Source organism: Microcoleus sp. K5-D4, from assembly GCF_036704575.1.
In the GTDB taxonomy this organism is placed as follows: Bacteria; Cyanobacteriota; Cyanobacteriia; order Cyanobacteriales; family Microcoleaceae; genus Microcoleus.
In genome coordinates, this window is record NZ_JAUBSD010000033.1 from 1 (window position 1) to 57671 (window position 57671).

Sequence of the window (57671 nt, forward strand, 5' to 3'; positions counted from 1 at the left end):
AATGGTTATTAAATGGGAGCGAAAAATCAAAAATAAAGGCAATGCTATTTTATCCGGTTTAGCTGCGTAGCAGCTTACCAGATCGACATCACTCCGTTGGATTTCTTCGGGAGCGATCGTATAATTCTTTTGTTGTCTCAGTTTCAGAGAGTTATAATTTTCATCGTTTCTAAATTCATAAATAAAAAAGCTAAAAATGTCATTAGAGTATGTCATCAATACGGGAATCACTTTTTTAGCCATTTTTTTTGACCACAATCTGTAGGGATAGTAAAGTTGTCTAATCAAAAAATCGTCAATGGCATAGTTCTTAACTTCTATCAAGACAAAATAGTTGTTACTTTCAAATCCCGCATCTATCTCACACTGAGAATTTTTAACCTTGATTGAATAGGGTTTATTAGCGAAGGAATTTATAATATTAAAATCAAAGGACTCTGTAGACATTCTCCCTGAAACAGTATAAGCTGTTTTTTCTCCGAATAAATCATCTATAATACCGATATTAAATGCACAGTGCAATGCGGAACTTTCTGAATATAAATTTGTGTAATCTATACTCTCTATCCCGGAAGGAAACTCAAAAGGAATCACTTCAATTTCACTATCATATTTAACTTCAAAGTGTGTATCAAACTTCCCAATAACGTATTTAGAACGAGAAATTGGCAATATGGATAGATGATTGTCTCGAAAGATATCTGGCAAATTAACCGAGTGATCGAACTTTGCCATCAGCCTGCTTTCTCTTTCTTGATTAATTTGACCAGATGCTATTTCAAAATAACCATTTTTCTCTACCTCTTCTAATATCTTATGCCTTTCAAATAATATTTCCCAAGCTTTGTCATTGGCAGTTTTCTGGCTTTTACTCATATTTATTTATCCTGAATTTCATAATTCACAACTAATACTTCATCAACCATACCTCTTTTCAAGGCATTTGAGTTGATACTTCTCGTTGCCCTAACTTTTATGATTGTATACTGATCATCCTTGTACAAATCCAGAATAAAATCCGTACAAGAATTACTCAGCATTACCTTGCAACCTTTTTTATGTAAAGCGTCAAACTCTTCTTTTAGTCGTTCTTGTTCGTTTCTATTAAAGCCATTCACATCATATCCAGTAAAAGAAGCTGTTTCCGACACAGGATCGTAAGGAGGATCGAAATAAACAAAATCTCCTCTCTTGGCATCTTTAACAGCCTCTGCAAAATCCTGATTTAACAGCGTGATATCATTGCTCTTTAAATATTTGTTCACGGCTCTTAAAACAGCGTCATCTAAAAAATTGGGATTTTTATATTTACCAAACGGAACATTAAACTGACCTTGGGAATTAACCCTAAACAAACCATTATAGCAAGTTTTATTTAGATAAATGATTCGTGCTGCTTTTTCCACTTCCGACAAACTTGCATATTTTTTCGTTGAACGATCTAAGTCTCTCATCTCATAATAAGACGTTTCGCTATTGCTATATTTATCCTTGCTTAATTCCTCCATCAGCTCATCTAAGGAGTCTTTGATTACTTTATAGCAGTTAATCAGTTCTTTATTGCTATCATTGATAACAGCTTTTTGGGGTTGTAACTCAAACAAGAGTGCGCCCCCACCTATGAAAGGTTCATAGTATGTATGTTTGCTTATCCGCTTGGGAACATACTTACCAATTTCTGGCAATAATTGTCTTTTACCTCCTGCCCATTTCAAGAAAGGTCTTACTAACGGATTTTTCCCTCTTACTAACGTATCGCTTTTCACTCAGATGCCTCTAACGCTACTATCAAATAACAATACATTATAAGTTGAATTTTAGTTCAAGTCAAGAGGAAAGGGTGATATGGATTCAAGGTGTAAGTCGCACTTAAATATAGCGACAAAAGCACCTTGACATAAATCTATTCATCTGATACGTCTGGGAAAACAATTTGAATTAAGCCGATCGCACTTGAATCACCCCTCGGTCAAAAACCCGTTTGTCAGTACCGATAGAACTGACAAACATCCGGTCTTCATAGACATCAAACGTCGCAAAACTCAGGCGGCTAGCAGAATACTCCGTCCACTCAGAACGCCCCACCGGACGAGTGCCAGCGCCAGCCCCGCAAATTAAATAAGTCGTACCGTTAATCGAGCGAGTGCGTTCGTAACTGTGCTCGTGTCCGTTGATATAAAGCTGCACGCCGTACTTTTGAAACAAAGGCGTCAAAGTCTTAATAAAAGATTGATCCGATCCGTACACGCCAGAGGAATAAATCGGGTGGTGACCGAACACAACTTTCCAAGGTGCGGTGCTCTGACTCAACTCTTTTTCCAGCCAAACAAGCTGATTTTCCCAGTCAGCATTGTGATTGGTATCTAAAGCAAAAAACTGTACCGGGTCGCGCCGAAAAGTATAGTAGCGACCTTGCATATTAAAACCCGCATATTTAACTTGCTGGTCGCCGTTACCAGTGCGGATGTCGTGATTTCCCAGACAAGCATAAAATTTTACGTCTTGCTGCAATAACCGCCCATAAGGTTGCTCGAAAACAGCATTAATTTTTTCAAATTCGCCGTTATTGTAGATATTGTCGCCGGCGAGAACAGCAACATTAAAAGGGTTTTCCCGGTGATATTGCGCCATCGCCTCAGCGACAGCATACTGACCTTCAGCGCCGGTACCGGTGTCGGCTACCGAAATAAAGCGTAAAATAGGCGGAGAGGCCGGCAAAGGGACGATCGCCCTTTCTGACTCAACGTTAGAAGCCACAGCCGCATCGGTGTCTGTACCCCAGGAAGTCCGAAGCTGAAACATTTTCCAGACTCCGGCAAAACCTAAGCTGCTGAGACTGCCTAAAATTAGAAAGTGACGGCGTTTGATGCTCATTTGGATTCGGTTACAACTAATAAAATGATAAATTAAGGTTGAGATGGCTCAACTAAAAATTTATCGCTTTTAGATATATTTGCAACGCCCCAAGGCAGAGAAAATGTCAGAAGAACAACTAAACCAGTCAATTCCAGAACCCTCTCAATCTCCGAAACCGGAGGTTGATTCGGCTGCAAAGTCTGCCCCCACTGGCAGCAAAACTCAAAATGCCAGCAGCGCGGTTCCCAAAAATCAGAGAATCAAAACTTTGATGGCATCGATTGGGAATTTGGGAAAAAAAGGCAAAAAATTACCAGCCGAACCCCCCTTGCAGCAAGTAAAGCCGATCGCGCCCACCGCTTCTGACTCAGCAACAGTAACTCCTCCCGCTGTTGCAGCAGAAGTTAACAGCGTGCCGCCAAAAGTTGCTGTAAAAGTTGATAAAAAGCCTGTATCCCAACGCAGGGAAGGGAGCTTTTTACAGAACGTCGGTGTACTTTGGCAAAGTATTGTACGGCTAGTGCGATCGCTACTGCCACCATCTACGAACCAGAAGCTGTCCGATCCAATTTTAAACGCCGCCATAGCAGCCATTCTGATCGTTGCAGTCGGTTTAACTCTCAACAGTTTCTCGGCAAAACCGCCGGAGAAAGTAGCAAAAGTGTCTTTGCCAGAAGCCAAGCAGTCGTCGCCAACCTTTGACGATTTTATGGCGTCGGGAACGCCGAAATCCCCAGAGGCGATCGCACCGTCTGAGCCAATCTCTGCTAAATTCAAAAGCAAGTTGCCCGATTTAGTGGCTCCAGAAAAACCGCAACCAGTAGAAATTATCCCACCGCCACCGCTGACGCCCGAACAGTCTCTGATTGCTGCGATTCAAAATCAAGTTACTGACATTAAGAATCGACTGGGCGGCGGTTTAGTTGAGTCTGTTCAAGCTAATTTTTCCAGCAGCATTTTGACAGTAAAAGTCGCTGAAGATTGGTACAAGCTCAGCGTAGTTGAGCAAAATCAACTAGCAACCAAGATGTGGAAGGAGGCTAACTCACTCGATTTCAGCAAGTTAGAAATTGCGAATATGGAAGGCAAGTTAATAGCTAGAAGTCCGGTTGTTGGTTCGGAAATGATTATTTTAGAGAGAGGGATTAATTAGACTTTAAATAGTCTGTATCTGTACAGCATCTTACCAGCCTTAAAGTCCAGGACGCATAACCTAATTATTTAGCGTGCTCCCTGCGTCCTTTACGGCTGTTGATTTTTTTGATGAATATCTAACTTTTAAAAGTACCGACAGAATGCTAGCATTAAATCATATCATCTCAGGAGTCACGACCACAATTAAATAGTTTTGTAGTGAAGAGTTCAGTCCTCATAAAACTACTAGGAATGCAGTTCTCACTAAAAACCTTAGAACGCATATTTACCCGGCATTAAATTAATAACTTTGAGGAAAATTGAAAAATGACAATTTTAACTCAAGCCGAACAACTAGAAATTGAATATCCCAGCAGCGACGGAGAGCCGATGGCTGAAAGCGACATCACGCGCGATTACATGACTTACAGCGTAGAAGCTGTCAAGCTTTATTTTCAAGAACGTTCTGATGTTTACGTATCAGCCAATTCTTTCATATATTATGAAGAAGGGAACAACCAGGCAGTTGTGGCCCCGGATGTTTATGTGGTGTTTGGAGTTGCCAACCGCAAAAGGGATAATTATAAAGTTTGGGAAGAAGGGGGAATTACTCCCGATTTTGTGTTAGAAATTACTTCCGAAACAACTCAGACGAAAGACCAAGAAACTAAACCGGAAATTTATCGGGCTTTGGGAGTTAGGGAATATTTTCAGTACGATCCGTCGGGAGATTACCTAAATCCGATTTTACAGGGAGTACGTTTGATAAACAATCAGTATGAGCCGATTGCAGCCAACAATATCGCTTTCGATACGCTGTGGTTGTTCAGTGAAGTGCTGGGACTGGAATTGCATCTAATTTCAGGAGAATTGAGGTTTAGATCTCCTCAAACGGGTGAGTTTTTGAAGACTCACAAGGAAGAAAACCTGGGACGACTAGCGGCGGAGTCAACATTGCGCCAGCTCGTAACTCAACTCTTAAATTCTGGAGTGGGTCTGGAACAGGTGGCGCAAATGATGAATTTATCGACCGTGGAAGTGAGACGATTGGTAGGGGAAAATTTTTGATCGATCGCACTTTTCCAAGATATCAAGAAAAGTGCGATCGAAGTATGGGACAAAATGAGAACAGTCAACAGTCAACAGTCTACTATTAACTAATGACTATAGAGGCTTATTAGTAGGTTTAAAACCCTGCTTTTGAAAATAGGTTCTAAATACCTCGTGAGCAATTGGTGCCGCCGATACAGCACCATATCCACCGCCTTCAACTATAACTGCGATCGCAACTTCAGGTTTGTCAGCAGGAGCAAAACCCACATACATAGAATTGTCAGGATGACCGGGCATTTCCACCGTTCCAGTTTTGCCCGCACTTAAAGGAATAGTACCATCATTCAAGCCGCGGCCTGTACCTTTTTTCACCACCTCAATCAATCCTTGTTTAATGACATTTAAAGTTGCCGGCTTAATACCTGTTGAAATTTTTTGAGTAACAGGCGTATTGGTTTGAGAAGCCAACAAATGTGGCTGCACTCGCCAACCACCGTTGGCAATAGTTGACACCATCACTGCCAATTCTAGGGGAGTACAAAGTACCAAACCTTGACCGATCGCCATTGTTACCGTATCGCCCACATACCAATCTTCCCCATACATTTTCTGTTTCTCGGCTGGTATCGGAACTTGACCGTGATTGGCGCCGTCTATCCCCAAAAGATCTAAATTAATAGTACCGCCAATGCCCATTTTTTTAGCCCATTTTGCCATTTCTTCCGGCCCAGCAGTCATACCTACTTGATAGAAAAACGTATTGCTGCTGTAGGCTAAAGCATCGCGGAAACCGATAACGCCGTAACCGGCGCCGTGTTCGTTAAAGGAAATTCCGCCGATGTTAATTGAAGCAGAACTTACCAAAGTCGAGTCAGGAGAAAACTTGCCCGACTCCATCCCGGCTACAGAAGTTACAATCTTAAAAGTGCTGCCGACAGGATAGCCTTGAACTGCCCGATTTAAAAATGGTTTGTCTGGCCCTTGCAGCCGATCCCATTCTTTTTGAGTCACCTTGCGGGTGAAAATATTGGGGTCAAATGTCGGCCAACTAGCCATTGTTAAAAGAGCTCCGGTTTTCACGTCGATCGCTACAACGGCACCAAGGCGATCGCCCAAAGCTTTTTCCGCAGTTTTCTGCATATCTAAATCTAAAGTTAGCTGCACCGGTTTGCCGGGAATAGGATCTTTTACACCTAAATCTTGGATTTCCTCGCCCTTAGCATTTACCTCGATTAAACGGTTTCCCCAAACGCCCTCTAAAGTTGAATTGGCTAATTTTTCAACTCCCATTTGACCGACGATCATTCCCATCGGATATGCAGGATTAGCTTTTAATTGATCTAAACTAGCTTCGCCGACGTATCCCAAAAGGTGAGCTGCTAATTGCTGGTTGGGATTGTCTCGGCTCGATTCTACGCGAATTTCAACTCCCCGCAAAGTATTAGCTTGTTCTCCCAACGCCACGAAAGTACCCACATCGATATCCTTACTAATTCGCACTGGCAGGGCTGATCTGTAGCCAACTGCATCGATTTTTTTGACAATTTCGGCTGCGGGAAGTTTGACGATCGGGCCCAGTGTAGCAGCGATCTCTTGCCACTCCTTAGCCGATCGCTCTTTTGGCCACACATATACCGATCGAGATACGCGGCTGGCAGCAAAAATTTTGCCGTTGCGGTCTAAAATTTGACCGCGATTGGCTGCGACTGAAACAGGGCGAATGCGGTTATTTTCCGCCCGCTGTCGGTTGTAGGCTCCCTGTACCAGTTGCAGTTCGGCTAGACGAAATATGGGTAGCGTCACCAAGGTAGTGACGAGCAGCATAAAAATCATAACTTGGAGCGATCGGCTGCCTTGCCGTGCAGGGTTGTCCAAGGCTTTTTTGTCGAATCTGATTTTAGAGTTAAAAGAAAAATCGCCAGCCATATTAATTAATCTGCTCTTTTTATTCAACTAACAGGTTGATACGGTTCCCATCCGGATCATTTGGCAGAAAATGCAGCGATTGGAACTTCTCACTCTTTAGTGACAGACATAAATTCGGCCTGTTGGCAGACGAATCAGCCGGATTGTTTGATTAAGGTAGATGTTAAATATCAGGTTTTTTTAACAATTCAACTGTTAAGGAGGTACGAGCGCTGTGGAACCGATCGATTTTTTGATTGCTTGGCTGGTGACAGGTAGCAGCTTGCTACTGATTTCTCAACTGCCGATCGGCGTAGAAATTGACAGCACACCGAAAGCAGTAATTTCCGCTGCGGTTTTGGGAATGTTGAATGTTTTAATTTTGCCAATTCTAAAAGCAGTTTTTTTCGTACCGAACCTACTGACGCTGGGATTGCTTTCCGGCCTGTTTGCTTTTGTAATGAACGTGATTGTTTTTGCCTCGGCTGCGAAGTTAGTTGAAGGATTTAGTTTGCGGATGGGCCTTTGGAGCGCGGTACTGGGGGCGATCGCCTTAGCTGTAGTTAGCAGCTTTATCAACGGCGCACTGATTTAGCAACTTCCCCTGATAAAGGGCGATGGAAATCGCCCGCTATTTCCCACCCTTAGCTGGTGCGTTTCCTTTGCCTACAAGCCATTTCTATCGCCGAATATTTCTTCTCCCTTCTTCCTTCAATCCGTTACATCCGTTACATTGCTTAAATCCGTTAAATAATCGGTTGCCGAACTGCCTTCAATCCGTTAAATCCGTTAAATCCGTTGGCGAACTTACTTCCCCATCAGCGACTTATAGGCTGTCACCTTAAGATCAATCCCAGTAATATCTGTCCCCACAACAACAGCCACCGCTCCTAAATCCAAGGCTTTTTTAGCCATTTCCGGCCCCGATATCCCGCCTTCGCAGATAACGGGAACCTTAAGCTTTTCTACCATTTCCGCAAGCAAATCAAATCCCGGCGGCGAGAAATTTTCCGTCTGGGCAGTATAGCCAAAAAGAGTAGTTGCTACAGTATCTGCACCAGCTTCGGTTGCCGCGATCGCAGCTTCTATTGTATCTACATCCGCCATCACTAATTTGCCCAATTCACTGTGAATTCGCGCGATTAATGTCTTTAAGTCTTCGCCGCCAGCAGGACGGTTTCTCAGAGTAGCATCAACGGCGATAATATCGGCTCCAGAAGCGGCGATCGCCCGCGCGTCTTCAAACCGAGGAGTAATATAAATCTCGCATCCCGGCAATTGCTGCTTCCAAATCCCAATTATGGGAGCGGATATCTGTTTTCGCACCGCTGCAATGTGAGCCGGAGTGTCAATCCGCACGCCCGATGCACCTCGATTGATGGCGGTTCGCGCCATTGCCGCAATTACGATCGGATCGTGCAGCGGCGAATCAGCAGGTGCTTGACAAGAAACAATTAATCCTGTAGGAATTTGACAATTAATCATGGGGAATGGAGAAGGGGGAATTGGGCATCGGGCATCGGGCATCGGGCATCGGGCATTGGGCTTTTTTTGTAATTTATTCCCTGTGCCCTATTGAACTCAAATAAGCGTTAACTTTTGGTAGTAATTTCTCGATAATTGGTTTAAATTTGCTTACTTCTTCGCTGGTGATAAGTTGTCTAGCATAGGCTAATCTTAACCAGTTTACTGTTTCGTACAAAGAGCCTCTCGCAATTTTTACAAAACGCCGATTATCTTGATCATTATAACGACCTCTTCCTTCAGCAATATTAGCACAGACACTATCAGCAGACCGAACTATCTGTTTGCCCATCGTATCTTTTGTGAAGTAATCCCATTTTTTTACCATCTCCCAAATCTGATTCGCCAAACTTTCCGCCAACTGATAAACCTCTAATTCCTCAAAATCAGGTCTTCCCATAATTACCTCAAAAACTCAATTATATGAAATGCCCCATGCCCCATGCCCCATGCCCCATGCCCCATGCCCCATGCCCCATGCCCCATGCCCCATGCCCAATTCCCCATGCCCCATGCCCAATTACCCATTACCAATCCCGGCCATTAAAGAAATAATTTTGTCCAGCAATTGCTCAGGGTGAATCGGTTTAGCCAAACACTCGTTAGCTCCCGCCGTCACAAAAGATATCTGATCTGGCGGAATTTCATTAGCGCTTAAAGCTAGAATCTTGATATTTTCAGTAGCGGGTTTTTGGCGCAGTTGGTGAATTATTTCGCAGCCATTCATACCGGGCAAACGCATATCGACAATCACAGCATTCGGCTGCAAAAGTTCAATTTGTTCCACGGCAGCCGAACCTTCAATCATCCACACCACTTGCAGTCCTGCTGCTGTCAGGATATCGCAAATCAGCATGGCAGTTTCTTCATCTTCTTCGACGAGTACGAGGCTGCCCCACGAGGAAGAATGCAGCGGTAAAGATGAATTCGATTTTTCATATGTAAATTTTGTGGATTCATCTTTGCTGAAAGTTTGGAGGGGTATAAAAACCGTAAAAGTAGAGCCGACATCAACTGTAGAGCTGACTTCGATCGCACCGCCGTGAAGCTCTACTAACTGTTTAGTTAAAGCCAATCCCAGACCTGTGCCGCCGTATTCGCGGCGGTACGGGGAATCCAACTGCTGGAATTTTTGAAACAAAAGCGATCGCTGATTTTCGGGAATTCCAATGCCGGTATCTTTGATTTGAAAAACAGCGGTGCTGCCTGCAGGTGCAGTACCGGGCTGCCGCACTGCCGGCGTTCGATTTTTATCTTCTGTCACCCAAACTCGCAGGATGACTCGCCCGCCTTTGGGAGTAAATTTAATCGCATTTCCTAAAAGATTGAAGAGAATTTGTCTCAAGCGGCGGGGGTCAGCGATGAAGCGATCGCACTCTTGTTTGATCCGTTGTTCTTGCAGCAGTTCCACGCCCTTAGCCGCAGCTTTTTCTTTGAGGGCGTGCAGGCTCTGAGAAGCTAATTTAGAAAGTGAAAATTCACTAATTTTTAATATTGCTTTTCCCGCTTCTACTTGCGATAAATCTAAAATATCGTTAATTAATTCTAATAAGTGGTCGCCGCTGTCTCGGATAGTTTGCAGGTACTGCCGCTGCTTTTGCACTGGCACTTCTTTACTGCCAACTTTGCCGTAAGACCACCGCAGTAGCGTGTCGGAAATGCCGATGACGCAAGTGAGAGGAGTCCGCAATTCGTGGCTCATAGCTGCCAAAAATTCGCTCTTAGCGAGGCTGGCAGACTGGGCGGCGACCAGTGCATCGCGCAGTTCTCGCGTGCGTTCTATTACGCGCTGTTCTGAGGTGCGCTTTTGCTGCTGGACTTGTGCATAAAGTTCGGCTTGGTAAATGGCGATCGCCAAATGTTCTGCTATTTGTCGCAAAAATGTTTTTTTGCTTTCTTCCCACTCGCGAAAAGTGCACTGGTGGGCAATTAGCAGCCCCCACAAGTCGTCTTGAACTACGATCGGCACTAGCAACTTCGCCCGCACCTTCGCCCGCCGCATCAACTCTAAAAAACAAGGGTGCGAAGAGTAAGTTGTTTCCACATCCGCAACGCACAAAGCCAAACCTTTGCGATATTTCTCTCGGTCAATGACTCCATTGGTAAAACACTGCGCGTCTTCACTAAAATTTAGTACAGACGAGATACCATCATTGGCTAAAGCTTCGTAGGTAACGCGACCTAAATACAAGTAAGACCCGGAATTTTCGGGGATTTCGCCAGACCCAGAAACCGCTGCCGGTATTTCTTTAGCTAACTCGCCCTTGTGCGGCGCAGGAACTTTTTCAAATTGATAAATTAACAGGCGATCGACCTCCAAAAACTCTCGCACTTGCTCGACTGCTTTTGACAAAATTACAGGCAATTCCAGAGTCTGGCGGATTTGAGTTGTGACCTGATTCAAAAGTCGCTCTTGTTCAAGCTGTTGCTGCAAAGCATCTTCTACTGGCTGACAAAATGAAATGCAGGGACTGGCAATTTGTAATTGATTGACGGCTTCAGCAATCTGGCTTTGTAGCGTTTCTGGATCTATAACTTTGGGCGCGGATTTTCCCTCTATTTCTGTTTGGCTGTGTAGGGGCAGGTGATTATTTTGGCTGGCATTGGCAGCGAGAATATCCAGCAAATTTAGGGTGAATTCGCTTTGAAGAACTGCCGAGTTGGGCTGTATATTTTTAATTGCTTGTTTGAGGGCGCGAATGTCAATTTTCCACGAGGGTGCGCCCGTTATTTCTGCGAGTTTGTCTGCGAGGGGAGACAGGAAATTGGCGATCGCCCCGGGGTCGAAAGTCAACTGCACATTCAATTGCGAATGGAGATTTTGTTCGCTGTGCTTGTTTCCGTTTGTTGCGAACTCATCTAATAGATTGCCCCGCAGCAGCGCGCTAAAATGCTCTGATACCACTGCTGCAAACCTTTCCGACGAATTGTCCAGATTTTGAGAATCAGCGATCGCATCGTCGCTCAGCCAAATCGCCCCTGGGATTTCAGCCATTTGCTGTAACAACTGGTAAGCAGCCTCAAAGGTTGCTAGTGGCAAAGTCCGATGTAAGGTTTTTGGTTTCAATCTAGATATTTTCCCGGTTGTTTTAAAGAACAAAATATGAATTCCCCTGTTGTGAGGGCGGAACCTGGGGAACAGCAGGCGCGGCCGATCCAAAGTCAGAAAGTAGGTAATAGAAGGCCCCGGAGCCAGAGAGCTAATTTCTCCCTATAGTTGTCCTCTTTCTTCTGGGCGAGTGACCCCCGCTTCAGCGCTTTACGAGCGCGAAAGCGGTAGGAGGAAACGGGGGGAAGGGATACGGCTGTATAATCGATCGCTTCTGGTGGTGTTTGTGAACCGGGTTGTTGATTGAAACTAAGCAATTCCACTCCCATTGCTGGGGTGAAGTTAGCACGCGCCTTTGTTTTCTGAGCTGATTCGGCTAATGGCACGTCCTTAACCCAAATAAAAATGTTTAACCCTTAACGACAGAACAGGGGACTAGCTACGTATCCGCTTGGTGTCATTACTGTCAGGCTGGTCAACTGAAAATGAAGTTTTAGGCGCGAAGCCCAGTCACTTCCGTGCTGGGTCGTTGACTACTTTCAACAATCTTATTCCAGTATAATATTAATATATAATTTGTTAACTTGTACTTAACACTATCCGGGTAAATGAGCAATCCAACTCAACTCACCCCCGATTTCACGATCGGACATCTGCCGTGTCACGACTTCCAAGTGAGCGCTGCAACTCTAGGACAGGTAGTGGCTGAAAGATTTGAGCAAGAACCCGAGCTGCCGGGAGTCATTATTACCCATGAATCACAGGTATTGGGCATGATTTCTCGCGTCAAATTTCGAGAGCAAATGAGTTTTCCCGATCGCGTAGAACTTTACGGGTCACACCCGATTCGAGCCTTGTTAGATTTTATTAGAATTCCGCCTTTGCTGCTTTCGGCAAACTGGAAAGTTGACGATGCCGTGCAAGCGTCTTTCAACAGGCACAAAGACTTGGTTTATGAACCGATTATTGTGGTAAGAGAAGACCAGAGCCACCACCTTTTGGACGTTCATACTCTGGTGATTGCCCAGTCAAAACTTTTAGCGCAAGCTAACAAAGTTATTCAAAAATACCGAGTAGAAAGACACAAGTATTTGGCGCTACTTCAACAAGAACAGGCTAAGGTTCACGAATGTAATGAGCTTTTAAAAATCCACCAACGTCAAACAGAAAAGTCCTATGCCAATCCTAGTTCCCAGCAAGTGGCACTTATCAAACAAGCTGAAGAAATTGCTCAAATGAATCAGCGATTTGTGAGGATTGCGAAACTGATTTCTTCGGAAGGGCGCCAAGCATTTCAAGCTACTTTTCAAGGTGCTAATTCTATTTGCAACAATACAGATAAAATTTTGGGCGTGGGCAAAGCCATAGCTAATGATTTAGAAACGGTTAACCGCACTTCCCGAACCATCCGGGAGGCGATCGAACAAGTCAGGCATTTAGCAGTACAGGTGGCTGTAGTTACCAATCAAATGGGAAGTCAGCCCAGCGGTCTGAGCAAAGTGAGTCTAGAAATTGGCAGGCTGGCAAGTAAAACTTTTGAATTGGGGACTCAAATGGAGCAAATTGCCAGCCGGTTTAAACTTCGAGTTCACGAACTCACGGAGGCAGCAAGAGCAGGTGCTAATGTGGCTAAATCCGTGACGATCAAGATCGATCGCGCAGAAATGGCCCTGTTAGAGTTAGAAGAATTAATAGCGGAAAAAAAATTCAATTCATTGACCGCTATCCAAGAACCTTTGGGAATCATAAAAAGTGTTACCGCTGATTCTTTAGTTCGAGAGAGTGAACAAGCCGAAGTCACGGTTTCCGAGTTGGAAGACTTAGTTAAACATCAAGATTCCTCGCAATATCTGATTCAAAAAATTCAGCAGGCGCTGAAGTCCAAAAAGCCATAAAATCCCAGCCCAAATATAATGAAATATTTCGAGAGGCAAACAAATAAAATAAAAATAATAATTTACAATTATTCTATTTCCAGAATACTATTTGTTATACTGAAGGTAGGAAATTTTTAAATTCAGTTGTAAAAAGGCTATTTAATTAGCCCCAAAAACCGATAAAAAGTTCCAAAAATAGTTGGAAGGACAGGTGACGTTTATGAAAATCCTGCTGGTAGAAGATGACACAGTTACAGTCAGTTTGCTGACTCAAGCGCTGAACTCTCACAATTACAATGTGAATGCGGCAGCAGACGGTGAAACAGCGTTGCATTTGGTGCAGGCATACGATTACGACCTGATTGTTTTGGATGTGCTGATTCCTAAACTCGACGGCATTAGTTTGTGTCGAAAATTGCGATCGTCCGGCTGCCAAATGCCGATTTTACTGCTGACAGCGCTAGATAGCAGCAACGATCGAGTCCAAGGTTTAGAGGCGGGTGCAGACGATTATGTGGTCAAACCCTTTAATCTGGAAGAATTAATCGCTCGAATTCGGGCTTTGCTGCGCCGGGGTAAGGCAACTTTGTCGAGTACAAATTTGACCTGGGAAAAACTGCAAGTCAACCCGGACACTACGGAAGTAACTTATGCCGAAAAAGTCCTGCACTTGACTCCCAAAGAGTACAATTTGCTAGAACTTTTCCTGAGAAATCCTCGGCGCATTTTCAGTCGCAGCGCCATCCTCGATCGCATTTGGTCGGCCGGCGAATTTCCTCAAGAAGAAGCCGTTACCGCTCACATCAAGGGGCTGCGGCAGAAGCTGAAAGCAGCCGGGATGACTGTAGATTTAGTGGAAACCGTTTACGGATTGGGCTATCGGCTCAAAAGTCTGCCGGAGGAGATTGAGAGCCAACAAGTTGGGCAGGAAACGGCAGAAACTGCTAAAACTCAAGAGACTTTATCTACTGAATCCAGCGGGTCGATCCAGGAATTAAACAAAGACGAGCGCCGTCTCAAAGTCTTGAATGCGATTGCCCAAATGCGGGGAAATTTAAAAGCTAATTTTATAGAAAAGGTGGCGATATTCGATCGCGCGATCGCTCAACTGAAAAACGGAAGCTTGGAGGGCGAAGTGCGCCAGGAAGCCCAAGCCCAAGCTCACAAATTAGTTGGTTCTTTGGGAACTCTAGGGCTGCCAAAAGGTTCAGAAGTTGCGCGCCAGATAGAACATTTGTTCAAAACTGAAAACATCTGGAAACCGGATACGGCTCAGCAGATTGAGGGATTTCTGCATCAGCTCAAACAGATATTCGATCGCCCGTCGGCCGAACCAGAAGGCGATTTGGTTCCTGCGGTTTCCCAAAAGCGCCGAATGCTGATTGTTGATGATGATACTTTTGGGAGCGAGCAACTGAAAACAGTAGCATCCGGTTCCGACTTCCAGATAGAAATCGCCAACTCTCCGCAAGCGGCAAGAAATGCAATTTCTCAACAGCCTCCCGACGCGATTTTGCTGGATTTGACATTTTCCCGATCTCAGGAAAACGGACTTTCTCTCCTAGCCGAACTCCGCAGTGAAAAGCCCGAAATTCCGGTGATGGTTTTTAGCGGGCACAATCAATTGAGCGATCGAATAGAAGTTGCTCGTTTGGGAGCTTCGGGCTTTTTACACAAATCTATCCCCCCAGCAGATATACTCAAAGCAGTCGCCCAACTACTCGACCAGACTGGCCCTGCTGAAGCTAAAGTTATGGTGGTAGACGATGACGTGCATCTATTGGCTGCACTGCAAGTGATTCTACAACCTTGGGGATTTCAAGTAACAACATTGGACGATCCCGAAAAGTTCTGGGAGGTACTCGAAACAACTTGTCCGGATTTGCTAATTTTAGATGTGGAGATGCCCGGTTACAGCGGTATCGAGCTGTGTTTGGCAGTTCGCAACGATTTGCGCTGGAGCAAGCTCCCCGTGCTATTTTTGACAGCTCATTCCGAGTCGGAAATCGTGCGCCAAATGTTTGTCGCAGGTGCTGACGACTACGTGAACAAGCCGATCGTGAAACCGGAATTAATTGCTCGCCTCCTGAATCGTTTGGAGCGGACTCAACTCAGAAACAGACTGGCTCAGGCACAGCGCTAATCCCATTTTAGATTTAAAAAATTAAAGAATTAAAGAATTGAAGAACTGGGAATGACTGATAAGATATGGCTTTCGATCACGTACCTATAGTTGTATTCTTTTTTTTAAATGGGATAACTAGGAGCAAATATGCAGTGCGTGTCCGAAACAAATCAGCAAGCCTTAGCCAAGACTTGGGATTGTTAGGTTGTGTGATTCCAATGCGGTGCTGTTAATTGAGGCTTGCCCACCGATCGAGAACACAGGCTAATTTAGAGAAGTATTAATTAGATGAAAGCAATGGTATTGCCCTCAGACACAGGCACTCTCAATCACAGCGACTGCGAGCTGATTTACGCCCCCGGTTCGATTCAACCTCACGGCATCCTTTTGGTGCTGGAATCTCCGGCGTTGAAAATTTTGCAAGTTAGCAACAATACTTTTGAGGCCATGGGCCTTTACCCCGAACAACTTTTGGATAATTTTTTAGAGGAATTTGTCGAGACTGAGGAAATTGAGGCTATTGAAAAAGCTTTATTTGAAAACGATAAACAACGTAACGGTATCAGATTATCATTCAAAAGTCAAGACTGCAAGTCTTTTTTTGAGGGAACGCTGCATCAATCAAATTCAACATTAATTGTTGAACTAGAGCCGGTTATTTCCCCAAAAACGAGCGATTCTTTCAATTGTTATAATTTAGTCCAAGAGCCGATCGACAAAATCCACAAAACACCAAACCTGCAAGTGCTGTGTCAGACAGCAGTGGAAGAAGTGCGGAGGATGATCGGTTTCGATCGGGCGATCGTCTATAAATTTGATGCCACCGGTGCGGGGGAAGTTGTCGCCGAAGACAAAGTAGAAAGTTTGGCTCCTTTATTGGGACTGCACTATCCGGCTGGCGATATTCCCCCCCAGGCCAGAAACCTGTTCAGCATGAATTTAATTCGGTTTATTCCCGATGTTAACTGTCAGCCTGTCGAACTAATTCCTCACTGCAATCCTCTAACCGATCGCCCCCTGGATCTGGGCTGCTCTTTGTTGAGAACAGTTGCGCCTTGCCATGCTCAATATCTCAAAAATATGAACGTTGGCGCTAGCATGACATTGACATTAATCAAAGATCGAAAACTCTGGGGATTGATCGCCTGTCACCACCCAACACGAAAGTATGTCAACTACGAAACAAGAACTGCTTGCGAACTGCTCGCCAAGTTTGTGAATCTAGAAATTACCTACAAACAAGATAGCGAAGACCGGGAATATGCAGTTTATTTAAAAGAAATTTGCCATAAACTTGTCGCCAATATCTCTCAATCACACAGCTTTGTCGAAGGTTTACTGAAATCCCAAGATGAATTGCTAGCATTAGTGGGCGCTACCGGTGGAGTTGTGTGTGCCAATGAAGATTTAACAACCATCGGCCAAACGCCGGACTTGGTAGAAAGTAAAAACTTAATTGCTTGGCTCAAAACTCAAATAAATAATGATGTTTACCATACAGATTCTCTCTCGAAACTCTATCCACCATCCGAGAAATACAAAGAAGTTGCTAGCGGTTTGCTGGTACTTGCCCTGTCCGAAATGCACAATTATTACATTTTGTGGTTCCGTTCAGAAGCAATTCAAACTGTCAACTGGGCTGGTCAACCCGACGGGCAAATAGAATTTCAACCGCCGGATGACAGCCGAGGGATTTCTCCTCGCAATTCCTTTGAGTTGTGGCAAGAAACTGTGAGGTTAAAATCTTTGCCTTGGCAGCTATGCGAAATCGAAATAGCCCGAGAACTTCGAGTGGCGATTACTAGCATGGAGTTGCGGAAAACCAATCAGCAGCTCAGCTTAGCTTTGTCCGCTACCAAAATCGGATTTTGGGACTGGGACTTGCAGAAAAATCGCATTGTTTGGTCGAGGGAACACGAAGAGCTATTTGGGTTGGCTCCGGGGACTTTTGCCGGAACTTATCAAATGTTTGTAGCTTGCGTTCACCCAGAAGATTTAAACAGTATTCAGAATGCTATAAATCAGGTAATCGCCCAGCGATCAGATTACTATCACGAATACCGCGTGGTTTGGCCCGACGGCAGCATTCACTGGATTGAGGGGAAAGGTAAGTTTTTTTACAATGAAGCAGGCGATGCAGTGCGGATGGTGGGGACAGTTACAGAAATTACCGATCGCAAAGCTAGAGAATTACAGTTGCGCCTGTTGGAATCAGCAGTCACCACCACTAACGACGCCGTGTTAATTACCGAAGCTGAACCGATTGAGGAACCGGGCCCGCGAATTATTTATGTCAACCCAGCTTTCACGCGGATGACCGGCTATACGCTAGAAGAAGTTGTGGGCAAAACGCCACGCATTTTGCAAGGACAAAAAACAGACCGCGCCAGTCTCGATCAAATTCGGACAGCTTTAGAAACCTGGCAGCCGGCGCGGGTTGACTCGATCAATTACCGCAAAGACGGGACTGAATTTTGGGTAGAAATGAGCATTGTGCCCATAGCTGACCAAAATGGTGAGTTTACCCACTGGGTATCAGTACACCGCGATATTAGCGATCGCAAACTTGCTGAAGCCGCCCTCCAACAGCTCAACGAACGGTTAGAAATGCGAGTTTTGCAGCGAACCAGAGAACTAGAAAGCTCTCAAGCAGAACTCCGGGAAAGCGAAGCTTTATTTCGCTCTCTGAGCGAGAGTTCCCCCGTCGGCATTTTCAAAATCGATACTGAGGGGAAATGTACTTATACAAATCCTCGCTGTCAAGCAATTGGCCACTTCACACAGGCAGCCGCTTTAGGAAACGGCTGGATGCGCTTTGTTCACCGCGAAGACCTCAAACTAATTCTGTCTAAGTGGTCCCAATCGCAATCGCTAGATGGGGAATTTTCCTGCGAATTCCGCCACATCCAGCGAGACGGAACCATCCGGTTTTGTCGGCTTAAAACAGCTCCGATTTTTTCCGACAGATCTCAACTAATTGGTCACGTCGGCACAGTCACAGATATCACAGAAAGTCGGGCAATTGAAAAAATGAAAAATGAGTTTATTTCGATTGTCAGCCACGAACTGCGAACGCCGCTTGCTTCCATTCGCGGTTCTTTAGGTTTGCTGGCGGCTGGGGTACTGAAAAGTAAACCGGAAACTGCCAAACAGATGTTAGAAATCGCTTCCAGCGATACCGAACGGTTAGTGCGTTTGGTAAACGATATTCTCGACTTAGAGCGGCTCGATTCGAGCCAAGTTATCCTCGTCAAGCAGTGGTGCGATGCCCAGGTTTTGATGCGGAAGTCTGCAGAAGCTGTACTTTCTTTGGCTGCTGAAAATAACATTGATTTGTCGATTTTGCCCGAAACAGCCCAAATTTGGGCTGACCCCGACAGAATCGTTCAACTGCTGGTAAATTTGTTGAGCAATGCGATTAAATTCTCCGATCCAGGGAGTACAGTAACTGTCAGGGTGGAAGATTTGGGCGATTCCCTACGGGATAGCTACGCTTCACGGGTTTTATTTGAAGTCAAAGATCGAGGGCGGGGGATTCCTGCCGATAAACTAGAAACTATCTTTGGACGGTTTCAACAGGTCGATGCTTCTGACTCCCGCCAAAAAGGAGGTACGGGTTTGGGTTTGGCTATCTGTCGCAGCATAGTACAGCAGCATGGGGGCAGAATTTGGGTCGAAAGTGTTGTCTCACAAGGCTGCAGTTTCTATTTCACAGTGCCTGCACCGTTGGAAGGCGAAGGGGGAAAAAGTTTGGAGGTTTGAGATTGCTTTGATAATATCTCGCGAAAGCTCAAGTTCCTGGGAACCCACGCGGGTAGAATGATTTTGGGAGGCTGATAGGTCGATTTTTCAGTTCAGGGTTTAAGTAGGTGAGCGGCAAAATATATCAACCGCGCCCGACGATTAGGACGTTTTTAAGTGCTGAAACTCTTAATTTTATTGCTTCTTCCTTTGGCTATATCTTTCCAGAAACCCGGTTGATGAGGCAGCGTGCGTAAGTCCTTTTTCGGTTTACCATGATTAATTTAAAATTTGAGTTTTAATTATGTCAGCAAAGCGCATTCTGGTCATCGATGATGAAAAAAACCTCTGCAGCGTGATTCAGGCCTGTCTGGAACATTTAGGCGGCTGGATTGTACTAAGCGCCCCCGACGGCAGCCAAGGATTGCTTTTAGCTGAAACTCAACTCCCTGACGCTATTCTGCTAGATGTGATGATGCCGGATATGGACGGACTTACTCTGTTTGGTTTGCTGCAAAACAATGCGACTACTCGGGGGATTCCGGTGATTTTCCTGACGGCTAAGGTGCAGGCGATGGATTTGAGCGAATTTGCTGATTTGGGGGTAGCGGGGGTGATTGCCAAGCCTTTCGATCCTTTGAGTTTGGCACAGCAAGTGGCGGACATTCTGGGTTGGGAACCGTTGCTTTAAACTGGGGTAAAAGGCGATCGCAGATAGCATATCAAACTCGGCATTTGAAACCGCTACTAGACCAACAAAGTCGGCCCACCCCGACGGCAGAATCAAGGGCATTAAAGCCGGATGACGATCGAAAATCCGCTTTCTGGTTCTCTTGATTATTCCGAAAATCACGCAATTACGTTATTAAACCGGGTTGATGCGTTCAGGAAAGTTCTAGTTTTTCCGGCTATTTTCATAATTTCCTCATTTTTTTGATTTAGCTTTGAGATGGATCGGTGATTGGTTAATTTAAACTCTGATTCCCTATAAGTTCTAGAGATGATCTCAGGGAGTCGGGGTTTTTTGTTACCTCCAAAGCTGATCGGCTATCACCGTATTTACAGGCAGAATAACTCCTCCAGAGGTTACGCCCACTGGCATCAAGAACGGTTTTTTTTTTACCCGTAATCACAGATGCAGCGAAGTTTTTGGGTGAAAAACCCGGTTTCAGCCTGCTAACCCAAGATTTACGCAGAGTTCCCTGAGAAACCGGGTTTTTTAACCCAGGAGCACAGATGGAGCTAAGTTTTTGGCTAAAAAACCAGGTTTTTGCCTAACTGTTGTAATCCCTGCTTCGGCAAAAGTATATTTATCAAAAAAAATGATGGTCTTCATAATTTCCTCATATTTTTTAGATAAAGTTTACTCCAAGCTCTTGATCTTAAGGTCGATCGCACTCTCAGCACCATTCCGCTGTCAAAGAGTAAATCTGTTGTCAGCAGAGTTCGGGAAAGTGACGGAACTTTCAATTAACTGCTGCTACAGTACAACCAACCTCAATAAGTCAGGATCTAGGCCCTGCATACCAAAAAAACCGGGTTTTTTAACCGGGAAAAACGGAGTTTCTGCGCCAGACCTCTAAGTGTTGGCAGGATAACTCAATGCTACAAAAATTAATAACTGAAGATGTGATTTGCTCTCGAATAACACCCCAAAAATAAGTCGGTCGTTTGATAAAGAGTCAAACTCGCAATTGCCACTAACAGGCAAAGCCAAGTCTCAGTAAGTTTTTGAAAGAGTGTGGAGATTTTTTTAATGTCTGATCAGCTATCTTATAAAGGTAACAAACAGATTCTGTGCTATTACGCAAATGTTACCAACCTAGTTCAGGTGGTTCGGATTGGGAACATTCCTCATTGGTACTTTGAAAGAGTGCTGTTTCCGGGACAGCGACTGATGTTTGAAGCTGCTGCTGAAGCAGTCTTAGAAATTCACACGGGTACGGTGGCAAGTGCTATTTTATCGGACAAGATTCCCTGCTACGTGCTGCGGGTTATAGAAGAGGTAAGTTCAGAGTTTGAGCTGGTGATGACCGAAGAACGATTGGCGGTATTAGCCGGTTAAAATTCATGAGAAATCAGACGATATCGAGAACGGGCACAAAAATATTAGTTAACGAGTGTTTGGGGACAGGGAAAATGCAGAAAAATCTTGTCAATATTACCTTAGCTGTAGTAACAGAGGAAGTAGAAATTATCTTGGAGTCTTATCCGAAGCACCCATACCAACAAGCTTTTTCGCCTTCGGGATTGCGACAGGATTTAATTGCTTATGTGCTCAGCCGAGTTCCTAATAGATATACTGCGATCGACTCCGGTGAGTCTGTGTCAAACCAAACAGTTCAGGTTCGCTGTTCTTCTGAGCAGTTGCTGCACATAGAAAATTTGATTCATACTGGCATTCGTGACGTGCTGCACAGCTATCAGAAGATAGATTACCCCCTGCCTGAAGAAGTTAAATTCGATTCCAGAGTTGCTAGTTGGTTGTGATAGTTTCTGGTAAATGAGGGAGACGCCGAGATTCTCGGCCCTCTCGGTTGGGCGAGGTGGAATTGTGTACTGACTCGATGGTTCAAGACTGTTGGTAATCGCAGCAGCAGTTGCACGGGCCATTGGGATTGACAGCACAGCGCAGAATTTCCGATCGAGCATTAAAGCGACAGCTAGCATCTCCGATAACCCAGATGCCGCTTACAAAAGTTCTTTCCGTCGGCGGTGTGGCCGACTGCACGTACAGGGCAATTTTTTGCAGTCGGTAGCGGCCGGATTTGAGTTGATAGCGGTGGTGGCGTTCCAAGACAGCGTAGGTTTGTCCCTCTAAATCTAGATAGTTCCCCGGTTGTGGCGTCCAATCCAGCCGAATGCTACCTAAATATTGGCGGGGGTGAGAGAGAATCACCTCTACAGGTAAAGTATTTTGTTCCATGTGGCGGTGCGTTCGCGAACTGAACTAAAGGGGCAAATAGTTGACTCAACCTACATCTTGTTCATCTAGAAAGATAAGTTTTTATAGAGAGTGTAATTTAGGTTTAGGCGCTACACTTAACTATAGAACCTTTGGCGATCGAGGAATAGGCGACTTATCTTGGGATAGCCGACTCCCTCCACTACGTTCCGCCCAACAGGCTAGGAAATAAACTTCAACTCGCTTGAGGTAACTAAAGTTAAGTTCGATTAGGTTTGATAAAGCAGTACACGCTGATGGTATCGCAACTCGCAGGTTCGATCGATACGCGGTTGATATTCCTGAACAGATTTTAACGGTTTGCAGGACTTGGGGTGCTTGAGGTGGGTTTGTACTAAGGACTTCAGTCCTCTGATTTGTATGAGAACTTAACTGCTGACTACAAACCAAACCGCTTTTTTGGCAATCAAAATTTCCAAAAATATGCCATTCCTTCCATGATTCCCCAAGCGCAAGCAGAACCTGCTAAATAATGATTTTCAGTGCCACATTCGCGATGCCATTCTAAGAGTTCTGACAGAGCATTAGCAACGATTACTCCCCGGACAGCCTGTTCAAACATACTGATATCATTGCCCGAATCACCGCAAACTAATGTTGCCTCAGATGGAATTTGTAGGCGCTTTTGTAAATAAAAAAGGGCATTGCCTTTATTGCTAGTTTGCGGTAAAATATCTACATTACTATTACTGCTAAAAATGATTTGAGCTGGCAGTCGCGATTCAGTTAACTTTTGCTGCAAAGCCTGGACAGTCGAGCTATTTTCTCCTGCTGGTTCCAGACTATAACTGATTTTCCAAGGATTTTGTTCTTTTAGGGATTGGGGTTTAAGCTGGGAAAACTGCTGAGCTAAAGAGGCGATCGCCATTTTATCCCAGTCTTGAGAAAGATATTCCGCCCAATCTAAATCGAGGATTCCGTCTTGGTAAATTTCGCTGCCTACGCCTGCGATCAAATAGTCGGGTGCTAGCAGTTGCTTTTGGGCAATTAATTCGCAAGTTGAAGCATAAGAACGCCCGGTAGCGTAAACCAAACAAATTTGCGATCGCTGTGATTGCAAGCGCTGGTTGAAAACTTGAGTTGCTTCGTCATCTCCGACTAGCGTGTTGTCTAAATCTGTAACTAATAAAAACTTCATTTGGGGAATTAGTCAGGAGTCAGTAGTCTTCAGTGATTAGCGATCGGGAATCGAGCGCTTCCTAAAATTCTTTTAACTATTTATAAGAATTTGTTAAACCAAACACATTTATAAGCAAGCTTATCGTTTAAGATTGGCCAAATTTAATTTTCAACAAGTGGTGTGAGTGGTATGGTGAATAATTCAACCTCTGTTAAAGCTTTTTGGCTGTCTTTCTTGATTTCTGGTGCGGCAGTGCCTTTGGGGCCGATCTCCGCAACAGCTCAAATTCAGGATACCTCAACTCCAGAAGTTGCGCTAGAAGCGAGTGCCGTCCCGGAGGCTACCCCAGACCCAGCGCTGGCAGCAGTTAAGATTGAGATACCGCCGTTAGCGGCGAGCACCGCAGAGACTAAATCAGCAGTCGATCGCCCTTTACCCGACACAGATGCAGCATGGGTGAATAGCGCTTTACCCGACACAGATGCAGCAGTCGATCGCAGTTTACCCGAAACAGATGCAGCCACAGTCGATCGCGCTTTACCCGAAACAGATGCAGCCACAGTCGATCGCGCTTTACCCCAAACAGATATAGCAACAGTCGATCGTGCTTTACCCCAAACAGATGCAGCATGGGTGAATCGCGCTTTACCCCAAACAGATATAGCAACAGTCGATCGTGCAACAACAGCCCCAGAAATAACGGGGGCAATTCGCGAATTACCCCCCCAGGAGTTAGAAATTGCAAACTCTCCTCAGTCTCAACAAGTGGCTGAAGCCAGCAAAGTTGCCGACATCAGCAGCGAGACGGGTACCGCTGATGACCTCAGCATACAAGAAGACGCAGCACAAGTCACTTCTGTTTCCCAACTGTCCGACGTGCGCCCCACAGATTGGGCTTTTCAAGCCTTACAATCCCTAGTAGAAAGATACGGCTGCATTGCGGGATATCCAGACGGCACATTCCGAGGCAATCGGGCAATGACTCGCTATGAATTTGCCGCCGGATTAAACGCTTGCTTAGACCAAATTACCAAACAACTTGGCGGTTCTACTGGGAATTTAGTCAAGCGAGAAGATTTACTTGCTTTGCAAAGATTGCAAGAAGAATTTGCCGCAGAATTAGCTACTTTGCGCGGTCGAGTCGATGCTTTAGAAGCCCGCACTGCCGAATTAGAAGCCAACCAATTTTCAACTACTACTAAACTCAACGGATTTGCTTGGTTTAACCTGACTGGAGCTTTTGCGGGCGAGCGAGTCCGAGTTGAAGCAACAAATGGAAATGCTGCTCCGCTCGATCGAGTTGCCGGACGCGATCCTGTCACCAACAGACCAATTGTGCAGAGAGTGGACGACCCAGAAATCACTTTCAGCCAGTTAGTTTGGTTGACCCTCACTACTTCTTTTACAGGGAAAGACGAATTGATTACACAGCTAGCTGTAGGTAACGGCAATTCCCCAGCCAATCAGTATACTTCTACGGGTCTGTTCAATACCTTTGGCACTCCTTTTCTCGATCAAACTGCGGGAGCAAATCCCAATGAAGTTACTCTGCGAGAACTTTCCTATCGGTTCCCGCTTAGCAACCGCTTCCAAGTAGTAGTCGGGCCGCGGATTAATTTTTACCGCTACTTTGACAACAATAGGTTTAACTTTTTCGTAGACGGTGCGAGCAGCTTTAATTCTAACAACAGCCCTCTGTTAAGCGCTACCAGACGCGGTGCCGGTGCTTTGGTTTTGTGGGATATCGGCCGCGCATTGAAATTGCGTTTTGGCTACTTGGGCGAGAGTACGGAATTTTTGCCCACTTCAGTGTTTAATTCCGCTTCCAATCCGTCTCAAGGCTTGTTTGGTGGGACAAATACGACTACAGCAGAATTAACATTTAGTCCGAGCGATCGGACTAATTTGCGCTTTTTGTACAGCCGTTCCAACATCCAGCAAATCGGCGGCTTAATTGGATCTCCTAATAGCAAGCCGTTGAACGGTGTGGCAGATGACGGTTTCGGCGGCCGCCTGGGCAATTCGACGGCGAATACTTATAGTTTCAATTTCGATTGGTTAGTCAGTCGCCGCTTTGGTCTTTTCGGCCGCTACGGCTACGCGGAAACCAATATATTTCCCAAGACTGACCGACCCGACGGCACGATCAAAAATCAATCTTATCAGTTAGGACTTGCATTTCCCGATTTGTTCAAAGAAGGAGCTTTGCTTACGGTGTCGTATTTAGTACCTTTTGACTTTACTGGCGGCCGGAGGTTTCTGGTTTCGGGCGGAGGGAATGGCGGCACGCAGTACGAAATTGAGGCAACTTATTATTTGCCTCTCACCGACCATATTTCGATTGTGCCGGCATTTTACGCGATCGGCAATGCCAATAATTTCGATAACAACCCGACAATTTTTGTGGGCAATTTGCGGACGCAGTTTAGTTTTTAACTACATTAGGACTTACTTGAACCTAATTATAGTATTTTTCAGTTGAGTGAGGTACACATGGGTAATGGGTAATGGGGTGCTGACTGCATAGTACCTGACTCAGTTTAAAACTGCTATATTTAGGGCGCGCCTGGAGCACCTTACCACATTATCTAGGGTGCGCCTGGAGCACATTACCGCGCTCTTAGTAGGGTGTCAAACCACTGATACCAAATCCGCGTTAAAAACCCCTTGATCAGACTCGGCGATTGACATCGCTATTACAAAAACTTTCGTTCCTAGCTGAGAGGGACTAAGAAATCAAGGGGGTTTTTAAGCCGAATGCGAACATAATTAATGGACATGATATCAAATCCGCGCTTCATCGTCGGGCGTAAAATCGAGTTAACACTCAACACTCAACCATCATTCAGTTTTTCGACTGACAGTTAACAGCCAACAGTCAACAATCACGGACGGTGCAACCGGAATTGACATGATGTCCTGATTAGCTTCGTCCTGATGTCAACGAATTGGAATTTCGATGATAAATTCAGTACCTTTACCGGGTTCTGAGAAGCACTGCAATTTGCCGTTGTGTTTTTCAACGACAATTTGGTGCGAAATTGATAAACCCAAACCTGTGCCTTTACCTACGGGTTTTGTGGTAAAAAACGGGTCAAACAAACGCACTATCTGATCTTCCTGAATGCCCAGACCGTTGTCTTTGATCCGAATTAAAATGCTCTTGTCATCAATCGTTTCAGTTTTAATGGTAATAGTAGGAAAGATAGAATTTCCGGTGTCTTTGGCTTGGTTGCTGCTTTCTTCTAAGGCGTCGATCGCATTTGCCAATACATTCATAAATACCTGATTTAACAGTCCGGGATGACAGTTTATTTGCGGCAGTTCTCCGTATTCTTTGATCACTTTAATGCCCTGCCAGTTGGCTTTGGCTTTCAGTCGGGTGTTCAACATTAACAAGGTACTTTCTAAACCTTCGTGAATGTCGGCAGTCTTGATTTTAGCTTCGTCTGCCCGCGAGAAATTGCGAAGAGTTTGAATGATTTCTACAATGCGCTCGCACCCGGTCTGCATCGAATTGAGCAACTTGGGCAGGTCTTCTGCTAGAAATTCTAAGTCTATATCATCGGCTTGTTGCTGAAGTGTGGCTGGGGGATTCGGGTACTCTTCTCGATACACTTGCACGATTTCTAATAAGTCTAGAACGTAGCCTCGGACGTGGCAGAGGTTGCCTGCGACAAAGCCCACTGGGTTGTTAATTTCGTGGGCAATTCCTGCTAGCACCTGTCCGAGGGAAGACATTTTTTCGGTTTGTACTAACTGCATTTGAGTTTGCTGCAAGTCACTCAAAGCTGTTTGCAGTTCTTGGGACTTTTGTCGATCGCGATCGGCGGCGGCGGCCCGTTCTTCCTCAACTCCGATCGCCCCGGCAATAATTCCAATCAGCTTGCAGTCGGCTTCTGTGGACGCGATCGACTCGCTGTAGAGAACGCACAGCGCACCCACGTAATTGTCGCCCAGCCGCACTGCTTGTCCCAGATAGCTTCGCAGTTGGTAGCGGATGACAGCGGGATCGGTTTGGGCGTAGATCGTGCTCTGCAAGTCAGGAATCGCAACAGCCCGATCGCTTCCTTTGCTGCATACGTCGGTGCAGATGTGGCCCTCGGCGCGATCGACCAGCGGGTAGTCCGGCGGCGCTTGCCAAGTCGCGATTGCGTGCAGCAGTCCGCCACCTAAACGGCTGTAGATGGCGCAGCTTCCCCCTAAAAGCTCGCCGGCTAAGGATGTCAGCCGCTGGATGTTCTCAGCGGCGTCGGTGGTGAATCCCAAAAAGCACTCGTTGATTTTGCTGAGGCGGTACTCTGCTTGCCTGCGCGCCGTCATGTCGCGGGAGTTGATCACAATTCCTTTCACAGCGGGGTCTGCTAGCAAGTTGATGCCGACACCTTCGAGAAAACACCAAGAACCGTCAGCGCGCCGGAACCGGCCTTCTACGGCGATCGGATCGCCTGGATTTGCCATCAGTTTTTCGCCGTCGGAAATCACCGAGGGCAGGTCGTCAGGGTGGATCAAATCGAGAGCAATTTGACCGGCGAGTTCATCGGGTTCGTAGCCTAAAACTCTTTCTACAGAAGGGCTTTCGTAAACAATGCGACCGCTGGCGTCGAGAATAGTAATGATGTCGGAACTGTTGAGAATTAGCGATCGCCACTTAGCCTCATTTTGGAACAAAGCTGACTCGGCTTGTTTGCGATCGGTAATATCCTCTACCATTTGCAAAATAAACTGTGGCGTTCCCTGACTGCTGTCGATGACAGAGGCGCTGAGGCGTCCCCACCTGATGCTGCCGTCTTGGCGGAGGTAGCGCTTCTCGATTTGATAAGCTTCGCGGGAGCCCGCGGCCAACTCTTGGCGCAACTGGCGCGAAACTTCTGCGTCTTCCGGGTGCGCGCAGTCGTCGAGACCGACACCCCGCAGTTGAGCTTCCGATCGCCCTAGCATAGCTTGAAATGCCGGATTAGTGGCGATCGCAACACCTTCGAGGGTAGCGACTACCATGCCGATTGCAGCGCGTTCAAAAATTGCCCGAAACCGCTGTTCGCTGTCTCGCAAAGCTGCATCCGCTGCCACTTCCTGCGTGATGTCCCGTCCCGCCACTGCCAAACCTTTGCGCGAACCGTCGGGGTTGAACAGCGGCACTTTCCGCACTTCAAACAAATTGCTGCCGCCTGTGGGCAAGGAGACAATTTGGCGGCTGGAGGTAAGAGTGCCTGCTTGCCAGGTGGTTTCGTCGGTTTCCTGCCAAGTTAGCAGGATTTCTCTGACTCTCGGATCGGCGGCGGCAGCGAGTTCGGCAGTAGTTTTGCCCTGGTAGTCTGAGGTTTCCCAGCCCAAAAGTTGGAGGGCGCAGTCGTTGGCAATCAGCCAGCGCCCCTCGCTGTCTGTGAGGTTGATCGCGTCGGGCACGGCGTTAATCGCGGTTTTCAACCAGTATTCTTGATTTCGCAGGGCTGCTTCGGCTTGTTTGCGATCGGCTATTTCGGCGACGGTTCCTTCGTAGTAAAGGAGTTCACCTCCTTCGTCGCGGACTTCGCGCACGTTTTCCGAGATCCAGGTAGTGCTGCCGTCTTTGCGGCGGACGCAGGACTCAAACTCTTTCAGGGAGCCGTTTTTGCTGATTTCTGCCATGAAGGAAGCGCGGCGGGTGCGATCGGCGTAAAGGTTTTTTGCCGAACATTGTGCGATCAGTTCTGAGGGGGAATCGTAGCCGTACATTCGGGCGAGTGCCTGGTTGGCGCTGAGGTAGCGTCCGTCTGGGGCGGTTTGAAATATGCCTTCGGTGGCGTTTTCAAAGATGCTGCGGTATTTTGCCTCGGCTTGTTTGAGGGCTTCTTCTGCTTGTTTACGATCGGTGATATCAGATTGGACGCCGATGAAGTGGGTAACGAGCCCGCTGCTGTCGCGCACCGGCGAGATGGTGAGTTCGTTCCAGAAGGCGGTGCCGTCTTTGCGGTAGTTTTTCAGAACTACTTTGCAGTCATGCTGTTCTTTCAGGGCCACACGGATTTGATCGACGGCAGCGCGATCGGTATCCGGGCCTTGCAGGAAGCGGCAGTTCTGCCCGATTATTTCGCTGCGATTGTAGCCTGTAATCCGCTCGAAAGCCCCGTTGCAGTAGACTATAGGCCTGTCCGGCTGGGTAGCGTCCGCGATCGCGATGCCGTTGCTGGTAGCTGCCAGGGCGCGATCGTACAGCCGAAATACTTCTTCTATTAAATTCGGTGTGCCGCCAGTACGAGTCGGCGATAGCGTTTCAGAAGGAATGCTTATATCTATCTGCATGAGTTTCTATAAATTGAGTTTATTGTAGATCCCGACTGGCAGCACACCCTAGACTTTAACAGAATTGCCTGTTTTCCACAGGCAGAAGTTAGAAGGCTATTATGCAGAATGTGGGCGGTAAATTCTACCTAAAAAAAATCTGGCTTCCCTCGTTTTTTTCTCTTTGCTTCTGCCTTGTGCCTTCTACCTTCAAAGGAATCCTACTTGTTAATTTATAATAGCTCTTCTTGGGATCACTCTATCTTTAGTATGGTTTACTTGGTAGGGTTTAGGTAGCTTACAAATTCGCGCACTTATTTTTTTTATTGAACCAAAATCAGATACCAGGAGTCTCTATTGAAATATTTTTAATAAAAAACCTAGGACTTAAACGATTCAAAATATGCTAATAAAAAACCAGTAAAAATTAATGTTGAACGAACACAGCAAGTTCTGAAATATCGTCGATCGCGAAAGTCGGTTCAAGGGCGAGACACTGAGCGCGATCGCCATATCCGTAAGCCGCCCAACAAACATCTATCCCAGCATTTTTAGCAAATAGCAAATCAATCGCCGTATCGCCAACCATTAAAATTTGACTGTTATCTAATTCCGGAAACAGCGGTTTAATAATCGAGTGAAAAACCGCCGGGTTTGGTTTCATAATTATTTCTCCGTTGTCACCTAAAATTAAATCAAAAAAACTGTGAATTTTCAATTTTTGCAGTAACGAATTAACAAAACTAACGTGTTTGTTGCTAAAAACTCCCAGGCTCAATCCCGACTTACGCGCCAACTGCAAGACTTGCTTTGTCCCGCTAAATAAATCTACCTGCTTTTCACCTTCCGTCCGATAATAAGAGCGGTAAGTTTCAACCCATTCGGGAATTGCGCTTTCCGCGATCGCCGGATGCAGGATTTTAAAAGTATTTGGTAAATTGATGCCGATCGTACCTATAATAATATCAGCCGCAGGCGGGGTAACATTGAAACTTTCAAAAGTTTTGGTAAAGCAAAATACAATAGCTTTGTGAGTAATTGCCAAAGTGCCGTCGAAGTCAAAAATAATTAACTTGTACTTACTCATATTTCTGAAATTTTTCTATAGAGCAACCGAAGGTTTCCAATGATATAATATCATTATTAATCTATAAACCAATAATTATAAATATAAGTTTTAAACGTTCAAGAGGTCAACATGAGTGTCACCGAACAACCAGAAATTATAGCAACAGATTTCCCTGATCACACTCAATTACCAGACTCCGACGGTACTTTTGTAAAAAACTTCCAACAACATCCTCAAAGCATCCTGTTAACAACATCAATTCGACCCATTTTAGACCAAATTCATCCCGACGGACAATACTGCATTGGTCAAGATTCCGGTATTTACTGGCGAGTGGCCCGGCCCCCGGAACCGCCCGAAAGAGGAGCCGAAGCACCTGATTGGTTTTACGTGCCCGACGTGCCGCCAACTCTTGACGGAAATCTTCGCCGCTCCTATGTCATGTGGCAGGAATTAATGCCGCCTCGGATTGTACTTGAATTTGTTTCTGGTGATGGCAGTGAAGAAAGAGATAGGACTCCTCGCCAGGGCAAATTCTGGATTTACGAACGGATAATTCGACCTGCGTTTTACGGCATTTATGAAGTCAAAAAGGCACAAGTTGAAGTGTATCATTTGGTAGAAGATCGGTTCGAATTAGTTGCACAAAATGAGCGGGGACATTACGCGATCGCACAAATAGGAGTGGAATTAGGCATTTGGCAAGGGGTTTATCAGGGTGTAGAACTGCCTTGGCTGCGCTGGTGGGATGCCTCCGGGAATTTGCTGCCGGCGGCCGAGGAACGGGCAGAACAAGCGCAGTCAGAAGCAGAACGAGAACGACAAAGGCGCATAGAAGCTGAGTTGCGAATTCAAGCTTTGGAAGTGCGTTTGCGAGAGTTAGAAGGTGAGTAATTCGATTTTAGATTTTAGATTTTAGATTTTAGATTGGGGATGACTGATGATTATCGGGATTGGGTTCTTCATAAGTTATTCGCAATTATTCAATTCTTCAATCAAAAAGCTAAAGTCGCATAAGTCGCCGATTCCGGTAGAGACACGGCAATTCAGTGTCCCTAGGAATATCATGTGCTGTAAAAACCCGATCGCCTAGCAGCCTCCTCAGAAACGATATAAACATTCATCGGTTATTATCAAAAATTTGCGTATATTAACTTAAGTATTGCATCACTTTTTGTGTAAGTCCTATGGCACTAATTGTTCAGAAATATGGCGGAACCTCGGTTGGTACAGTCGATCGCATTCTGGAAGTAGCCAGACGAGTAGTAAAAACAGCACAGCTCGGCAACTCTCTCGTTGTCGTACTTTCAGCGATGGGCAAAACCACCGACGGTTTAGTTAAACTCGCCAAGGAAATTTCCGCAAATCCCAACAAGCGGGAAATGGATATGTTGCTTTCCACTGGCGAACAAGTCTCGATCGCACTTTTGAGCATGGCATTGCAGGAAATGGGACAGCCCGCAATTTCCCTCACCGGCGCCCAAGTCGGCATTGTCACCGAAGCGGCCCACACCCGCGCCCGGATTTTGCGAATTGACCCAAATCGGCTTGAAAGCCAGTTAAAAAGCGGTAAAGTCGTTGTGGTTGCCGGTTTCCAAGGCATCGCCGATGCCGGAGAATTGGAAATTACCACCTTGGGCCGCGGCGGTTCCGACACGACAGCAGTAGCCTTGGCTGCAGCGCTGCGGGCCGACAGGTGCGAAATTTATACTGACGTTCCCGGAATTCTGACTACAGATCCGCGCTTGGTTGCCGACGCGCAATTGATGGACGAAATCACCTGCGACGAAATGCTGGAATTGGCGAGTTTGGGCGCAAAAGTCCTCCACCCGCGCGCTGTAGAAATTGCCAAGAATTACGGCGTGCCGCTGGTAGTGCTTTCTAGCTGGAGTGACGCCCCCGGTACGCGGGTAGTGTCCCCACCCCCGCAACCCCGTCCTTTGGAGGGCTTGGAGCTCGCAAAAGCGGTGGATGCGGTGGAATTTGACTTAGATCAGGCGGGGGTGTCGCTGCTGCGTTTGCCCGATCGCCCCGGCGTAGCAGCGCGGTTGTTTGGTGCGATCGCGCAGCAAAACCTCGATGTAGACTTAATTATTCAGTCAATTCATGAAGGAAATACTAACGATATTGCCTTCACAGTGACGCGAAAATCTCTGCAACAAGCCGCCGCCGTTGCAGATGCAATTATCCCCGCCCTCGGCAAGAATTCTCGCCCCGAATTGGGAGAACCGGAAGTGAAAGCAGAAGAGCGGCCAATAGCTAAAGTTAGCATTGCGGGTGCGGGAATGATCGGTCGTCCGAGGGTAGCCGCGCAGATGTTTAAGACTTTAGCGGATGCGGGAATTAACATTCAAATGATTTCCACTTCCGAGGTAAAAGTTAGTTGTGCGATCGATGCTGAAGATTGCGATCGGGCCGTTGCCGAACTCTGCAAAACATTTGATGTTGCCAACTCCCCTATTGGGCTGCGTTCATCCTCTCACAAACCGCCTGCAGTCCGCGCCGTTGCGTTGGATCTCAATCAAGCGCGTCTAGCAATTCGCCAATTGCCCGATCGCCCCGGAGTAGCAGCAAAACTGTTCGGACTTTTAGCCGAGGAAAATATCAGCGTAGATACAATCATTCAATCGCAGCGCTGTCACAATATTGACGGCATATTAACTCGCGACATTGCATTTACCGTAGCACAAATTGACGCCGAAGCTGCTAAAAAAGCCCTCGAAAAAGCCGCGCCCGAATTTGGATGGGGCGAAGTAGCAGTCGATACACAAATAGCCAAAGTTAGCGTTGTCGGTTCCGGGATGGTAGCGCATCCGGGAGTAGCGGCAAAGATGTTTGAAGCGCTTTCCCGCCAGCAAATCAACATTCAAATGATTGCCACTTCCGAGATTAAAATTAGCTGCGTTGTGGATGAAGGACAAGGAGTAACTGCTTTGAAAGCAATTCACGCAGCCTTTGAACTTGCCGGCACCGAAAAAATCCAAGTTCCCGCCTAATCGAGGTTTGTAGTTGCGCTTCAGCGCCGGCAGACTCTGAATCCCAACTACAAGCTTAAAAATTTCATTAATTAGAGTTTTCGGTAGGGATACGGCACTGCCGTGTCCTTGCAAATATCGCGGACACCAGTGCTTTATCCCTCCCAATATATTAGGATTTGGGCACCGTACTGCCGTGTTCATACAAATATCGATCGACAGTCAACGCTCGGAGTTTTGAGTGCAAATTTCACAGCATGAGGCTGTGTTAAAATGAAACTGGCGATCGAATTAAGGAATTTAATCTTAGTCCTGTATTAGTAGGGTGCGTCAGAACCAAAATCCTCGACCGTCGCTCTCTACACCCGTCTGACGCACCTTACAAGTCGATGGGAGTGGCACACTTGCGTAAGTGCTGTTAGAAAAGAGCAACCTGTAAATATTCATTTATTTCTCTTGGCAATCCCTTCATTTCATCATACAATAAATTTTGACTTACTATTTCTTGTGCGATCGCCTCCACAACCGGTACACAAACCGAATTCCCAATTTGCTTGTAACTTTCCCCGGCACTCTGATAACTCTTAAAATCTTCAGGAAAACCCATAAGACGGTAACATTCCTTCAGCGTCAACTTTCTCACAATATCTTGCTCAGGAATGTAGATAAAAAACCTGCCCGATGTTTCTTGCGAAGGAATTGTGGGATGCACTCCATCTACCGAATAAATGCGATTAGGCTGTCTGTGAACCCTCGATAAATGTTCTGTATTTGGCCTCACGCCAGTTTTCCAAGTACCTTTATTTCTGTAACCTACGAACAAAAGTCCCGAATCTTGCTTTTTCGGAGACTCAATTAAAGTATACTCAGATTTATCCAATATTTCAAAATCCCCTGTCTCGTCTAGAAATTCCCTAAGTTGCGGAGGAAACTTACTTTTAAGTCGAGAAAAATTGAATTCTTTACCTTTAGTTGCAATAATGAATATTCTTTCACGATGTTGAGGAATTCCAAAGTCTTTAGCATTCAGCATTTTGTAATTCACGCTGTACCCCAACTCTCTAAGACTAGCAATAACTACTTTTAATGTATTTCCCTTGTCATGATGGATTAAGTGTTTTACATTTTCGAGAACGATAACTTTAGGCTGCTTGATTTTGATAATTTTACAAATCTCGAAAAACAGTGTGCCTCTAGTATCTTCAAAACCGAGCTTTTTGCCGCAGATGCTAAAAGGTTGACACGGAAACCCGGCGACTAAAATATCAAAGTCTTCTAACTCGACGGGATTAATTTTACTGATATCTCCAAAAGGAATCTCACCGAAATTTTCCGTGTAAACTTGTCGGCATTTGCTGTTAATTTCGCAGGACAAAACGCATTTAAAGCCGATTTTTTCAAACCCTTGTCTGAAACCTCCTATTCCTGAAAACAAATCTATAAATTTCATTTTGGCTCAGCTTTAACACAAACAAATCATCTATACAAGAATAACCGATTTTGCATCCTAGATAAGTGAGCAATGGCTAAAAAAACAGAATTCCCCGAGCCCAGACTTCTTGAAGGAGTCCGTGATATAACAGCGATCGCGTCTTAAGTTTACTCATCAATTTATCTGTCCAGTCCGATCGACTGTAGCATAGGAGCGATCGGCAAATTGCAGGAATTGTCGATCGCCCGAAACTTCCCCCCGCATTCAACCAACCAACCTGCCAAACTTGTCCCACAGCCGACTAAACTAGAAATAGCAAAAAAAATATAGCTATTGTTTACTTTTTTTCACCAACCATGAGTCAAACCTTGGAAAACCTCACCGCAATCGATGACAACCTATCCAAACGCCACCTCGACCTCGATCCGGGCGGCTACTTCATCATCTATCTCGATCGCGAAACCAGCTTAATTTGCGCCAAACATTTCACCAACATCATCGACGATCGCGGCCTCGCCGTCGATCCCGAAACTGGTAAACCCATCCCCGCCCGTGGCAAAGTAGAACGCACTCAGTCCACACTTTTTACCGGCCGAACCGCCAAAGAACTTTGCGTCAAAATCCTAGAAGAAACCCGCCCCTGTCCGGTGACAATGTTAGATCACGCGGCTTATCTGGGACGGGAATTTGTGCGGGCAGAAATTGCATTGTTGAGCGATCGAGAATACGTTCAAGATTAGTGCAGCCCTGCCAGAATTTCTTGACAAAACGGCAACAGATCGGATTTAGCAGCACCGATCACGAAAAACCTTGATACCAGAAATAAGTCACCATCGGAATCACTGTCGCCAATACCAACAGCACAACCACAACAACTGTGGCATTCCCTTGGTCTGTTTCTTCAGCTTTTTTAAACGTGCCTTCAACTTGAATGTTGTCAACAACTTCAGGAGGACCCGGATCGGGTTCGCCCGACAAAACAGTTGCAATGCGCGTACTTGCAGCCGAAAATGCCTCGTTGTATTTATTCGCTTCCCGTAGCGGCACTTGCACGGTTTCCCCTGCCACACTCTGGGCAATTTCATCGGTTAGCAGGGATTTCACCCCTTCCCCGGTACGAATTGCCGCGCTGTTGGTAACAGTGTCGAGAACGAGTAAAATTTGGTTAGTCTGGTCTTCTTTTGCGGGAAACCACTGTTCAAACAGTTGGTCGGTGAAAGTGGCAGCCGTTTCACCGTAGTCTAAGCGGTGGATGGTGACAAACCTGACTTGTTTTCCTGTTTTGTTTTCCAGGTTGTCGAGTACGCTGCTGATATTGCTTTCGCTGCTGCGGCTGAGCACGTCGCCTTTGTCGAACACCCAAGTTCGATCGCCCGCCGACAACACCGGTATTTCGTACACGCCCGTCGCCAATGCCGGCAATACCGCCATCTGGGATGCGATTAGGACGATCGCGATCGTCGCTGCCAAAGGTTGGAGATATTTTCTCCAGTTAAATAATTGCTTCAGGAGTCTAGTCATGAGGTTAACCGTAAAACTGACTTTTTTCCAAAAATACTATAGAAACCCCCGTAAAATTCATTTTATGCAGGGCAATATTTACAATTAGCTAGCCAGTGGAACTCCCCACCCGATTATTTTAGGATTCTAACTATGGAACCAGCAGACACTTATAAAGGTTGGATTATTCAATCCCAGAAAGTCTTCTACGTCGAGGTTTGGGATAGCCACGGCAACCGCCACGTCGCCGTCCAAAATGCCAAGACTGAGGAGGAAGCTTTGGAATTGGCCAAAAAGTGGATAGACAAATATGAGTCAAAACCCGGAAGAATGCCGATCGACGTACCCCATCCTTTCGGAGACATGATCGATATGCCATTTTAATTCAGTTGACTGTTGGCTGTTAACAGTTAACATTACAGCTTGTCGGGTACTCTACTAGAGACAAAACCTCTTCAAATCGAGCAATTATTGCAACTGACGCATCCGAAGAATAGGCCAGTTGCATCCCGGACTGCATTTGTCATGAGATAAAATTACGAAATTCCTCGCAACTTCCGCGTATTTTCTACCAAACTCCGAGCAAATTCGTCGAACCTTTCAGACAGTTTTTCATCCAACAATTTACCATCCGGACTAAAAGCTTTCCAAGCTTGTCCGATCGCAATTTGTTCGGGAATTACCCAAGCGTGTACCCATCTCAAAATCACGCGCAAATCGTTGAGTGCGTTGCTGTTAACTTGCCCTCCCAAAACGCTGATCGAACCCGCAACCTTCCCGTCCAAATGCTCAAAACTCATCAAATCCAGGGCATTCTTGAGAGCACCGCTGATGCTGCCGTGATACTCCGGCGTTGCCAAAATCAAGCCGTCGGCTTGCTTAACCGCATTCTGCAGCTTTTCCACATCCGGATAATCGATATAATCATTCTCACCATTGCAGAATGGCAGATTGAGCGATCGCAAATCGAATATTTCAACTTCCGCGCCCAGGGCTTGCGCCCGTTCTGCTGCCACCTTCAACGCTAACTGGCTGTAGGAGCCAGCCCGCAAACTTCCACCAATGCCGACAATTTTTACCATAAAGCTTAAAAACAATAACTGCTTCTCTAAAACGTACTCATTACGAGTATGATTAACATAGCAAGTTCGATCGGCAACTGTCAAGTAAAGTTTCCGATGTAGAAAATAGAAGGAAGAATAGAAGGTTATGGGTAGGAGGGGTGAGTGCTCATAAGCCCGGTAAGGGAAAACAGACTCGGAGCGTTCACAAGCCACTATTTTGAGGGGTTTCTTAAGATGCCCGCCAGAGATAAACCCATCCAACACCCGCCATCTTGTTAAAATAAATGAACGTAGCAAACCACAAGCGGTCAATCTTGGCAGTCTTCAACCTTGGGCAAAGCAATATGAAAAATTCTTGGAAACACGCATGGCTGGGGCATCTAGCTGTAAACAAAGACAAATCGAGCCAGAATCCTAAAAAATCAATTCCAGGACGGAATCTTTGGCGTATCCTGGGCAGTATGGTGATTTCTCAAGGAATATTGCTCTCGACCCCGGTGTTTGCCGAGAGCGCGCCAAACACCATGAGTTACAGCCAACTGATCGACAACATAGAAAAAGGGCAAGTCAGTAGAGTCGAAGTAGACGAAACTCAAAAAACTGCCAAGGTTAGGCTAAAAAATCAAAAAAGCGATCAAACACAATCAGTTAGTCTGTTCGACTACAACAACCGAGAACTGTACTCGCAAATCCGCGCCAAAAAGATTGACTTTGAAGTCAAACAAACAGCCGACAACGCCGCCGCAGTCAGTTTAGTAGTAAACTTGCTAGTGATTTTTGCAGTGTTGGCAGTGCTGATGGCAATCCTGCGCCGATCGACCCAATCTCAAGGAAATGCCATGAACTTCGGCAAATCCCGAGCCCGTTTCCAAATGGAAGCTAAAACCGGCGTGATGTTCGACGACGTAGCAGGCATCGAAGAAGCTAAAGAAGAACTGCAAGAAGTCGTAACCTTCCTCAAAAAACCCGAACGCTTCAACGCCATTGGCGCCAAAATTCCCAGAGGAGTTCTGTTAATCGGGCCTCCCGGAACCGGTAAAACAATGCTGGCAAAAGCCATCGCAGGCGAAGCAGCCGTCCCCTTCTTCAGCATCTCCGGTTCCGAATTTGTCGAAATGTTTGTCGGAGTTGGCGCCTCCCGCGTCCGCGACTTGTTCCGCAAAGCTAAAGAAAATGCCCCCTGCATCGTCTTCATTGACGAAATAGACGCCGTAGGAAGGCAGCGTGGCGCTGGTATCGGCGGCGGCAATGACGAACGCGAACAAACTCTCAACCAGTTGCTGACAGAAATGGACGGCTTTGAGGGTAACAGTGGCGTGATTGTGATTGCAGCTACTAACCGCCCCGACGTGCTCGATACCGCCCTGCTGCGACCCGGCAGGTTCGATCGCCAAGTAACGGTAGATTTACCCAGTTACAAAGGGCGTTTGGGGATTTTGCAAGTTCACGCGCGCAACAAAAAACTCGACCCAGAAGTTGCCCTAGACACGATCGCCCGCCGCACTCCCGGCTTTTCCGGCGCCGACTTGGCAAACTTGCTCAACGAAGCAGCTATTCTCACTGCGAGGCGTCGCAAAGACACGATTACTAACTTAGAAGTTCACGACGCGATCGACCGGATCACGATCGGGCTTACCCTCAACCCGCTGCTCGACAGCAAGAAAAAGTGGATGACAGCATACCACGAAGTCGGACACGCGCTAGTCGCGACCATGCTCAAAAATGCCGATCCAGTTGAAAAAGTAACGATTATTCCGCGTTCCGGCGGGGTCGAAGGCTTTACTAGCTTTGTGCTTGACGACGAAATGCTCGACAGCGAAGGTTTGAGGAGTCGGGCTTTGCTGTTAAACCGAATTAAAGTAGCTTTGGGGGGACGGGCGGCGGAAGCAGAAATTTATGGCGATGCTGAAATCGACACCGGTGCCGGTAGCGATCTCAAAAAAGTTAGCAGTCTCGCGAGGGAGATGGTAACGCTTTATGGAATGTCGGATTTGGGGCCTGTGGCTTTGGAAAGTCCGAACAATGAGGTGTTTTTGGGCCAAAACTGGAATTCGCGATCCGAGTATTCCGAAGACATGGCAATTAAGATCGATCGCCAAGTCCGGGAAATTGCCTTTGAGTGCTACGAAGAAGCTCGCCGAATTATCCGCGAAAACCGCGCTTTGGTAGACAAACTTGTCGAAGCGCTGTTGGATGAAGAAACAATCGACGGCGATGAATTCCGCCAAATTGTCGATCGGTACACCGAGTTGACCAAAAAAGAGTTAGCACCAACGTAAAGAGTCATAAGTCATTAGTTATTCAAGTTTGTAGTGAGGACTTTATTCCTCATTCTCGAAAAAATCAGGACTTTAGTCCTTACTACAAACCAAGAAAAATGGCTACTAACTAATGACTAATGACTAATGACTAATGACTACTAACAACTGACTAATTAAGATTGTTGCGCGTACATTTCCCGGAGTACCAAAGCCGGGTCTACCCAGCGGCCGCCGTACTTCAATCCCCAGTGCAAGTGAGGCCCACTCGTGCGGCCGGTCATCCCAACTCTGGCAATTCTCGCACCCGCAGGCACTGTTTGACCTTGCCAAATTTGCACAGTACCTTCACGATCGGTATAATAACGCCCGCCGTTAGCCGTTAGCACTCGGCCTCTGAGGTGACAGTAGATGTGTTCCCAATTTCCCGATCGCACCACCATACCAGTGCCGCACCGGCCATCTTCCCAAACTTCCACAATTTGCCCGCCCCACCAATTGCGGATATAGCTGCCTTCCGGGGCGGCCAAGTCCAAACCGTAATGAAAATCCCCGCCACGGGGGCCGAAGGCGGAAGTGTATGTTTCAAAGTTTTCGACTGGAAAAGAAGCTTCTTGCCACAAATTACCCGTCGCTACTCTGCTTGGTAAGCCTGACTGAGCTTTGACTACCTGCTGCTGCAAATAAGGGCTGATCAACACAATGCCGATCGAAAGTGCCAGCAGCAGCATATGTCTGAGACGAAAAAAGCGTTTTGCCGTCAGCGGGCCTCTAGAGTCTTGCAGGATTTTTTTCACGGCTCAAAGTTAAATGTGTGTGCGAGTTTGCGTTGTCTTTTAGGCTCACATCTTGCACCCTTGTCAATAAAGCTTTCAGGGGCGGGCTTTCCGGCCCCCCCCACAAAAAAATCATTCTTTGTGGAACGGGCATCTTGCCCGTTTCTCAGAAGGGTGCAAGATGTAAATTATGCCAATTCGCTGCAAGATTGGCTTTGAGCTCTACCCGCGATCGCGAATCAGTTTATCAACAACGTGTATCTTACTCCATCCAAAACCCGTGTCAAGGCTTCCGGGTAAATGCCCAGGGGTGATAAAAAAAAATTGGCCGAGGAATTCGTGCTGCGGTTGAATTCGATCAAGCTTTTGCTTGACACTATAGTTAAGTTCGGGGATTTTGGATGTCATCCAAAATTTCAAATTCATAACAGACATCAAGCAATGCTTACTGAAATTTTTCCCTTTAGTTTTGCCATAGATGCAACTGCGATCGCCGGTGCGTCCTTGTGGTCTTTGGCCCTGTACTGGGGCCTGTCGCCCGTGACAGAATGGGTAATCCTGCAACTCAACCGCTGGATGAATTTTGCCGAGAGATCCCTCTACACCTCGGAAGCCGAGTTTGAAAGAACCCGCCAAGCCAGAGAAGCTCAAAATGCGTTTTACGCTTCCCTATTGAGCATTTTGCCCTTTTTGATTGTGGGCGGATTGTGCAATTGGGGCGTTGAATTGTCTCTGGGCACTGGTTGGGCGGTATCTATGGGTACGATCGCCTGTATTGGTGGCGGCGTGTACGAGCTCGGCCGCCGGGACGGTCAATCTTAGGCGATTTGAGATTTTGGATTTTGGATTTTGGATTGCTCAAGATATTCGGAGATTTACCAGCCTCTAGAATTGATCGTAATCTCAAATCCAAAACTCCAACTCTTAAATAAATATGACATTTCCTGTTTATTTATCGATCGCGCCTCAAACAAAATTCATAATTTATCTTAACCGTAATCTGACTCAGGATGTTTGCCTAAAAGCCGCAGTTGGCGTTCTGTAGCGGTAGCGATAATTTCGGGGTTAAACTGCCACGGCCAAGGCGAAAATTTCTGCGCGATGTTGCGGTGGGAATAATGCACTTGCAGTAAGTAGCGAGTTCCATCTGTTGTCGTATTTTTGCCGCCGGAGTGCCAAATTTCACTGCGGAAAAACAGCACATCTCCTGCTTTGCACAAAACTGGTTCTGGGGAATGTCCGTTCCAAGTTTCTTCTCCGCGATCGGGTTTGCGACCAGATTTGTGACTGCCGGGAATAATGTAGGTAGGACAGAGGTCTTCTGCAATGTCGCTGAGATAGAAATGGGCTGTACAAATCCATACTGGCAGTTGAAAAGTGCGATCCTCTCCGAGGGCTGCGCTAACGGCAAACACGCTTTCGGGCACGGGTACAAATACCTGATCGACGTGGACCCGCCAACCGTCATAACCGGGTCCGCTTTTCCACGCAGTCATGCCGATAATGTGGCAATCGCTGCCCATTAATGCTTCTGCTAACTCAATTATTCCCGGTCGATCGGTATAGGAAAGCCACAGCCGATCGCGATTAAAAACGCACTTAAAATGCTGGTTCAATTCACTCCAACTGCTACCGTCGAGTCCGAAGGGTTGCAGGCGATCGAGTGCTTCCTTGGTTTGCGCCACTTCCGACGGAGTGAGTACACCAGGAATCAGCGCAAAACCATCTTCATGCACTGCTTCTGCTAGACCTGCGGTATCGAAAAGATCACAAGTCTTTTGGCGATAGCTGAAAACTTCGCTTAACGTGCTTGCGTTCATAATTCAAAAAGTAAAATTATTAACTGTTATTAAATTAACACTTATCCAGCTCGATACTTGCATACTATGAAACCAGCCACCCGGTTTATTGGTACATCAGGACTTACACAAAATTTAATTATGTCGGGCACGCACTGCTCACATTACGTCTGATTTGGGGATAAATCAAATGAAATACCAACCAGAACCAGTATCATTAAATCAAGCCCGCACCGCCTTCCAAAAAATCTGGGGATACGACGACTTTCGACCGCCCCAAGGAGAAATCGTCGGTAGTTTATTAGCCGGAAAAGATACAATTATAATTATGCCGACAGGTGGCGGCAAATCAATCTGCTTTCAACTGCCAGCTTTGTTACAAACAGGCTTAACGTTGGTAGTTTCGCCGTTAGTCGCACTGATGGAAAATCAAGTGCAAGAATTGCGCGAACGCAATCTTCCCGCTTCCCTCCTCCACAGTCAATTGCCAACAGCGCAGCGCCGACAAACTATGCAGTCGCTGCAACAAAACAAATTAAGGTTGCTGTACCTGTCTCCCGAAACATTACTCAGCAAACCTGTTTGGGAAATTATCAGTCAGCCACAGATCCAAATCAACGGTTTAATATTAGATGAAGCTCACTGTTTAGTGCAGTGGGGCGATACATTCCGACCAGCTTACCGCCGTTTAGGAACAGTGCGGTCGGCTTTGTTGAAAGCTAAACCAGCAAACAGTAAAATTGCGATCGCAGCTTTCACCGCTACCGCCAACCCGGAAGCACAGCAGACAATCAAAAATGTCTTGCAACTGCAAAAGCCCGAAGCCTTTCTGCTAAGTCCCTACCGTTCTAACCTGCACCTGCAAGTGCAGACTGTCTGGACGCCGAGAGGACGCAAGCAGCAATTATTAAATTTTATCAAAGAGCGACCAAATCAAGCAGGTTTAGTCTATGTCCGCACCAGAAAAGATAGCGAAAATTTGGCGGATTTGTTGGAAGCAGCAGGTTATGAAACAGCAGCATATCATGCAGGTTTGAGTCCAGAATCACGACGAAAAATAGAAACAGCTTGGCTGAACAATGATATTAAATTCGTGACTTGTACGTCAGCATTCGGGATGGGAATTAACAAGCCCGATGTCCGGTGGGTGGTTCACTTTCAAGCACCTTTGCTATTATCGGAATACATTCAGGAAATTGGTAGAGGCGGACGCGACGGCAAATCGGCGATCGCCCTGACATTGATTAGCGAACCTACGGGTTTGCTTTATCCTGAAGATAAACAAAGAAAGGAATTTTTTCAAGATAAATTGCGATCGCAATACCGAGAAGCTCAGCAATTGGCCAAAAAACTGCCAGTTAAAGGCGATATAGAAGCAGTTTCCCGCGAATTTCCCGAAAGTGCGATCGCCCTTTCAATCTTGCACAGTAGCGGACAATTAACATGGCAAGATCCTTTTAATTATGCGATCGATAAATCTCCCCAGCAAAAAGCGGAAAAATTAAATTTTACCGCAGCGGAAGAAATGGCTAAATATCTCAAACATCGCGAGTGTAGGTGGCAATTTTTGCTGCAAGCTTTTGGGTTTGCCAAGGAAGCTAAATCAATGCGCTGCGGCCACTGCGATAATTGTCGATAGAATTGACGATTATACTCAAACGACTTAACCACTCCGACCAAAGAAACCGGGTTTTTTACCCAGTCTGCGCGCCCAAAGGAAGTATTGCTGTGAAAAAACCCGGTTTCTCGCTGCCCGTGCGATCGCGAACTAACTCACAGATGTTATGATGACGATATTTGCTTTACACACTTGGCAAAAAATAGTAAAAAGTAAATGATAGAAACAGACACTGCGGCACAGATTTACACAGTAGAAAATACAGAGGAATTCGATCGCAGTAATGTCAATCAGCGATTAGATATTTGGCTGTCAAACCAGATACCGGACTTATCCCGATCGCGAATCCAAACTCTAATATCACAAGGCAACGTCAAAGTCAACGACGAAACCTGCACATCGAAAAAAATATCAGTAAAAACGGGCGATCGCATCCACCTCACTTTACCCGAAACCGAGCCCACAAAGTTGCAGCCGGAAGCAATTCCCCTCGACATCCTCTACGAAGATGACAGCCTCATTATCATCAACAAACCAGCCGGATTAGTCGTCCACCCAGCCGCCGGACACCAAGACGGTACATTAGTCAACGCCCTCTTAGCCCACTGTCCCCTAGCAGAAATAGGCGGAGTTCAGCGGCCGGGAATCGTACACAGATTAGACAAAGATACAACAGGTGCGATCGCGATCGCCAAAACCGACATCGCCCACCAACACCTGCAAGCCCAACTCAAAACCAAAACCGCCCGCCGCGAATATTTAGGCATAGTTTACGGTGCTCCCAACACCGAAACAGGCACAATAGACCTACCCATCGGGCGGCATCCCACAGACCGCAAAAAAATGGCAGTAGTACCAGTAGAAAAAGGCGGTCGCCCCGCAGTTACTCACTGGACAATCAAAGAAAGAATCGGCAACTATTGCTTAATGCACTATCAATTAGAAACCGGCCGCACCCATCAAATTCGCGTCCATACAGCGGAAATAAAACATCCGATTGTGGGCGACCCGATGTACAGTTCCAACCGTTCTATCGGCGTCAATTTAACCGGACAAGCCCTCCACGCATGGCGGCTGACATTGCAGCATCCCGTAACAGGAGAATTAATAGAGGCGATCGCCCCTTTGCCCGATCAATTCAACACTTTGTTAAAAATATTGCGGTTGCGGGCTAATATTTGATAATTACTATACCATTTGTCTAAGCTGTGAGGACAAGCTGCCATCAAACGCTTGGATAGCCTTTATTCAATTTTTGTTCTCATCTGCCTGTCGGCTGCTATAAGTAGATCAAAAGCTGTACTTTTGTGATAAGCAACCCTAAAGTGGTATAAGCCTCAATCTACTATTTTCAAAGAAATTTACTCAAACCGTAACGGGAGAACAAAAACATGATCGATCCATTGTCTGTTGTTGCTGGAACAGTTATCACGGTAATACTGCCCAAAGTTTTGGAGAAAGTTGGTGAAAACATAGGCGAAGCTGTCTGGGAAAAAAGTGCAGAAGCAATTCAGACTGTACATCAGACTGTCCAAGGCCAATTGCAAGTAGCTGGTACAGGCGGGTTACTGACACGAGCAGAAGCAAATCCAACTCAGGCTAATGTGCAGGTACTTGAAGCGGAATTGGTAAGCCAGATGGAAGAAGATCGAGAGTTTGCTGCCCGGTTAACAGAATTGGTTAACCAAATTCAGTCTCAATCTCCCGCCGTGCAAGTGATTTTGGATAAACTGCGGATCACAGGGAAGCTAGACTTAGGAAACATTACACAAATCAAAGAGGGGCAAACCTCTGCCAAGCAGTTGCTAGGCAGAGACTGGCAAGTTGGAAGTGATGCGAAAGTTGGTGACATAACCCAGGAAAATCGAGGTGACAAATAATCAGCCAGGAGATGACCCAAGCCCAGAAACTCAGCAGAACCTGCTGAACAAGATTACAGTCGGTGGCAGTCTGACTGTCGGGGACATTAATCAGCAGCTCGTCACGCAGAATATTGCCACGCAAAATATTTTTCTCATCGCATCGCCTGATCAGCAGGAACAAATTAGTCGAAAAATTCATGGAGTTCCACCTCCAAGTTCTACTGCCAGTAGAAATGCAGCAGTAATCCCACCCCTGTGTTCTCCCCCAGTAATCTCAACATTTGAATTTGAAGTAGTAAAGGTGGATGCTAAGGGGAGAGAAGTTAACCCTTGCTGTAAACAGGCGCAGCACTTCATAGACAGTTTGGGCGGTGCAGTTGAGCTGGAAATGGTTTCCATCCCAGGTGGTAAATTTACAATGGGAGCGCCCCAAGAAGAACTTGAATCCCGCGAGGATGAACGTCCCCGACATCTAGTTACTGTAAAACCCTTCTTTATGGGTAAGTATCCCATTACTCAGGCACAGTGGAGAGCGATCGCATCCCGACCAAAAATCAAGCATGACCTCGATCCCAATCCCTCTTGCTTTAAAGGAGATCATCGACCCGTTGAACGGGTTTCTTGGTATGATGCTGAGGAGTTTTGCGATCGACTGTCGAAGGAAACAAAACGGGTTTATCGTTTACCAAGCGAAGCCGAATGGGAATACGCTTGTCGAGCTAGAACAGCAACCCCATTTCACTTTGGTGGAACAATCACAACTAATTTGGCAAATTTTTGTGAACAAGACCAGAGCATGAATAAAGTTGAGCGCAAGCAAACAAACGATGTTGGTAGTTTCCCAGCTAATGCTTTTGGACTGTGCGACATGCACGGGTTAGTCTGGGAATGGTGTGCTGACTGCGAACATGAAAATTATCAAGGTGCACCATTCGATGGTAGTGCATGGCTAAATAATGGCAATGAGGAATATAGAATTTTACGCGGTGGTTCTTGGGATTCTTTTCCTCATTTGTGTCGTTCTGCATCTCGCTTTTCCGAAAATCCAACCATCACTGACAAGGAATTTGGTTTTCGGGTTGTCTTTTCTTTTACGTAAAGTTTGCTAATTACTATGTAATCAACTTATAAATCCTTGCCTTGAAATCGGCAATAAACGATGAATCAGAAAGTTGTATGCTCATCTCGCGGCGGATTTGAACTTTGGGATTGATTAATAACCTTCTACACGGCTCTCTGTAAGGGTGAGAAAGCCAATTCCAACTTCCTATAACAGCAAATTTATCATCGCAAACCAAAATTTTTTCATTGGTTCCTCTACTTTCTATATATATTTCTTTCCCTAATCGAATTAAACGTGAACCTGGATGCTGGGAAAATAAATCTCTCAACTCTTTTTCAGCTTGAGCATCATTATTATCATTATCTTCGTTACCTTTTTTTCCGTAAATCACTGTAACCTTAACCCCTTTTTGCAACGCTGAGACAATCTCAGACACAAACCATTTTGGTTCATTACCGCGAATCCAAGGTGAGACAATCAAAATTTCGCGTTCTGCTTGCTCAATAGCTTCTCTAAAAATTGTTAAATGGTCGCAATCATAAATTGGAGTCGCTCCAGGCTGTTGCTGCGGAATTTCGGCCTCCGATTTATACTCTAAAATAACACCCTGCTCTCTAATGTGTTCAATAAGCTGACGAGTATATATTCCACCTTGCTCTAATCGATAAAGATTGCCAACGACAATAAATAGTTCTTTGGCTCTCGATACAGCAACATTAAAAAGGTTCGGCCGCCTATTTATCCAACTAACATTATCTTGCGAGCTGCACACCTTGGTGGACAGAATAATTACCTTTTTTTCAGAACCCTGAAAAGTATGGATCGTCCCTACAGATTTCCGATCTAATCCACGAAATTTTTTAACTAAATGCTCCCTCAACCCACCAGAATGAAGGTTAAATGGTGAAATAACACCGATGTCTTCTAATAAATAACCTTGATTTTGTAAGTGCTGGAACAAATCACTAATGGCAGTAACTTCATCCTCGTTAATATTCCCCCTAATGCTACCCTCAACATGGTAAGCAATTAAGTTTGATTCTAATCGTGAGGAAGTTGGTTTTGTTTGTACTTCTAACCCATAGCCAGCAATAGTATTGCAATATTGAATAATACTAGGTTGACATCGAAAATGCTCTAGCAAACAAATCCCTTGACCCTTATCGTTGTCTTCTCCACTTGCTCCTGCCGCCCGATGATAGGAAGTGGCACTATATTCCTCCTCCGGACTGTAACGATGGTAATCAATTTCAGTTAATCCTTTACCAAGGAAAGCTGTTTGACGATAGTTAATGCGTCTCTGTTTGCTGAGAGGAATTACAGGCTCAATTTGTAAAGGGTCTCCGACAATAATAGCTTTGCGCGAGCGCACTAATAAAGGAAATGTTTGATGCTGCGGTATCATTCCTGCTTCATCTACGATTGCGCGAGCGACACATCTCTTAGTCCAGGGCAGCATATTTCGTACTGAAAGCAATGTCACGGTGATGACAGGAAATATTAAACTCAGATATTTAATATGCTCATCTAAGTTTTCCGCCATCTTATATTTAGATTTCCAAGTTCCTGATAGAAAACTTAAATACAGTTCTAAACTCTGTTTTATCCTATCTTTATTGTGAAGTGCTTGCTGAGTAAGAAATTCCCGCGATAGCTTAAATAGTTCCTGGTGTTTCTCATGAAAATCTTGATTAAAAAAAGCATAAAAATCTTTTATTTCAGTCGCCAATCTGTTTTCTATGGCTGTTAGTTCCAAGCCTAACTCATTACTTTCTCGCTCTAGACTGTCGATATCTTCAGATATTTTTTGTAAACGTATTTGTACTTTTTTGAGTTCATCTATCTTTTCTAACCGTTCTCGAACCAATCGCGCTTGTTCAACCAAATCACTGCGACTTTTGAGAGCCTCTAGACGAAAGCGGGTTCCCACTGTGTTTAAGATTTCTGGTTTAGATTCTTCAGCCGTTTTTATCAGAATCTGTCTTTCTGTCCTGCCTGTAAACCAAAGTAATATTCTCTTCCACCAAGATATCCTCCCTTGAGGTAGTCGCATTTCAGCAGTGTCAAAGATTACTTGAAGCCGCTGATAAGCATGAAGAGGAAGTTGTTCATACTCCGCCAAATCTGCTGCTCTTCCCTGAAAGTTAATGCGAGCAGCTACCGTTTCCTCTAAATCCTGTTGTAGTATTTCTATTTTTTTCAGAACATGAGACTGTCGTTCTTCATCTAAACCTCTTCGATAACGCAGTTCTAAATAATTAGACTCTTCACCTATAAACTCATCTTTAATTTGTTTTATTCTCTGCTTTATAAAATTGCACCGATGTTCATCGAAGCTGTTTTTTTGTAAATAAATCAGTGCCTGTTGTAGCTGCTCTACTGCTCCTCCGGATGATTGGATCTTAATCTTATCTCCACCTTTGAGATAAAAAAAATCATGTTCTAGTAATTCATCTTTTAACCATTCACCCATTTTTTCAATAACATTTTCAACGGCTTTCTTATTTGTACTACTAATAACTGTCAGATTATTGATATCCTCCTGAGCCTCAATTAATCTGAGTGCCCGGTTTACTACCTGTTGAGCGATAAGATGAAGGATGAGGGTAGTTTTCCCCGAACCAGGTGGGCCTTGGACAGCCGTCACAGGTTCGCTTTGAGCGTGTTTCAGTGCTGTTAATTGTGAATTAGTCGGTGCATGGGTTGGGAAAGCACCCATATAAGTAACCTTGTGTTCTGGAGGTTGAGGTGCACCGAACAGATATTCATAAGCTGGATGTCCTTTTGACCAGTCTTTTGACCCTGCCTTAATCTCTTTCAGGTCTTTCTTTAGATTCCATGAAAATGGGCCTCCTGTAAACTCAAACAAGTACGGCCGCCGTTGAATTTGGCGACGAGGTAAGCTCACCTGCTGCATCCACTTTTCATAAGTTTGAACCTCAAGTTTAAAGGTTGTTTGGAGAAATTGTCGCAGCCCATCTTGGGTAATCAAGTCCTCGCGCTCTTCCTCATCCAGTCCTAGGAAGGTCGTTACGTTCTCTCCTGCTTCTGTGAGTTTTAGCTCGTCTAAGTTCCATCCCTCTTCTCGGTATTCTCCTTTGAGAATCGATGTAACTTCCAAGTTAAACAAAGGACAAAGATAAGATTTTCCCTTTTCTACATCTAAAACTTGCGGAAAGGATAAAACCCATACTGGTTCCTGTTGATCTTGTTGCCTTTGGTTAACTTTTTGTTGTAGCTCTTCAAAGATAGCTTGCTCAATTAATACACTATCGCCTACTAGCCCGATCCCACGCTGTTTTACCTTATCCTGCTTGGCTGGGTCAATCCTGGCATTACTGTAATCATCCAAATCAATGTAGTCGAACCATGCGTTGAGAATTGCATCTACCTTGGCTGCATTGTTCAAGATTCCCTCCAGGATATGGTTTTTACCTTAACTGTTTTTTATAGCACAAGTATCACTTAGATGCTAGTGCAAGTCGGGGATAGTAATGCTCTATACAAATTTGTTGATGTCCAACATATCAATGTAGCCGTTTATCTCATTTCTCCCAATCTTATCTAGTTTTATAGGTGCGATCGAGTTCTTGCAACCCTGACACCAGATTGCCCAGTTCCATGACGTAAGCGCCCCTAATCTTCTTTGTGTTGCTAAAACTCACCTTGGCATCGCTAAATACAACTACTGGAGTGACCTTGGTTAACTTCTTAGCTTTTTTGATAGCCGTGACTTCTTTGGCAATCTGTGCCAGAAAGTCTTTCTCAAAATCTCTCAATTTCCCGTAAGATAGACGCTTGAGCACATCCCCATCCAACAGAACTACGGTTGAGTGAGACTTCACATCAAGGATAAAATTGACTCCTTTAGGCGATCGCAGCCACACATCGATATCGCCTACTTCCGGCAATCTTAAGTTGTACTCCACTATCCATCCAGATTGGATTAGGGACTCCAAAACTTGCTGAATCTTTTCTTCACCACAGGCCCCTTGGTCAAATCTCTGAGACGACTTCCAAAACGTTTTCCCGTCCTCAATGAACGGCAGGGCGATTAATGCCCCTATCAAAAGAGCCGCAACCAAAAATAAAGGATTAAAAGGTGCTACCGCGTATACCAGCAGTGGCAACAACACCAACCCTGTTGCTGCACCGTACCTGTATAAGGCTTTGGTACGAAGCTGTTTAGCATGGCGACGCAATGGTTTTCCAGCACCTTCGTTATATTGCGGCTGCATAAATGCACCTATGCACTTAGAGTTAACAATGAGAAAAGGTCGAATTATTTTTCTTCCTTCTTCCCTCTTCCTTCTTCCCTCTTCCCTCTTCCTTCTTCCTTCTTCCGACGCACATCGGACTGACATCCGTTACATCCGTTACATCCGTTACACAATCCGTTGCCGAACTTCCTTCTTCCTAATGACAAAAAATTATGAGTCCCGAGTTTTGGATTCCAAGTTTAGTAAAAAACTCAAACCTCAAAACTCAAGACTCAAAACTCTCTCAGCCTAAAAGCCGATCGATTCAGTCGGCCCGACACAAATAATCGCATCAGGGCAGCATCAATTACCGGCGACGGGGAACCATCGTATCGATATTGATATTAGCTAGAGGCACGCGCTGCGGCGGAGTAGCAGGCATGGGCATATTGCGCGCCATACCCAAATAGTTCGACGGATCGCCAGCCTTCGGTTGCTGCTCTTGAGGCACAAAACGGCGCACGCCAGTCTGCCAGATGATTTGCGGGAAGCCAAGCTGCGAACGGTGGTATTCGCTATAGCGCGGCGTTTTCAAGTTGAAAGGAGTGTCTCCTCCAACTCGCTGAGGCAAAATTCGGCGCTGCTGGTAAGGTACGGTATCGTAGCCGAACTTATCCAGGTACTCTTCGCTATTGACCAACTCGTCAATAAAGCCTTGAGGCCCCTTATTGGCTACCACGATCGACCAAGCAATCTTTTCGCGCTCGCTGTACACATCCCGGCCCAAAATGCGCTGCACGCACATTTCCACAAACCGGTAATTGCTGTTAGTTTGATAATTCCGCTCCAAGAAAGGAGAAGAAGTCGCCAAACCGCGAATAAAGTCCCGCACAGTAATTTGGCCGAACTTGAGTTGCGACTCCAAAGACTTTTGGCGGTTGCTCTTGAGGATTTGGTGTTCGCTGTAAATCTGGCGATATCCAGCCCAAATCAAATTTTCCATGTCTCCAGACGAGAGCACATTTTCAGTTGTGAAAATTCTCGGCTGCTCGTCGCTCCCCACTTCAAAACCAGCAACGCGCTGGTTTTGGCTGTTGGGGGCGTAGCTTAATAAAGGAAGCGCCACGTTAAAATCTCCGTTATCTCAAATTTCAGAAATAGTTGACACCGTGAGCTGCCAGCATAACGGATACAACTAACCAACATACAGATTAGGGGATTCCCGCAATCTAAATCTGATTTTCCTGAATTTTTGCAACAATCTGTAACATTTGTTGACTTTGGGGAAGGAAGAGGGAAGTTCGGCAACGGATTGTGTAACGGATGTAACGGATGTAACGGATGTAACGGATGTCAGTCCGATGTCCGTCGGAACAAGGAAGAGGGGAGAGGGAAGTTATGCAGAAAGAAGGCTCGTTCCCCGGAAACGGGCAGGAACGCCGCTCGGCGAGGCTCTGCCTGGTCAAACAGGAGGCAAACGGCTCCGACCAAGCATTCCCAGGCAAAGCTGGGGGAACGAGCTTAAGAGCTGGGGAACGAGCTTACAAATTACCAGCCCAGAGCCGAATAAAACTCGCTGGCGGGTACTTGATCTCCTGCTGCTTCTGATGTTGCATCCGAGTCTGGTTGCACCCGAATTTCGGTACAAAAAGTCGATGTGCTGAAACCGCCAAAGCGCTTTACGGTACTCGTCCGCATCCGCACGTTCGGATTAGCAAACCAGAAACGCTCGATCGAACTCATCGTCTCGTATTCCGTAATCAGCAGCAGCCCATCCTCATCATCCATCTCAAAACGGCCAGCCACAGGCACAATTTCCGCATAGCCTCGTTCGCGCAACATCAAGCCCTGCCGGGGATTTTCAGGATCGGGGACGATCGCGAACACCGTAGACCCTTTATGATTCTCATCATCCTTATCCCACGCCATCGAGCCGTGCCATGTCACAAAAGCCCCCCCAGCAGCCCGGCTCGGATCAACTTCGTGCATCTTGCAAATCTCCGCGACTCTAGCGTCATCGGCAGCTAGGGCTGTTACCTGAATATTTGAATCCCCAATCTCCGCTTGGCGGAAAGCGAGGTGGTGAGTGCTGCGCTGAGAACGCCACTCCCCAGCACTGCTTTGAAAAAACTCCATTGCATCCATACGAACTAGCTCCTTTGGCTTATGCTTCCCGGTGTTGACGCCTTTTTATGATAGAGCTCCCCCCACTTAGATGTACTTTTGCTACACAAATTAGTCTCAAAATGTCTACTTTGGACATATTGTCAAGTGAATGTTATGATAGTTTACAATGTAGGAGACACAACAAATCCTGCGAAACGTCATTCCGATCAATTTCGCATCAATCTCAGCAAACTGGAGGAGCGATTTATGGATATGCCTACAACCAGCCTCAGCATGGAACAGCAGTTCAAACTTCAAGTGCTGCGCGAAGAAGTAAAAAGGTTAAGCCAAGACCAAGCTCAGGAATACTTGCTCGAAGTTATGCGGCAAAACATGGTTAAAGAAAACCTGTTCAAGCATTGGATGAAGAATATGTGAACTCTTCGAGCATTTCTTCACAAAAATCAGCGGCTTATATCTGCAAAAAGTACGATCGAGCTTTTAATCATAAAATCCAGAATCCCGCTTTCTCCAAGAAAGCGGGATTCTCAATCCAGAAAAGTTTTACGCGGTTTTTTCTGTTGCTACCAAACTCAGCAAATTAAATGTTTTTACTCTCTTAAAGAGGGACGATAGTTTGTGTAGCGACAGGTTTCAACCTGTCGGGGACTCAACCAAAACGGCCACTCACATAATCTAAAGTAGACTCTTCCTTCGGACTTTGGAAAATTACCTCAGTCTTATCACACTCCACAAGATAGCCAAACCGCTTCCCATCGTCAGAAAGTTTAGCATTGAAAAAAGCAGTCAGGTCAGAAACCCGAGAAGCCTGCTGCATATTGTGAGTAACGATCACAATCGTATACTTCTCCTTGAGTTCCCGCATCAACTCCTCAATCTTAATCGTAGAAATCGGGTCAAGAGAAGCGCAAGGTTCATCCATTAACACTACATCAGGATTAATCGCGATCGCCCTAGCAATACACAAACGCTGCTGCTGGCCACCCGAAAGAGAAAAACCGCTTTGCTTCAACTTATCCTTCACCTCATCCCACAAATAAGCTTGGCTGAGCGATTTTTCCACCAGCTCATCCATATCTCCCTTATAATTGTTTACCCTCGCACCGTAAGCAATATTGTCATAAATCGACTTCGGGAAAGGATTCGGCTTTTGAAACACCATCCCAATCTTGCGGCGCACCGCCACAGCATCAATATCGGGATCGTAAAGATTTTGACCGTGGTAATCAATTCTACCCTCTAAACGAAAACCGCTCACTAAATCGTTGAGCCGGTTAAAACATCGCAGAATTGTACTTTTACCGCAGCCAGACGGCCCAATCAAGGCAGTAATGCGATTTTTAGGAATCTCCATTGAAACATTTTTAACCGCGTGAAAAGCGCCGTAAAAAATATTGATATTTTCTGTCCGTAAAACTGTTTCCGTTTGCTTGTCTAAATCCATCATCATACAGGTAAGTATCCAATCGAATTTTACAAAATAAGGAGAAGATGAGAGTGGGAAAGTTGGAGATAAGGAAAATCTTCCTTCTTTTTACCCGTTCGCCAAGTCGAAGAATCTTCTTCCTTCAATAAACTTTTTGGCGAGTAGCCCAGCGAGAAAGAATACTCGTCAGCAAAACCATTATCACCAAAATCAAAGATGCCGCCCAAGCCAATTCTTTCTGTGCCTTAAAAGGAACCGTTGCAAAGTTGTACACCAAAACCGAAAGACTCGGAGTTGGCTTATCAAATCCTGCCGGCCAAAAAGGCGAATTCAGCGCCGTAAAAATCAAAGGAGCAGTTTCTCCAGCAGCGCGAGCAATTGCCAGCGTCACGCCCGTTAAAATAGCTGGAATGGCCGCAGGCAAAACCACCTGCAACACCGTCTGATAATTAGAAGCACCCACACCAACCGACGCCCATCTAATATCTTGCGGGACGATTTGTAGAGCTTCGTCAGTAGTCCGCACAATCGTGGGCAACATCAGCACAGCCAACGCCGCACCCCCTGCAATTGCCGAAAAACCTCCCATATTTACCACGAACAAACCGTAGGCAAATACCCCGGCAATAATCGAAGGAACGCCGCTGAGGACATTAGTAGCAAAGCGTACCCAGCGAGCTACTTGGCCGCTGCTGAACTCCGACAAATAAACTGCTGCCAATACACCAAAAGGAACAGCAATTAAAGAAGCAATTCCCACCGTCATCAATGTACCGAGAATTGCATTAGCAATACCGCCTCCCGATAGTCCGGGCGGCGGTGGCAGCTTGGTAAACAAGTCTAAATTCAGGCGATTGAAACCTTGTACGGTGACATAGGAAAGAACTGCAAACAAAGGCAGCAGAGTGATGGCCAGACTAGCTCCAGCCAGTACAGTCATCCCCAGACCAAACAGCGCTTGCGGGCTGTTTTTAACCTTCTTTAAACTGCCTGTTTTCGATACCAAAGAATTCTCATCGGAGACGCTATTTGACATAAACTAAAAATATGTAGGAAATGGCGGCAAACTTCTAGTTGTACTTCGCTCTTACTTGAGAGACAATCCACTCTGCCAAAATATTAACAATCAGTGTCATAATAAACAGAATTAGCCCTGTGTACATCAGAGCTGCTACTTGCAAACCGGAGGCTTCCGCAAACTGATTTGCCATCAGAGAAGCAATAGTATTTGCCGGAGCTAGCACAGAAAGACTTAACTGATTGGAATTACCAATTAACAGAGTTGCAGCCATTGTTTCTCCCATGGCGCGACCGAGCCCAAGCATAATTCCGCCGACAATGCCGGAAAAAGCTGCCGGTACGAGCACTCTAAAAATTGTAGTCCAGCGAGTAGCTCCTAAACCTAGAGATGCTTGCCGCAATTCGGGCGGGAGACTTGCCAAAGAGTCGCGGGAGATAGCTGTAATAATGGGCAAAGTCATGATTCCCAAAATTACTCCGGCTGGTAACATTCCCGGCCCAACTGGCGAGGTGCTAAAAATCGGCAGCCATCCGAAAGTGCCGTTGAGAAACTTGCCGAGAGTGGTAATCATGGGAATCAATACAGCAATTCCCCACAAACCGTAGACTACGCTGGGAATGGCGGCTAAAAGTTCTACTAAAAAAACTAAAGCTGTACGCACTGGTAGCGGCAGAAAGTCCTCGCTCAAGAAAATGGCAGTCCCTACTCCTAATGGTACTGCAATTAGGAGCGCGATCGCCGAACTGACGATCGTCCCGTAAATCATCGGCAGCGCACCGTACTCTTCTTTAACCGGATTCCAGCTACTGCCAAACAGAAAGCCCAAACCGTACTGTTGAATCGCCGGTAAAGCCCGATAAGCAACCGTGAGCGCGATTACCAGCAAAATTACACCAACTCCTATGCCCAAAATCCGCGTGAGCCAGATAAAGCCTTGATCTAAGGACTTTTCTGCCCCAGAGCGAGATCGGGTCTGCGATCGAGCGCTGTTATTATCTGAAATCATAGAAAAAAAACCAAATATATAGTAGCCGAAAATAGCCTGTTTCGGAAAAAGCTAGAACGAAGCAGAAAGAAAGACCATAAATAAAATCAAAGAGGGGCGGGTTGATTAATTCCCTGACTTTTCAACAAGTATTTCTGGTCAAACCCACCCCTACACAGATGCACCGATTGTTACATAGAAGAGGGGCGGATTTATTAATCCCCTGACTTTTTAACAAATATTTCTGGTAAAACCCGCCCCACAGAAATATCTCTCTTCGTTCTTCCTGATTTTTACCCGCACGCGCAATGCCGAAGGGCTTTTTTCCCTCTGACAACGGACAACAGTCAACAGTCAACAGTCAACAGTTACTATTTTGCAACCTCAATCTTGTAGTCTGCGCTGATGCCGTCAGCGGCCGCTGCTACTTTTTCTTTAACGCTTTGGGGTAGAGGAACGTAGCCCAATTCGGAACTAACTTTTTGACCTTCAGTTAAGCCGTATTCAACCATTGCCTCGATGGTTTTGGCTTTGTTGGGGTCAGTAACTGTTTTGGGGACGAGCATCCAAGTGTAGGTGACAATTGGATAGGATTGAGCGCCTTCGGGGTCTTCGATAAATGCTCGCAGGTTTTCCGGCATCGGCACAGTTGCTAAAGCTTGAGAAGCTGATTCGTCGGTAGGTGCGACAAAGCTGCCTGCTTTGTTTTCCAAAGATGCAAATTTGACATTGTTGTTTTTGGCATAGCCGTATTCTATGTAGCCGAGGCTGCCTACGGTTTGCAGAATTTGGGCTGTGACGCCTTCGTTGCCTTTTGCGCCTACGCCTACGGGCCACTGTACTGTTTTGCCGTCGCCTACTGCACTTTTCCAGTCGGGGCTGATGGC

Annotated in this window: 47 protein-coding genes (1 of these 47 running past the window's edge); 21 read left to right on the forward strand and 26 right to left on the reverse strand. The window is 45.8% G+C overall.

The window, feature by feature from the left end; genetic code table 11:
- The 3 genes from QUA77_RS12765 to QUA77_RS12775 all read right to left on the reverse strand — a co-directional run.
- A partial coding sequence (locus QUA77_RS12765; protein WP_445302075.1) for a type II restriction enzyme occupies positions 1 to 876 on the reverse strand: 876 nt, incomplete at its 3' end.
- 2 nt (positions 877 to 878) lie between these two features.
- Positions 879 to 1766 (reverse strand): DNA adenine methylase, encoded by an 888-nt coding sequence (locus QUA77_RS12770; protein WP_333450390.1) that lies wholly within the window; start codon positions 1764 to 1766, stop codon positions 879 to 881.
- A gap of 172 nt (positions 1767 to 1938) precedes the next feature.
- On the reverse strand, positions 1939 to 2874 hold the full coding sequence (locus QUA77_RS12775; protein WP_333450391.1) for a metallophosphoesterase: 936 nt from the start codon (positions 2872 to 2874) through the stop codon (positions 1939 to 1941).
- A 103-nt stretch (positions 2875 to 2977) separates the two neighbouring features.
- Here QUA77_RS12775 and QUA77_RS12780 point away from each other — a divergent pair, with 103 nt between their 5' ends.
- The gene (locus QUA77_RS12780; RefSeq protein WP_333450393.1) at positions 2978 to 4009 is read left to right on the forward strand and encodes a hypothetical protein; all 1032 of its coding nucleotides are present in this window, start codon (positions 2978 to 2980) and stop codon (positions 4007 to 4009) included.
- Positions 4010 to 4317: 308 nt separating this feature from the next.
- A complete protein-coding gene (locus tag QUA77_RS12785; protein ID WP_333450395.1) occupies positions 4318 to 5058 on the forward strand; it encodes a Uma2 family endonuclease in 741 nt (246 codons plus the stop codon).
- A 96-nt stretch (positions 5059 to 5154) separates the two neighbouring features.
- On the opposite strand, the gene mrdA is transcribed toward QUA77_RS12785, so the two are convergent.
- Positions 5155 to 6969, reverse strand: coding sequence for a penicillin-binding protein 2 (gene mrdA / locus QUA77_RS12790; protein ID WP_333450397.1), 1815 nt, complete (start codon positions 6967 to 6969; stop codon positions 5155 to 5157).
- Between the two features lie 214 nt (positions 6970 to 7183).
- Between mrdA and QUA77_RS12795 the strand changes: the two genes are divergently transcribed.
- Positions 7184 to 7543 carry a phage holin family protein gene (locus QUA77_RS12795; RefSeq protein ID WP_333036800.1) on the forward strand — a complete coding sequence of 120 codons (360 nt, stop codon included), beginning with the start codon at positions 7184 to 7186 and terminating at the stop codon, positions 7541 to 7543.
- Positions 7544 to 7755: 212 nt separating this feature from the next.
- Here the strand turns inward: QUA77_RS12795 and QUA77_RS12800 are convergent, their stop codons facing one another.
- The 3 genes from QUA77_RS12800 to QUA77_RS12810 all read right to left on the reverse strand — a co-directional run bounded on the left by QUA77_RS12800 (position 7756) and on the right by QUA77_RS12810 (position 11539).
- Positions 7756 to 8433 carry an N-acetylmannosamine-6-phosphate 2-epimerase gene (locus tag QUA77_RS12800; protein ID WP_333450399.1) on the reverse strand — a complete coding sequence of 226 codons (678 nt, stop codon included), beginning with the start codon at positions 8431 to 8433 and terminating at the stop codon, positions 7756 to 7758.
- A gap of 73 nt (positions 8434 to 8506) precedes the next feature.
- Positions 8507 to 8872, reverse strand: coding sequence for a four helix bundle protein (locus QUA77_RS12805; protein ID WP_333450401.1), 366 nt, complete (start codon positions 8870 to 8872; stop codon positions 8507 to 8509).
- Between the two features lie 120 nt (positions 8873 to 8992).
- Positions 8993 to 11539: an ATP-binding protein gene (locus tag QUA77_RS12810; RefSeq protein WP_333450403.1), complete on the reverse strand. Its 2547-nt coding sequence runs from the start codon at positions 11537 to 11539 to the stop codon at positions 8993 to 8995.
- Positions 11540 to 12129: 590 nt separating this feature from the next.
- Here QUA77_RS12810 and QUA77_RS12815 point away from each other — a divergent pair.
- From QUA77_RS12815 to QUA77_RS12840, 6 genes are all read left to right on the forward strand, one after another.
- A complete protein-coding gene (locus QUA77_RS12815; RefSeq protein ID WP_333036808.1) occupies positions 12130 to 13416 on the forward strand; it encodes a chemotaxis protein in 1287 nt (428 codons plus the stop codon).
- 202 nt (positions 13417 to 13618) lie between these two features.
- Positions 13619 to 15541 carry a response regulator gene (locus QUA77_RS12820; RefSeq protein ID WP_333450404.1) on the forward strand — a complete coding sequence of 641 codons (1923 nt, stop codon included), beginning with the start codon at positions 13619 to 13621 and terminating at the stop codon, positions 15539 to 15541.
- Positions 15542 to 15811: 270 nt separating this feature from the next.
- Positions 15812 to 19285, forward strand: a complete 3474-nt coding sequence (locus QUA77_RS12825; protein WP_333450406.1) for a PAS domain S-box protein — start codon at positions 15812 to 15814, stop codon at positions 19283 to 19285.
- A gap of 283 nt (positions 19286 to 19568) precedes the next feature.
- The gene (locus QUA77_RS12830) at positions 19569 to 19955 is read left to right on the forward strand and encodes a response regulator (RefSeq protein ID WP_333036815.1); all 387 of its coding nucleotides are present in this window, start codon (positions 19569 to 19571) and stop codon (positions 19953 to 19955) included.
- A 1065-nt stretch (positions 19956 to 21020) separates the two neighbouring features.
- Positions 21021 to 21329 (forward strand): DUF1830 domain-containing protein, encoded by a 309-nt coding sequence (locus tag QUA77_RS12835; protein WP_333450408.1) that lies wholly within the window; start codon positions 21021 to 21023, stop codon positions 21327 to 21329.
- Between the two features lie 74 nt (positions 21330 to 21403).
- On the forward strand, positions 21404 to 21754 hold the full coding sequence (locus tag QUA77_RS12840) for a late competence development ComFB family protein (RefSeq protein WP_333036819.1): 351 nt from the start codon (positions 21404 to 21406) through the stop codon (positions 21752 to 21754).
- Between the two features lie 82 nt (positions 21755 to 21836).
- On the opposite strand, the gene QUA77_RS12845 is transcribed toward QUA77_RS12840, so the two are convergent.
- Together QUA77_RS12845 and QUA77_RS12850 are read right to left on the reverse strand one after the other, a co-directional pair.
- Positions 21837 to 22190 carry a DUF6464 family protein gene (locus QUA77_RS12845; RefSeq protein ID WP_333450410.1) on the reverse strand — a complete coding sequence of 118 codons (354 nt, stop codon included), beginning with the start codon at positions 22188 to 22190 and terminating at the stop codon, positions 21837 to 21839.
- A 445-nt stretch (positions 22191 to 22635) separates the two neighbouring features.
- Positions 22636 to 23367: a sucrose-phosphate phosphatase gene (locus QUA77_RS12850; protein ID WP_333450412.1), complete on the reverse strand. Its 732-nt coding sequence runs from the start codon at positions 23365 to 23367 to the stop codon at positions 22636 to 22638.
- A 171-nt stretch (positions 23368 to 23538) separates the two neighbouring features.
- Between QUA77_RS12850 and QUA77_RS12855 the strand changes: the two genes are divergently transcribed.
- Positions 23539 to 25785: an iron uptake porin gene (locus QUA77_RS12855; RefSeq protein ID WP_333450414.1), complete on the forward strand. Its 2247-nt coding sequence runs from the start codon at positions 23539 to 23541 to the stop codon at positions 25783 to 25785.
- A gap of 504 nt (positions 25786 to 26289) precedes the next feature.
- Here the strand turns inward: QUA77_RS12855 and QUA77_RS12860 are convergent.
- Together QUA77_RS12860 and QUA77_RS12865 are read right to left on the reverse strand one after the other, a co-directional pair.
- Positions 26290 to 29631, reverse strand: coding sequence for a PAS domain S-box protein (locus QUA77_RS12860; protein WP_333450417.1), 3342 nt, complete (start codon positions 29629 to 29631; stop codon positions 26290 to 26292).
- A 406-nt stretch (positions 29632 to 30037) separates the two neighbouring features.
- Positions 30038 to 30697, reverse strand: a complete 660-nt coding sequence (locus QUA77_RS12865) for an HAD family hydrolase (RefSeq protein ID WP_333450418.1) — start codon at positions 30695 to 30697, stop codon at positions 30038 to 30040.
- Positions 30698 to 30808: 111 nt separating this feature from the next.
- Between QUA77_RS12865 and QUA77_RS12870 the strand changes: the two genes are divergently transcribed.
- Both QUA77_RS12870 and QUA77_RS12875 read left to right on the forward strand, forming a co-directional pair.
- The gene (locus QUA77_RS12870; RefSeq protein WP_333450420.1) at positions 30809 to 31573 is read left to right on the forward strand and encodes a Uma2 family endonuclease; all 765 of its coding nucleotides are present in this window, start codon (positions 30809 to 30811) and stop codon (positions 31571 to 31573) included.
- A gap of 293 nt (positions 31574 to 31866) precedes the next feature.
- Positions 31867 to 33675 (forward strand): aspartate kinase, encoded by a 1809-nt coding sequence (locus tag QUA77_RS12875; protein ID WP_333036833.1) that lies wholly within the window; start codon positions 31867 to 31869, stop codon positions 33673 to 33675.
- Between the two features lie 397 nt (positions 33676 to 34072).
- On the opposite strand, the gene dcm is transcribed toward QUA77_RS12875, so the two are convergent.
- Positions 34073 to 35104, reverse strand: a complete 1032-nt coding sequence (gene dcm, locus QUA77_RS12880) for a DNA (cytosine-5-)-methyltransferase (RefSeq protein ID WP_333450422.1) — start codon at positions 35102 to 35104, stop codon at positions 34073 to 34075.
- A 76-nt stretch (positions 35105 to 35180) separates the two neighbouring features.
- On the reverse strand, positions 35181 to 35381 hold the full coding sequence (locus tag QUA77_RS12885; protein WP_333450424.1) for a hypothetical protein: 201 nt from the start codon (positions 35379 to 35381) through the stop codon (positions 35181 to 35183).
- A 61-nt stretch (positions 35382 to 35442) separates the two neighbouring features.
- Between QUA77_RS12885 and QUA77_RS12890 the strand changes: the two genes are divergently transcribed.
- Positions 35443 to 35826, forward strand: a complete 384-nt coding sequence (locus tag QUA77_RS12890) for a DUF4346 domain-containing protein (RefSeq protein WP_333323420.1) — start codon at positions 35443 to 35445, stop codon at positions 35824 to 35826.
- 58 nt (positions 35827 to 35884) lie between these two features.
- On the opposite strand, the gene psb32 is transcribed toward QUA77_RS12890, so the two are convergent.
- Positions 35885 to 36607 (reverse strand): photosystem II repair protein Psb32, encoded by a 723-nt coding sequence (gene psb32 / locus QUA77_RS12895; RefSeq protein ID WP_333450426.1) that lies wholly within the window; start codon positions 36605 to 36607, stop codon positions 35885 to 35887.
- Positions 36608 to 36739: 132 nt separating this feature from the next.
- On the opposite strand from psb32, the gene QUA77_RS12900 reads away from it, so the two are divergent.
- Positions 36740 to 36970: a hypothetical protein gene (locus QUA77_RS12900; RefSeq protein WP_333083630.1), complete on the forward strand. Its 231-nt coding sequence runs from the start codon at positions 36740 to 36742 to the stop codon at positions 36968 to 36970.
- Positions 36971 to 37122: 152 nt separating this feature from the next.
- Here QUA77_RS12900 and QUA77_RS12905 read toward each other — a convergent pair whose 3' ends face one another.
- Positions 37123 to 37668 (reverse strand): NADPH-dependent FMN reductase, encoded by a 546-nt coding sequence (locus QUA77_RS12905; protein WP_333036842.1) that lies wholly within the window; start codon positions 37666 to 37668, stop codon positions 37123 to 37125.
- Positions 37669 to 37994: 326 nt separating this feature from the next.
- On the opposite strand from QUA77_RS12905, the gene ftsH reads away from it, so the two are divergent.
- On the forward strand, positions 37995 to 39929 hold the full coding sequence (gene ftsH, locus QUA77_RS12910) for an ATP-dependent zinc metalloprotease FtsH (RefSeq protein ID WP_333450428.1): 1935 nt from the start codon (positions 37995 to 37997) through the stop codon (positions 39927 to 39929).
- A 155-nt stretch (positions 39930 to 40084) separates the two neighbouring features.
- Here the strand turns inward: ftsH and QUA77_RS12915 are convergent, their stop codons facing one another.
- Both QUA77_RS12915 and QUA77_RS12920 read right to left on the reverse strand, forming a co-directional pair.
- On the reverse strand, positions 40085 to 40639 hold the full coding sequence (locus QUA77_RS12915) for a M23 family metallopeptidase (protein WP_333036920.1): 555 nt from the start codon (positions 40637 to 40639) through the stop codon (positions 40085 to 40087).
- A 267-nt stretch (positions 40640 to 40906) separates the two neighbouring features.
- Entirely contained in the window at positions 40907 to 41092 is a 186-nt protein-coding gene (locus tag QUA77_RS12920; RefSeq protein ID WP_333036844.1) for a hypothetical protein, read from the reverse strand.
- A 33-nt stretch (positions 41093 to 41125) separates the two neighbouring features.
- Between QUA77_RS12920 and QUA77_RS12925 the strand changes: the two genes are divergently transcribed.
- Positions 41126 to 41506 carry a hypothetical protein gene (locus QUA77_RS12925; RefSeq protein WP_333036846.1) on the forward strand — a complete coding sequence of 127 codons (381 nt, stop codon included), beginning with the start codon at positions 41126 to 41128 and terminating at the stop codon, positions 41504 to 41506.
- 167 nt (positions 41507 to 41673) lie between these two features.
- Here the strand turns inward: QUA77_RS12925 and QUA77_RS12930 are convergent, their stop codons facing one another.
- On the reverse strand, positions 41674 to 42504 hold the full coding sequence (locus QUA77_RS12930) for a phytanoyl-CoA dioxygenase family protein (RefSeq protein ID WP_333450430.1): 831 nt from the start codon (positions 42502 to 42504) through the stop codon (positions 41674 to 41676).
- Positions 42505 to 42673: 169 nt separating this feature from the next.
- Here QUA77_RS12930 and QUA77_RS12935 point away from each other — a divergent pair, with 169 nt between their 5' ends.
- The 4 genes from QUA77_RS12935 to QUA77_RS12950 all read left to right on the forward strand — a co-directional run bounded on the left by QUA77_RS12935 (position 42674) and on the right by QUA77_RS12950 (position 47062).
- Positions 42674 to 44122 (forward strand): ATP-dependent DNA helicase RecQ, encoded by a 1449-nt coding sequence (locus QUA77_RS12935; protein ID WP_333450432.1) that lies wholly within the window; start codon positions 42674 to 42676, stop codon positions 44120 to 44122.
- Between the two features lie 195 nt (positions 44123 to 44317).
- Positions 44318 to 45283, forward strand: coding sequence for an RluA family pseudouridine synthase (locus QUA77_RS12940; protein ID WP_333450434.1), 966 nt, complete (start codon positions 44318 to 44320; stop codon positions 45281 to 45283).
- Positions 45284 to 45492: 209 nt separating this feature from the next.
- Entirely contained in the window at positions 45493 to 45981 is a 489-nt protein-coding gene (locus tag QUA77_RS12945) for a hypothetical protein (protein WP_333450436.1), read from the forward strand.
- Complete coding sequence (locus QUA77_RS12950; protein WP_333450438.1) at positions 45971 to 47062, forward strand: formylglycine-generating enzyme family protein; 1092 nt, start codon at positions 45971 to 45973, stop codon at positions 47060 to 47062. The genes QUA77_RS12945 and QUA77_RS12950 overlap by 11 nt, the downstream gene beginning before the upstream one ends.
- Positions 47063 to 47075: 13 nt before the next feature.
- On the opposite strand, the gene QUA77_RS12955 is transcribed toward QUA77_RS12950, so the two are convergent.
- From QUA77_RS12955 to QUA77_RS12970, 4 genes are all read right to left on the reverse strand, one after another.
- Complete coding sequence (locus tag QUA77_RS12955; RefSeq protein ID WP_333450440.1) at positions 47076 to 50435, reverse strand: AAA domain-containing protein; 3360 nt, start codon at positions 50433 to 50435, stop codon at positions 47076 to 47078.
- Positions 50436 to 50586: 151 nt separating this feature from the next.
- Complete coding sequence (locus QUA77_RS12960; protein ID WP_333450442.1) at positions 50587 to 51390, reverse strand: NERD domain-containing protein; 804 nt, start codon at positions 51388 to 51390, stop codon at positions 50587 to 50589.
- Between the two features lie 202 nt (positions 51391 to 51592).
- Positions 51593 to 52351 (reverse strand): phycobilisome rod-core linker polypeptide, encoded by a 759-nt coding sequence (locus QUA77_RS12965; RefSeq protein WP_333036856.1) that lies wholly within the window; start codon positions 52349 to 52351, stop codon positions 51593 to 51595.
- A 422-nt stretch (positions 52352 to 52773) separates the two neighbouring features.
- Positions 52774 to 53370: a phycobiliprotein lyase gene (locus QUA77_RS12970; protein WP_333078001.1), complete on the reverse strand. Its 597-nt coding sequence runs from the start codon at positions 53368 to 53370 to the stop codon at positions 52774 to 52776.
- A gap of 135 nt (positions 53371 to 53505) precedes the next feature.
- On the opposite strand from QUA77_RS12970, the gene QUA77_RS29305 reads away from it, so the two are divergent.
- Positions 53506 to 53769 carry an NblA/ycf18 family protein gene (locus tag QUA77_RS29305; RefSeq protein ID WP_445242210.1) on the forward strand — a complete coding sequence of 88 codons (264 nt, stop codon included), beginning with the start codon at positions 53506 to 53508 and terminating at the stop codon, positions 53767 to 53769.
- Between the two features lie 232 nt (positions 53770 to 54001).
- On the opposite strand, the gene pstB is transcribed toward QUA77_RS29305, so the two are convergent.
- From pstB to pstS, 4 genes are all read right to left on the reverse strand, one after another.
- Entirely contained in the window at positions 54002 to 54802 is an 801-nt protein-coding gene (pstB, locus tag QUA77_RS12980; RefSeq protein ID WP_333036858.1) for a phosphate ABC transporter ATP-binding protein PstB, read from the reverse strand.
- Positions 54803 to 54920: 118 nt separating this feature from the next.
- A complete protein-coding gene (pstA, locus tag QUA77_RS12985; RefSeq protein ID WP_333060391.1) occupies positions 54921 to 55814 on the reverse strand; it encodes a phosphate ABC transporter permease PstA in 894 nt (297 codons plus the stop codon).
- 34 nt (positions 55815 to 55848) lie between these two features.
- Positions 55849 to 56805: a phosphate ABC transporter permease subunit PstC gene (pstC, locus tag QUA77_RS12990; protein WP_333036860.1), complete on the reverse strand. Its 957-nt coding sequence runs from the start codon at positions 56803 to 56805 to the stop codon at positions 55849 to 55851.
- A 350-nt stretch (positions 56806 to 57155) separates the two neighbouring features.
- Positions 57156 to 57671, reverse strand: partial view of a phosphate ABC transporter substrate-binding protein PstS gene (gene pstS / locus QUA77_RS12995; protein WP_333450444.1) — the final stretch only. Its footprint extends 669 nt past the window's final position; the window shows 516 of its 1185 coding nt (coding positions 670-1185); its start codon lies off the right edge, out of view; the stop codon is at positions 57156 to 57158.

Coding starts and splice junctions, on each gene's coding strand:
- ftsH (WP_333450428.1), top strand. CDS start 37,995: ATGAAAAATTCTTGGAAACACGCATGGCTGGGGCATCTAGCTGTAAAC.
- QUA77_RS12945 (WP_333450436.1), top strand. CDS start 45,493: ATGATCGATCCATTGTCTGTTGTTGCTGGAACAGTTATCACGGTAATA.
- QUA77_RS12785 (WP_333450395.1), top strand. CDS start 4,318: ATGACAATTTTAACTCAAGCCGAACAACTAGAAATTGAATATCCCAGC.
- QUA77_RS12775 (WP_333450391.1), bottom strand. CDS start 2,874: ATGAGCATCAAACGCCGTCACTTTCTAATTTTAGGCAGTCTCAGCAGC.
- QUA77_RS12840 (WP_333036819.1), top strand. CDS start 21,404: ATGCAGAAAAATCTTGTCAATATTACCTTAGCTGTAGTAACAGAGGAA.
- QUA77_RS12970 (WP_333078001.1), bottom strand. CDS start 53,370: ATGGATGCAATGGAGTTTTTTCAAAGCAGTGCTGGGGAGTGGCGTTCT.
- QUA77_RS12935 (WP_333450432.1), top strand. CDS start 42,674: ATGAAATACCAACCAGAACCAGTATCATTAAATCAAGCCCGCACCGCC.
- mrdA (WP_333450397.1), bottom strand. CDS start 6,969: ATGGCTGGCGATTTTTCTTTTAACTCTAAAATCAGATTCGACAAAAAA.
- QUA77_RS12830 (WP_333036815.1), top strand. CDS start 19,569: ATGTCAGCAAAGCGCATTCTGGTCATCGATGATGAAAAAAACCTCTGC.
- QUA77_RS12940 (WP_333450434.1), top strand. CDS start 44,318: ATGATAGAAACAGACACTGCGGCACAGATTTACACAGTAGAAAATACA.
- QUA77_RS12835 (WP_333450408.1), top strand. CDS start 21,021: ATGTCTGATCAGCTATCTTATAAAGGTAACAAACAGATTCTGTGCTAT.
- QUA77_RS29305 (WP_445242210.1), top strand. CDS start 53,506: ATGATAGTTTACAATGTAGGAGACACAACAAATCCTGCGAAACGTCAT.
- QUA77_RS12925 (WP_333036846.1), top strand. CDS start 41,126: ATGCTTACTGAAATTTTTCCCTTTAGTTTTGCCATAGATGCAACTGCG.
- QUA77_RS12900 (WP_333083630.1), top strand. CDS start 36,740: ATGGAACCAGCAGACACTTATAAAGGTTGGATTATTCAATCCCAGAAA.
- QUA77_RS12850 (WP_333450412.1), bottom strand. CDS start 23,367: ATGAAGTTTTTATTAGTTACAGATTTAGACAACACGCTAGTCGGAGAT.
- QUA77_RS12805 (WP_333450401.1), bottom strand. CDS start 8,872: ATGGGAAGACCTGATTTTGAGGAATTAGAGGTTTATCAGTTGGCGGAA.
- QUA77_RS12855 (WP_333450414.1), top strand. CDS start 23,539: ATGGTGAATAATTCAACCTCTGTTAAAGCTTTTTGGCTGTCTTTCTTG.
- QUA77_RS12820 (WP_333450404.1), top strand. CDS start 13,619: ATGAAAATCCTGCTGGTAGAAGATGACACAGTTACAGTCAGTTTGCTG.
- QUA77_RS12930 (WP_333450430.1), bottom strand. CDS start 42,504: ATGAACGCAAGCACGTTAAGCGAAGTTTTCAGCTATCGCCAAAAGACT.
- QUA77_RS12890 (WP_333323420.1), top strand. CDS start 35,443: ATGAGTCAAACCTTGGAAAACCTCACCGCAATCGATGACAACCTATCC.
- QUA77_RS12870 (WP_333450420.1), top strand. CDS start 30,809: ATGAGTGTCACCGAACAACCAGAAATTATAGCAACAGATTTCCCTGAT.
- dcm (WP_333450422.1), bottom strand. CDS start 35,104: ATGAAATTTATAGATTTGTTTTCAGGAATAGGAGGTTTCAGACAAGGG.
- QUA77_RS12800 (WP_333450399.1), bottom strand. CDS start 8,433: ATGATTAATTGTCAAATTCCTACAGGATTAATTGTTTCTTGTCAAGCA.
- QUA77_RS12865 (WP_333450418.1), bottom strand. CDS start 30,697: ATGAGTAAGTACAAGTTAATTATTTTTGACTTCGACGGCACTTTGGCA.
- pstB (WP_333036858.1), bottom strand. CDS start 54,802: ATGATGATGGATTTAGACAAGCAAACGGAAACAGTTTTACGGACAGAA.
- pstA (WP_333060391.1), bottom strand. CDS start 55,814: ATGTCAAATAGCGTCTCCGATGAGAATTCTTTGGTATCGAAAACAGGC.
- QUA77_RS12920 (WP_333036844.1), bottom strand. CDS start 41,092: ATGACATCCAAAATCCCCGAACTTAACTATAGTGTCAAGCAAAAGCTT.
- QUA77_RS12845 (WP_333450410.1), bottom strand. CDS start 22,190: ATGGAACAAAATACTTTACCTGTAGAGGTGATTCTCTCTCACCCCCGC.
- pstC (WP_333036860.1), bottom strand. CDS start 56,805: ATGATTTCAGATAATAACAGCGCTCGATCGCAGACCCGATCTCGCTCT.
- QUA77_RS12860 (WP_333450417.1), bottom strand. CDS start 29,631: ATGCAGATAGATATAAGCATTCCTTCTGAAACGCTATCGCCGACTCGT.
- QUA77_RS12915 (WP_333036920.1), bottom strand. CDS start 40,639: ATGCTGCTGCTGGCACTTTCGATCGGCATTGTGTTGATCAGCCCTTAT.
- QUA77_RS12875 (WP_333036833.1), top strand. CDS start 31,867: ATGGCACTAATTGTTCAGAAATATGGCGGAACCTCGGTTGGTACAGTC.
- QUA77_RS12960 (WP_333450442.1), bottom strand. CDS start 51,390: ATGTCAGTCCGATGTGCGTCGGAAGAAGGAAGAAGGAAGAGGGAAGAG.
- QUA77_RS12780 (WP_333450393.1), top strand. CDS start 2,978: ATGTCAGAAGAACAACTAAACCAGTCAATTCCAGAACCCTCTCAATCT.
- psb32 (WP_333450426.1), bottom strand. CDS start 36,607: ATGACTAGACTCCTGAAGCAATTATTTAACTGGAGAAAATATCTCCAA.
- QUA77_RS12815 (WP_333036808.1), top strand. CDS start 12,130: ATGAGCAATCCAACTCAACTCACCCCCGATTTCACGATCGGACATCTG.
- QUA77_RS12825 (WP_333450406.1), top strand. CDS start 15,812: ATGAAAGCAATGGTATTGCCCTCAGACACAGGCACTCTCAATCACAGC.
- QUA77_RS12905 (WP_333036842.1), bottom strand. CDS start 37,668: ATGGTAAAAATTGTCGGCATTGGTGGAAGTTTGCGGGCTGGCTCCTAC.